This window comes from Halorussus amylolyticus (assembly GCF_004143485.2).
GTDB lineage: Archaea > Halobacteriota > Halobacteria > Halobacteriales > Haladaptataceae > Halorussus > Halorussus amylolyticus.
Map to the genome: position 1 here is coordinate 55,311 of NZ_RXOB02000022.1, position 55,716 is coordinate 111,026.

At 65.7% G+C, this 55,716-nt stretch carries 53 protein-coding genes (1 of these 53 cut by a window edge); 30 read left to right on the forward strand and 23 right to left on the reverse strand.

Annotated elements, in window-relative coordinates:
* Positions 1 to 11: 11 nt before the first annotated feature.
* Positions 12 to 1,319, forward strand: coding sequence for a phosphoglucosamine mutase (glmM, locus tag EKH81_RS16460; protein WP_132060426.1), 1,308 nt, complete (start codon positions 12 to 14; stop codon positions 1,317 to 1,319).
* A 27-nt stretch (positions 1,320 to 1,346) separates the two neighbouring features.
* Here glmM and EKH81_RS16465 read toward each other — a convergent pair whose 3' ends face one another.
* The 4 genes from EKH81_RS16465 to EKH81_RS16480 form a co-directional block, all read right to left on the reverse strand.
* The gene (locus EKH81_RS16465) at positions 1,347 to 1,574 is read right to left on the reverse strand and encodes a hypothetical protein (RefSeq protein ID WP_132060428.1); all 228 of its coding nucleotides are present in this window, start codon (positions 1,572 to 1,574) and stop codon (positions 1,347 to 1,349) included.
* Positions 1,561 to 1,755, reverse strand: coding sequence for a hypothetical protein (locus EKH81_RS16470; RefSeq protein ID WP_132060430.1), 195 nt, complete (start codon positions 1,753 to 1,755; stop codon positions 1,561 to 1,563). Before EKH81_RS16470 ends, EKH81_RS16465 begins: the two co-directional genes overlap by 14 nt.
* A gap of 220 nt (positions 1,756 to 1,975) precedes the next feature.
* The gene (locus tag EKH81_RS16475; protein WP_132060432.1) at positions 1,976 to 2,995 is read right to left on the reverse strand and encodes a lipid II:glycine glycyltransferase FemX; all 1,020 of its coding nucleotides are present in this window, start codon (positions 2,993 to 2,995) and stop codon (positions 1,976 to 1,978) included.
* Between the two features lies 1 nt (position 2,996).
* Positions 2,997 to 4,631: an alkaline phosphatase family protein gene (locus EKH81_RS16480; protein ID WP_238392222.1), complete on the reverse strand. Its 1,635-nt coding sequence runs from the start codon at positions 4,629 to 4,631 to the stop codon at positions 2,997 to 2,999.
* 238 nt (positions 4,632 to 4,869) lie between these two features.
* Here EKH81_RS16480 and EKH81_RS16485 point away from each other — a divergent pair, with 238 nt between their 5' ends.
* Both EKH81_RS16485 and EKH81_RS16490 read left to right on the forward strand, forming a co-directional pair.
* Positions 4,870 to 6,426: a hypothetical protein gene (locus EKH81_RS16485; RefSeq protein WP_132060434.1), complete on the forward strand. Its 1,557-nt coding sequence runs from the start codon at positions 4,870 to 4,872 to the stop codon at positions 6,424 to 6,426.
* 359 nt (positions 6,427 to 6,785) lie between these two features.
* On the forward strand, positions 6,786 to 8,435 hold the full coding sequence (locus EKH81_RS16490; RefSeq protein WP_132060436.1) for an alkaline phosphatase family protein: 1,650 nt from the start codon (positions 6,786 to 6,788) through the stop codon (positions 8,433 to 8,435).
* A 15-nt stretch (positions 8,436 to 8,450) separates the two neighbouring features.
* On the opposite strand, the gene EKH81_RS16495 is transcribed toward EKH81_RS16490, so the two are convergent.
* From EKH81_RS16495 to EKH81_RS16505, 3 genes are read right to left on the reverse strand one after another with little or no spacing between them, the layout of a single operon-like run.
* Positions 8,451 to 9,908, reverse strand: a complete 1,458-nt coding sequence (locus EKH81_RS16495; RefSeq protein ID WP_132060438.1) for a right-handed parallel beta-helix repeat-containing protein — start codon at positions 9,906 to 9,908, stop codon at positions 8,451 to 8,453.
* Between the two features lie 44 nt (positions 9,909 to 9,952).
* Positions 9,953 to 10,555: a metal-dependent hydrolase gene (locus EKH81_RS16500; protein WP_132060440.1), complete on the reverse strand. Its 603-nt coding sequence runs from the start codon at positions 10,553 to 10,555 to the stop codon at positions 9,953 to 9,955.
* Between the two features lie 32 nt (positions 10,556 to 10,587).
* A complete protein-coding gene (locus EKH81_RS16505) occupies positions 10,588 to 11,604 on the reverse strand; it encodes a DUF1616 domain-containing protein (protein ID WP_132060442.1) in 1,017 nt (338 codons plus the stop codon).
* Between the two features lie 428 nt (positions 11,605 to 12,032).
* Here EKH81_RS16505 and EKH81_RS16510 point away from each other — a divergent pair, with 428 nt between their 5' ends.
* From EKH81_RS16510 to EKH81_RS16535, 6 genes are all read left to right on the forward strand, one after another.
* On the forward strand, positions 12,033 to 14,345 hold the full coding sequence (locus tag EKH81_RS16510; RefSeq protein WP_162224661.1) for a PKD domain-containing protein: 2,313 nt from the start codon (positions 12,033 to 12,035) through the stop codon (positions 14,343 to 14,345).
* 178 nt (positions 14,346 to 14,523) lie between these two features.
* Positions 14,524 to 14,703, forward strand: a complete 180-nt coding sequence (locus tag EKH81_RS16515) for a DUF7556 family protein (RefSeq protein WP_132060446.1) — start codon at positions 14,524 to 14,526, stop codon at positions 14,701 to 14,703.
* A gap of 44 nt (positions 14,704 to 14,747) precedes the next feature.
* On the forward strand, positions 14,748 to 14,972 hold the full coding sequence (locus EKH81_RS16520) for a hypothetical protein (RefSeq protein ID WP_202935181.1): 225 nt from the start codon (positions 14,748 to 14,750) through the stop codon (positions 14,970 to 14,972).
* Between the two features lie 71 nt (positions 14,973 to 15,043).
* Positions 15,044 to 15,400 (forward strand): HTH domain-containing protein, encoded by a 357-nt coding sequence (locus EKH81_RS16525; protein WP_132060448.1) that lies wholly within the window; start codon positions 15,044 to 15,046, stop codon positions 15,398 to 15,400.
* A complete protein-coding gene (locus EKH81_RS16530; RefSeq protein ID WP_132060450.1) occupies positions 15,397 to 15,852 on the forward strand; it encodes a type II toxin-antitoxin system VapC family toxin in 456 nt (151 codons plus the stop codon). The genes EKH81_RS16525 and EKH81_RS16530 overlap by 4 nt, the downstream gene beginning before the upstream one ends.
* A gap of 127 nt (positions 15,853 to 15,979) precedes the next feature.
* Positions 15,980 to 16,180 (forward strand): XapX domain-containing protein, encoded by a 201-nt coding sequence (locus EKH81_RS16535; RefSeq protein ID WP_132060452.1) that lies wholly within the window; start codon positions 15,980 to 15,982, stop codon positions 16,178 to 16,180.
* Between the two features lie 49 nt (positions 16,181 to 16,229).
* Here the strand turns inward: EKH81_RS16535 and EKH81_RS16540 are convergent, their stop codons facing one another.
* On the reverse strand, positions 16,230 to 17,528 hold the full coding sequence (locus EKH81_RS16540) for a 5'-deoxyadenosine deaminase (RefSeq protein ID WP_132060454.1): 1,299 nt from the start codon (positions 17,526 to 17,528) through the stop codon (positions 16,230 to 16,232).
* A gap of 132 nt (positions 17,529 to 17,660) precedes the next feature.
* Between EKH81_RS16540 and EKH81_RS16545 the strand changes: the two genes are divergently transcribed.
* On the forward strand, positions 17,661 to 18,521 hold the full coding sequence (locus EKH81_RS16545) for a DUF6498-containing protein (RefSeq protein WP_132060456.1): 861 nt from the start codon (positions 17,661 to 17,663) through the stop codon (positions 18,519 to 18,521).
* A gap of 136 nt (positions 18,522 to 18,657) precedes the next feature.
* Positions 18,658 to 18,975 carry a DUF8062 family protein gene (locus EKH81_RS16550; RefSeq protein WP_132060815.1) on the forward strand — a complete coding sequence of 106 codons (318 nt, stop codon included), beginning with the start codon at positions 18,658 to 18,660 and terminating at the stop codon, positions 18,973 to 18,975.
* A gap of 273 nt (positions 18,976 to 19,248) precedes the next feature.
* On the opposite strand, the gene EKH81_RS16555 is transcribed toward EKH81_RS16550, so the two are convergent.
* The 5 genes from EKH81_RS16555 to EKH81_RS16575 form a co-directional block, all read right to left on the reverse strand.
* Positions 19,249 to 21,147: an FAD-binding protein gene (locus EKH81_RS16555; RefSeq protein WP_132060458.1), complete on the reverse strand. Its 1,899-nt coding sequence runs from the start codon at positions 21,145 to 21,147 to the stop codon at positions 19,249 to 19,251.
* Between the two features lie 10 nt (positions 21,148 to 21,157).
* Positions 21,158 to 22,042 carry a succinate dehydrogenase/fumarate reductase iron-sulfur subunit gene (locus tag EKH81_RS16560; protein ID WP_132060460.1) on the reverse strand — a complete coding sequence of 295 codons (885 nt, stop codon included), beginning with the start codon at positions 22,040 to 22,042 and terminating at the stop codon, positions 21,158 to 21,160.
* A 1-nt stretch (position 22,043) separates the two neighbouring features.
* Positions 22,044 to 22,409: a succinate dehydrogenase/fumarate reductase transmembrane subunit gene (locus EKH81_RS16565; protein WP_132060462.1), complete on the reverse strand. Its 366-nt coding sequence runs from the start codon at positions 22,407 to 22,409 to the stop codon at positions 22,044 to 22,046.
* The gene (sdhC, locus tag EKH81_RS16570; protein WP_132060464.1) at positions 22,410 to 22,802 is read right to left on the reverse strand and encodes a succinate dehydrogenase, cytochrome b556 subunit; all 393 of its coding nucleotides are present in this window, start codon (positions 22,800 to 22,802) and stop codon (positions 22,410 to 22,412) included. It lies immediately after the preceding gene.
* 140 nt (positions 22,803 to 22,942) lie between these two features.
* A complete protein-coding gene (locus EKH81_RS16575) occupies positions 22,943 to 24,007 on the reverse strand; it encodes a succinylglutamate desuccinylase/aspartoacylase family protein (protein WP_132060466.1) in 1,065 nt (354 codons plus the stop codon).
* Between the two features lie 156 nt (positions 24,008 to 24,163).
* Here EKH81_RS16575 and EKH81_RS16580 point away from each other — a divergent pair, with 156 nt between their 5' ends.
* The 3 genes from EKH81_RS16580 (at position 24,164) to EKH81_RS16590 (ending at position 26,543) form a co-directional block, all read left to right on the forward strand.
* A complete protein-coding gene (locus EKH81_RS16580; protein WP_132060468.1) occupies positions 24,164 to 25,510 on the forward strand; it encodes an ATP-grasp domain-containing protein in 1,347 nt (448 codons plus the stop codon).
* A gap of 110 nt (positions 25,511 to 25,620) precedes the next feature.
* Positions 25,621 to 26,184, forward strand: a complete 564-nt coding sequence (locus EKH81_RS16585; RefSeq protein ID WP_132060470.1) for a hypothetical protein — start codon at positions 25,621 to 25,623, stop codon at positions 26,182 to 26,184.
* A gap of 59 nt (positions 26,185 to 26,243) precedes the next feature.
* Entirely contained in the window at positions 26,244 to 26,543 is a 300-nt protein-coding gene (locus EKH81_RS16590; RefSeq protein ID WP_132060472.1) for a DUF7545 family protein, read from the forward strand.
* Positions 26,544 to 26,589: 46 nt separating this feature from the next.
* Here EKH81_RS16590 and EKH81_RS16595 read toward each other — a convergent pair whose 3' ends face one another.
* Positions 26,590 to 27,267: a 2,5-diamino-6-(ribosylamino)-4(3H)-pyrimidinone 5'-phosphate reductase gene (locus EKH81_RS16595; protein ID WP_132060474.1), complete on the reverse strand. Its 678-nt coding sequence runs from the start codon at positions 27,265 to 27,267 to the stop codon at positions 26,590 to 26,592.
* A gap of 180 nt (positions 27,268 to 27,447) precedes the next feature.
* Between EKH81_RS16595 and EKH81_RS16600 the strand changes: the two genes are divergently transcribed.
* Both EKH81_RS16600 and EKH81_RS16605 read left to right on the forward strand, forming a co-directional pair.
* Positions 27,448 to 28,251: a hypothetical protein gene (locus tag EKH81_RS16600; protein ID WP_162224662.1), complete on the forward strand. Its 804-nt coding sequence runs from the start codon at positions 27,448 to 27,450 to the stop codon at positions 28,249 to 28,251.
* Positions 28,252 to 28,351: 100 nt separating this feature from the next.
* Positions 28,352 to 29,683 (forward strand): aryl-sulfate sulfotransferase, encoded by a 1,332-nt coding sequence (locus EKH81_RS16605; RefSeq protein ID WP_162224663.1) that lies wholly within the window; start codon positions 28,352 to 28,354, stop codon positions 29,681 to 29,683.
* Positions 29,684 to 29,725: 42 nt separating this feature from the next.
* Here EKH81_RS16605 and EKH81_RS16610 read toward each other — a convergent pair whose 3' ends face one another.
* Positions 29,726 to 32,575, reverse strand: a complete 2,850-nt coding sequence (locus tag EKH81_RS16610; RefSeq protein WP_132060480.1) for a DEAD/DEAH box helicase — start codon at positions 32,573 to 32,575, stop codon at positions 29,726 to 29,728.
* Positions 32,576 to 32,738: 163 nt separating this feature from the next.
* Here EKH81_RS16610 and EKH81_RS16615 point away from each other — a divergent pair, with 163 nt between their 5' ends.
* From EKH81_RS16615 to EKH81_RS16635, 5 genes are all read left to right on the forward strand, one after another.
* The gene (locus EKH81_RS16615) at positions 32,739 to 33,212 is read left to right on the forward strand and encodes a DUF6141 family protein (RefSeq protein ID WP_132060482.1); all 474 of its coding nucleotides are present in this window, start codon (positions 32,739 to 32,741) and stop codon (positions 33,210 to 33,212) included.
* An 86-nt stretch (positions 33,213 to 33,298) separates the two neighbouring features.
* The gene (locus tag EKH81_RS16620; RefSeq protein ID WP_132060484.1) at positions 33,299 to 33,928 is read left to right on the forward strand and encodes a DUF7409 domain-containing protein; all 630 of its coding nucleotides are present in this window, start codon (positions 33,299 to 33,301) and stop codon (positions 33,926 to 33,928) included.
* 145 nt (positions 33,929 to 34,073) lie between these two features.
* Positions 34,074 to 34,868 (forward strand): class I fructose-bisphosphate aldolase, encoded by a 795-nt coding sequence (locus tag EKH81_RS16625; protein WP_132060486.1) that lies wholly within the window; start codon positions 34,074 to 34,076, stop codon positions 34,866 to 34,868.
* Positions 34,865 to 35,737, forward strand: coding sequence for a class 1 fructose-bisphosphatase (locus tag EKH81_RS16630; RefSeq protein ID WP_132060488.1), 873 nt, complete (start codon positions 34,865 to 34,867; stop codon positions 35,735 to 35,737). Before EKH81_RS16625 ends, EKH81_RS16630 begins: the two co-directional genes overlap by 4 nt.
* A 54-nt stretch (positions 35,738 to 35,791) precedes the next feature.
* Complete coding sequence (locus EKH81_RS16635; protein WP_132060490.1) at positions 35,792 to 36,343, forward strand: NUDIX domain-containing protein; 552 nt, start codon at positions 35,792 to 35,794, stop codon at positions 36,341 to 36,343.
* A gap of 5 nt (positions 36,344 to 36,348) precedes the next feature.
* Here the strand turns inward: EKH81_RS16635 and EKH81_RS16640 are convergent, their stop codons facing one another.
* The 3 genes from EKH81_RS16640 to EKH81_RS16650 form a co-directional block, all read right to left on the reverse strand.
* Positions 36,349 to 36,783 (reverse strand): hypothetical protein, encoded by a 435-nt coding sequence (locus EKH81_RS16640; protein WP_132060492.1) that lies wholly within the window; start codon positions 36,781 to 36,783, stop codon positions 36,349 to 36,351.
* 44 nt (positions 36,784 to 36,827) lie between these two features.
* Positions 36,828 to 37,916 (reverse strand): D-xylose 1-dehydrogenase Gfo6, encoded by a 1,089-nt coding sequence (gene gfo6 / locus EKH81_RS16645; protein WP_238392223.1) that lies wholly within the window; start codon positions 37,914 to 37,916, stop codon positions 36,828 to 36,830.
* Positions 37,917 to 38,544: 628 nt separating this feature from the next.
* Positions 38,545 to 39,381 carry an NAD-dependent epimerase/dehydratase family protein gene (locus EKH81_RS16650; RefSeq protein ID WP_132060494.1) on the reverse strand — a complete coding sequence of 279 codons (837 nt, stop codon included), beginning with the start codon at positions 39,379 to 39,381 and terminating at the stop codon, positions 38,545 to 38,547.
* A 96-nt stretch (positions 39,382 to 39,477) separates the two neighbouring features.
* On the opposite strand from EKH81_RS16650, the gene EKH81_RS16655 reads away from it, so the two are divergent.
* A complete protein-coding gene (locus EKH81_RS16655) occupies positions 39,478 to 41,259 on the forward strand; it encodes an acyl-CoA carboxylase subunit beta (RefSeq protein WP_132060496.1) in 1,782 nt (593 codons plus the stop codon).
* Between the two features lie 122 nt (positions 41,260 to 41,381).
* On the opposite strand, the gene EKH81_RS16660 is transcribed toward EKH81_RS16655, so the two are convergent.
* Positions 41,382 to 42,710: a phospholipase C/P1 nuclease family protein gene (locus EKH81_RS16660; protein ID WP_132060497.1), complete on the reverse strand. Its 1,329-nt coding sequence runs from the start codon at positions 42,708 to 42,710 to the stop codon at positions 41,382 to 41,384.
* A 104-nt stretch (positions 42,711 to 42,814) separates the two neighbouring features.
* Here EKH81_RS16660 and EKH81_RS16665 point away from each other — a divergent pair, with 104 nt between their 5' ends.
* The 3 genes from EKH81_RS16665 (at position 42,815) to EKH81_RS16675 (ending at position 45,528) form a co-directional block, all read left to right on the forward strand.
* Positions 42,815 to 43,825: a hypothetical protein gene (locus tag EKH81_RS16665; protein ID WP_132060499.1), complete on the forward strand. Its 1,011-nt coding sequence runs from the start codon at positions 42,815 to 42,817 to the stop codon at positions 43,823 to 43,825.
* Positions 43,826 to 44,008: 183 nt separating this feature from the next.
* Positions 44,009 to 44,380: a DUF5658 family protein gene (locus EKH81_RS16670; RefSeq protein WP_238392224.1), complete on the forward strand. Its 372-nt coding sequence runs from the start codon at positions 44,009 to 44,011 to the stop codon at positions 44,378 to 44,380.
* 92 nt (positions 44,381 to 44,472) lie between these two features.
* Positions 44,473 to 45,528 (forward strand): S1 family peptidase, encoded by a 1,056-nt coding sequence (locus EKH81_RS16675; RefSeq protein ID WP_132060501.1) that lies wholly within the window; start codon positions 44,473 to 44,475, stop codon positions 45,526 to 45,528.
* A gap of 18 nt (positions 45,529 to 45,546) precedes the next feature.
* Here the strand turns inward: EKH81_RS16675 and EKH81_RS16680 are convergent, their stop codons facing one another.
* Positions 45,547 to 46,077 (reverse strand): MaoC family dehydratase, encoded by a 531-nt coding sequence (locus EKH81_RS16680; RefSeq protein ID WP_368407726.1) that lies wholly within the window; start codon positions 46,075 to 46,077, stop codon positions 45,547 to 45,549.
* 144 nt (positions 46,078 to 46,221) lie between these two features.
* Here EKH81_RS16680 and EKH81_RS16685 point away from each other — a divergent pair, with 144 nt between their 5' ends.
* Together EKH81_RS16685 and EKH81_RS16690 are read left to right on the forward strand one after the other, a co-directional pair.
* A complete protein-coding gene (locus EKH81_RS16685; RefSeq protein ID WP_132060505.1) occupies positions 46,222 to 47,403 on the forward strand; it encodes an outer membrane protein assembly factor BamB family protein in 1,182 nt (393 codons plus the stop codon).
* A gap of 26 nt (positions 47,404 to 47,429) precedes the next feature.
* Entirely contained in the window at positions 47,430 to 48,287 is an 858-nt protein-coding gene (locus tag EKH81_RS16690) for an HpcH/HpaI aldolase/citrate lyase family protein (RefSeq protein WP_132060507.1), read from the forward strand.
* 124 nt (positions 48,288 to 48,411) lie between these two features.
* On the opposite strand, the gene EKH81_RS16695 is transcribed toward EKH81_RS16690, so the two are convergent.
* Together EKH81_RS16695 and gdhB are read right to left on the reverse strand one after the other, a co-directional pair.
* On the reverse strand, positions 48,412 to 49,587 hold the full coding sequence (locus EKH81_RS16695) for a PAS domain-containing response regulator (protein WP_132060509.1): 1,176 nt from the start codon (positions 49,585 to 49,587) through the stop codon (positions 48,412 to 48,414).
* Between the two features lie 214 nt (positions 49,588 to 49,801).
* Positions 49,802 to 51,100: a glutamate dehydrogenase GdhB gene (gene gdhB / locus EKH81_RS16700; protein WP_132060511.1), complete on the reverse strand. Its 1,299-nt coding sequence runs from the start codon at positions 51,098 to 51,100 to the stop codon at positions 49,802 to 49,804.
* 323 nt (positions 51,101 to 51,423) lie between these two features.
* Between gdhB and EKH81_RS16705 the strand changes: the two genes are divergently transcribed.
* Positions 51,424 to 52,680, forward strand: a complete 1,257-nt coding sequence (locus tag EKH81_RS16705; protein ID WP_132060513.1) for a Glu/Leu/Phe/Val family dehydrogenase — start codon at positions 51,424 to 51,426, stop codon at positions 52,678 to 52,680.
* A 194-nt stretch (positions 52,681 to 52,874) separates the two neighbouring features.
* Positions 52,875 to 53,462 (forward strand): archaellin/type IV pilin N-terminal domain-containing protein, encoded by a 588-nt coding sequence (locus EKH81_RS16710; RefSeq protein ID WP_132060515.1) that lies wholly within the window; start codon positions 52,875 to 52,877, stop codon positions 53,460 to 53,462.
* 284 nt (positions 53,463 to 53,746) lie between these two features.
* Here EKH81_RS16710 and EKH81_RS16715 read toward each other — a convergent pair whose 3' ends face one another.
* Complete coding sequence (locus EKH81_RS16715; protein WP_132060517.1) at positions 53,747 to 54,886, reverse strand: acyl-CoA dehydrogenase family protein; 1,140 nt, start codon at positions 54,884 to 54,886, stop codon at positions 53,747 to 53,749.
* 422 nt (positions 54,887 to 55,308) lie between these two features.
* On the opposite strand from EKH81_RS16715, the gene EKH81_RS16720 reads away from it, so the two are divergent.
* Positions 55,309 to 55,716 carry the 5' portion of an RIO1 family regulatory kinase/ATPase domain-containing protein gene (locus EKH81_RS16720; RefSeq protein WP_132060519.1) on the forward strand. It continues 402 nt past the right edge of the window, so only the first 408 of its 810 coding nucleotides appear in the window; it begins with the start codon at positions 55,309 to 55,311; its stop codon lies off the right edge, out of view.

Consider the following 55,716-nt stretch of genomic DNA (forward strand, 5'->3'; position numbering starts at 1 on the left):
GCACGATTCTAATGTTCGGAACGAGCGGCATTCGAGGCGAAATCGGCGAATCGGTCACTTGCGACCTCGCGCTCGACGTTGGTCGAGCGCTGGCGAGCGAGGGGTATCAAAACGTCGTCGTCGGGCGCGACGCCCGCGAGAGCGGGCGGATGCTCGCCGACGCGGCGACCGCCGGACTCCGGGAGTGCGGCGCGGACGCGATTCGCGTCGGCGAGGCAGCCACGCCCACGGTCGCCCGGAGCGTCGAGTGGCGCGACGCCGACGCCGGACTCGTCGTGACCGCGAGCCACAATCCCCCGCAGGACAACGGGCTCAAACTCTGGAACCCCTCCGGACAGGCGTTCGACGAGGCACAGCGCGAAACGATTTCCGCGCGCGTACGCGACCAAAACTTCGACCTCGCATCGTGGGACGACCTCGGCGAGGCGACTCGATGGGACGGCGCGACCGACCGCCACGCCGAGGCGCTCGTCCGGGCCGCGGGGTCGGGCGACCGCGCTATCGTCGTGGACGCGGGCAACGGCGTCGGCGGCGTCACTGCCGACGCGCTCCGGAATCTCGGTCACGACGTGCAGACGCTCAACGCCCGTCCGGACGGTAGTTTCCCCGCGCGCCCGAGCGAACCGACCGCCGAAAACTGCGCGACGCTCTGTGAAGTAGTCGCAGCGACCGACGCGGACCTCGGCATCGCCCACGACGGGGACGCCGACCGGATGCGCGCGGTCACGGCGACCGGCGAGTTCGTGTCGGGCGACCTCCTGCTCGCGGCGTTCGCGCGCGAGGCCGCGAACCCCGGCGACAGGGTGGCCGTCCCGGTCGATACCAGCCTCGCGGTCGCCGACCTGCTCGAAACGCAGGGCGTCTCAGTCGAGCGCACGCGCGTCGGAGACGTGTACGTCGCGGAGGCCGCGACCGACTCGGGCGTGTCGTTCGGCGGCGAACCCAGCGGCGCGTGGATATGGCCGGACGAGACGCTGTGTCCTGACGGCCCGCTCGCGGCGTGTCGGCTCGCGGAATTGGTCTCGCGGCGCGGGCCGCTCGGCGACCTCGTGGCGGAAATCGAGACGTACCCGCTCCGGCGCGGGAGCGTCGAGACCGAGCGGAAAGCCGAGAAGATGGAGCGGGTCCGCGAACGCGTCACGAGCGAGTACGACGACGTGGACACTCGGGACGGCGTTCGCGTGGAGGTGAACGACGGGTGGTTCCTGATTCGCGCCAGCGGGACCGAGCCGATAGTTCGAGTGACCGCGGAGGCCCGGCGCTCGCGCCGGGCCGACGCGCTGTTCGCGGACGCCCGGCGGATGGTCGAATCGAACTGAGTCCGTCGAGACTGAATGGTCGCCGACTCAGATTCGGTCGGCGACGTTACAGACCGAGCAGGCGTCGGCCACGATGAACGCCTCCTCGCGGAGCAGGTCTTCGTTGTCGGGTAGAAACATCAGGTGGCCTCGACCGTCGTTGCGGGCGCGGATGACCTCCCAGTCGGCGAGGGCGTAGCCGAGGTCCTCGGGTTCGGGGTCGCGCGGGACGTTTTGCCATCGCTCCGTTCCGGTCTGGGCGTTACTGTGTGCCATCGCGGACCTCCAAGTCGGCGGTCGTTTCAACGGGGGTCGCGGTGTCGGCGGAGACCGCGACGGTCGCGGTTCCCGTCGGCCTCGGAGGTGTCGGAATCGCACCCGCCAGCGCGAGTGACGACCGATGGTCGAGGAGAGAGAAGTCGGTGCCGTGTTCCCGTGCCGTAGCGTCGCGTGCCATGCAGTTCTCAATGCGCTGTTACCGGCTCAAAAAGGTTCCGACTTTCGCTCAATGTGGCAATACTAATTTAAGTTTAATGGCCGTCCGGAGAACTGTCCACCGAGATGTTCGGAACGACGTGCAACGCTCGAATCGACTTCCGAAACGGTCCCAGACCGGAAAGTAACGGCTCGTTTCCCGGTTTACGGGCCGGTTCGAATCGGCATGACGCTTTCGAGGGCTACCGGAACTTCTTGTAGACGCTCGACAGCGCGTTGGTGACGCGCGTGCCGTTCTCGACGCTGTAGTACGACCGGAGTTCCGGCCCGAACTTCGCCTTGTACTCACAGAGGCGCTGCTCGTTCGCGCCCACGAGGTCGTAGCGTTCGAGGCCGCGGTCGATGGCGTCGGTCACGATGGCCCAGTCCACGAGGTCGTTGACCGGGAGGTCGCGGTCGTGTTTCGCACCGCCCTGCCACCGGTAGACGGTGTCGCCGAACTCCAGTGCGACCATTCCGCCCGCGATTTCGCCGTCGATTTCGCAGGCGTAAGGCCGGACCGCGCCCTCGGGGAGTCGTTCGTAGAGTTCGGTCACGAACGCGGGGGTGACGCCGTAGGACTCGTCCTGCTCGCGGTGGCGCTCGCGGACCTGCGAGACGACGGCTTCGATTTCGTCGGGACCGCCCTCGTACACCCGGAAGTCGCCGTCGGTCCGGATGTTGTTGCGGGCGTCCGAGGAGAACGACATCAGCACGTCGTCCGCGCCGGGCGTCAAATCCACTTCGTAGGTGTGGCGCACGGTCACGTCGAAGTCGCTCCACTCGAACGGGCGCACGTCGCGGTACGAGGGGTCGGGCCGAATCTGGGTGTACTTCGGGCCGAGTTCGCGCTCGACCCAGTCGAGACACCCCTCGACGAACAGCCTGTTTCGGCGCTCTGCCTTCCGACGCTTGAGTTTGGCCTGATTCAGGAGCGCCGGGCCGAGGTACGACACCCACAGCCCCGGCGCTGGCGAGAACGCCATCGTCATCCCGCCTTTCCGGGTCTCGAACACCGGGAGGACGCCGACCGGCTCCTGGCCCTTGTAGCCGACGAGCGGGTGAAGGCGGGCGTCGGCGTGTTCGGCCTGCACTTCGAGCGCCTCGCGGTAGTGGAAGACGTTGGCCTGGGGCGACCGCTCCACGAAGTCGTTCCACCGCTCCAAGTCGTCTTCGTCGGCGCGTGCGATACTGATGCCGTTCTTCTCGATTGTGACGCTCATGTTATTCGAGGTATCCTAAGTCCGCGAGTCGCGCTTCGACGTCGCCGTCGTTCGTCTCCACCTGCGCGTCGGCGTCGAACTCGGGGTACGACTCGGTGCCGGTCGATTCGACCGCCGGAAGCACCGACCCGTCCATCCGGTCGCCCGCCGGGACGCCGAGGGTCGCCAGCACCGTCGGGGCCACGTCGAACAGGTGCGCGCCCGAGATGTCGGTGTCGGCGTCGATGCCCTCGCCCGCGAGCGCGACGATTCCCTCGCGCTTGTGGTTGTAGGGTTCGGTCGGCGGGCCGAACGTGCCGTCGCCCACGCGCGTCGAGAGGAACTGGTCGAAGTCGGCCGGAATCGTCACCACGTCGGGCGCGCTGTCCACGTACGGTCCCGAGAACACCTCCTCGCGGCGGGCGACCCGCTCGAACGCGGGCCGCCCGTCGGGCGTCTCGACGCTCGACAGCATCGCCACGAGGTCGTCTCGAATTTGGTCGTAGGCCTCGGGCGGAACCACTCCGTTCGGCTCTCTGCCTTCGAGATTCACCCGGACGCCGAGTTCGATTCGGTCGCGCATGTACGCGACCGACTCCGGAAAGTCCACCTGCTCGGCCGCTGCGCGCGCCACGTCATCGGGCACGCGCTCGGCCACGAAGTCGGCGAGACCCACCGCGTCGAGCGCGGCGTGGATGCGCTGGCTCGTCAGGCCGACCGAGGCCCCGGCCGAGAGGCCGCGCGCGACCAGACTCGGGTCGCGCGCGGCCTCTCCCTTTCCGGATTCGCCGTTCCGAAGCTGATTCGCGGCGATGGTGGACCACGCGGGCATCCCCTCGCCGCCTTTCTTTGTCTCGACGAGGCCCTGCTCGCGGAGGAACTCGTTGACCCGGAACTCGTGGCCGTCGTACTCGCCCATGCCGTGGTCGCTCACCACGAGGACAGTGTCGGGGTCGCAGGCGTCGAGTATCGCGCCCACCTGCTGGTCCACCGCCTCGTAGACCGCCCGGACTTTCCCGTCGTCGCCGGGGAACTCGTGGAACACGGTGTCGGTCTGCTGGAACTGGACGAAGCCGAACTCCGGGTCGAATCTGTGGGCGAGGTAGCGAAACGCCTCGCCGCGCATCCGGACGAGTCGGCGGTACCACTCGACTTTCTCGTCGCCCGACGCATCTCGTGGCGCGTACACCCGGTACTCCCCGATTTCGTCCCGAATCTCCGAGAGGAGTCCCTCGGGATGGCAGTCGGGGTTCTCGGGCGCGGTGTAGCCCGGAACGACCGCGCCGTCGATTTCGCGGGGCGGATGGGTGACCGGCGCGTTGACCACGACGCTCGACAGGCCGCGCCGGTCGAGAAGTTCCCAGAGGGTCCGCTCGCGGACGTGGGAGGCGTTCACCACGTCCCAGTCGTAGCCGTCGAACGTCAGAAACCCGAACACGCCGTGCTTGCCGGGGTTGACGCCGGTGTAGAGCGACGGCCACGCGCTCGGGGTCCACGGGGGAATCTGCGACCGGAGTCCGGCGTCGGCACCCCGGTCGAAAATTGATTCGAGTCGCGGGAGCGCGCCGTCCTCGAACAGGGGTTCGAGGACGGACCGACACCCCGCGTCCACCCCCACTACGAGGGTCTGCATCGTCGTCTGCGGGCGGTCAGCCATGTACCGGATATCGCACACGTCCGGCCTTTGTTATGGGGCGTCTGTCGTCCGACAAATCCCTCCTACCCGGCCGAAAACCGGGTATGCTCTCGTTACCGCGCCGACTTCGAGCGGTAACGGTCGCTTACGTTCGACCGTTCCGACCGTTCCATCGACGGCCAATAGACTTAAATCGGTAAGCTATCATTGAAATTGAATCGGCAGGTTTTTAAATGGAGACTATTCTATTGAAAATCGCATGGCACGCGACAAGACGGCAGGCGAGAACGATTCGGAGACTTCGCTCCTCGACCGACGGTCGTACCTCAAGCTGGCGGGTGCGGCGGCGGCGTCGGTCGCGGCAGTGAACGTATCGAGCGGTTCGGCCGACGCGGCGGACTACGAGACCATCGAAATCCCCGCTGGCGAGCGACGGACCTTCAACGTCGGGTCGGGCGAGACGTTCGAGAACAAAATCATCGACATCTCGGCCGACGGCGCTCACTTCAAGCTCATGACGAGCGGGAGCGGGTGGACCGTCCGGAACATCGGGGTTCGCGGCGAGAACAACGACCGCTCGGACACGTTCGCGTGTTTCTACTGTCGCGCCGACAGCGGCGGCGAGGGACTCGTGGAGAACGTCTACATGGGCGACGGGTCGGTCGACCGGTGCGGTCACGCCGCCTTCTCGGGATACGGCAACGCCGGGCACGTCACCCTCCGGAACGTCCACGTTCAGGGCTGGTCGGCCGACGGCATGTACCTGAGCCAACCCGGCGTCCCCGGAAACTCCGGCGGCACGTTCACCATCGAGCGCGCGTTCGCGAAGAACAACAACATCGAGAACATCCGCATCGGGACCGAGGGGAGCGAAATCCGCGACTCCGTGGTCCACGTCGAGGGCACCGGCGCGGTCACCGCCAACGAGTCGGGCCAGAAGAATCCCCGCGGAATCTGGTTCAAAGAGGAGAGCGGCCTGCTCGCCCGGAACTGCGACGTCCAAGTGTCGGGCGCGGACGCCGTCTACGGCGGCGGCGGCCAGAACGGCGGCGGAACGCTCCAAAACTGCCGGGTCGAAGGCTCCATCCGGGGCAACGTCACCGAGGAGAGCGTTTCGGGGTCGCCCGACATCACGCCGCCCGACAGCGTCCCGATGTCGGCCGAGGAAGCCGCCTCGGGCGGTTCGGAATCCGGCGGCACCACCCAAGCGCCGACGACCGAGCAGGAGTCCGACGACTCGGGCGACTCGGACGGGACGGTCCTCGAACTGATTTCGGCCGATGGCACCGAGAACGTCGGCTACGCGTTCACCGTCGAGGGCGACGTGTCGAAGCACGAGTCCTCCGACGGCCACGCAGCGAACGACAACGACACTATCACCGACAACGGCGACGGCACCGTCTCGGTCGACGGACTCTCGGGTAACAGCTACGGTGACGCCTACCTCGTGAACGGCACCGTCACCGCGATGGAGGCCGACGAGTCCAACTGGACGCTCCGGTACGGCGGCGAGGAGGTCACCGCCGCCGACCTGACCGACGCCGGTGGGTCCGATGGCGACTCCGAATCCCTCCCCAAGAAACTGGTCATCGACGGGAGCAACCGCCCGCGGGGCGCGACCACCTACACCTTCGAGGTCGATGGCGAGGTCGAGAAGAGCGCCGAACTCGGCTCCATCAACGCCTTCGACACGGCCTCCGACGGCGAGATTTCGGGCCGCGTCGTCGGCGGAGCAGACGGCTACCGCTTCTCGGGCACCATCGTCGGCTTCGAACTCGACGGTCCCGCGAACGTCCGCGTCGAAAACGGCTCCTGATTCGATTCCGTTCCAGAGAGAACGCGAGTTCGCGTTCTCTCGGTTCGCCGATTCGCCGCGCTTTCCGGTGACTGTTACTCACTACCCTGTTCGCTTGCCCCGCGACAGCGTAGCGGGAGCTACGCTGTCGCCTTCTAACCATATTTCAGTTGTCGCTTTTAGCTCGCCCACCGACCGACTCGCGCGTAGCCCGCCCTTGTCCGAGAATCGCCCCGGCCTGAACCGCCGAAGGCCGGGCATAACAATGGGTCTCGCGGCCGTTTCGTCGTTCGACAAGAGGAAACGATGTCTGCACACACAGTTCGACCGCCAGCGTGCGCGCGACCCGAGACGAATCGGCTCGCTTCGGAGGTGCGTCGATGACCGACCGGACCGTACTCGTCGGATTCGACGCGCTCGATTTCCGGTATCTCGACGCCTTCGAATCGTCGCTCCCGAACTTCTCGGCGCTCCGCGAGGAGGGGGTCGAGGCCCCGCTTCGCTCGACGTTTCCGCCGTGGACCGGGAGCGCGTGGCCCTCGATGTACACCGGAACCGACCCGAGCCACCACGGCGTCTACGGCTTCTTCCACCACACCGAGGGCTACCCGGACGACGACGAACTCGTGACCCGCAATCGCGTCCGACGCCCGGCTATCTGGAACTACCTCGACGCGACCGACGACCCCGCGGTCGCGCTCAACGTCCCGGTCACGCATCCCGCCGAGTCCATCGACGGCGCGCTCGTCCCCGGCTACCTCGCCCACGAGGACGACGCCGGACACCCCGAGGGCGTCCGCGACGAACTCTCGGACGCCATCGGCGAACCCTACACCATCTACTCGCGCGGCGAGACGAGCGACGACAAGGCCGAGAAGCGCGCGGGCTACCTCGACCTCATCGACCTTCGGGCGAGAGCGGCAGAGCACCTGCTCGACGCCTACGACTGGAAAGTCGCGGTCGTGCAGGTCCAGAAGACCGACGCGGTGTTCCACAACTTCGACGACCGCGAGACGTTCCGCGCGGTGTACGAGCGCGCCGACGACCTGCTCGGTCGGGTCCGCGACGTAGTGGACGACGACACGAACGTCGTGGTCTGCTCGGACCACGGCATCGGTCCCGTGGACGGCTACACGGTGTACCTCAACGAGGTCCTCCGCGAGCACGGCTTCGTGGAGACGACGAGCGACGCCTCGAACCCGACGCTCGCCACAGAGAAGTCCGCGCTCACCGGCGAGGGCGGCGGCGGGGAGTCGAGCGCGGACGGGACCGGTACCAAACCGACAGCCACTGCGCGCGCGGTCTCGGCCGCGACGACCGCGCTCGGTGCGGTCGGAGTCACGCCCGGTGACGCCTACGGCGTCGCCAAGCGAATCGGCGTGGACGACCTGCTCACGAGCGTCCTCCCCGACGAGGCAATCGCGGCGGCGGGCGAGAGCGTCGATTGGACGGCCTCGGCGGCCTACTGCCGAACCGCGGAACTCGGGGTCCGGATAAATTTGGACGGCAGGGAACCGAACGGCGTCGTTCCGGCCGACGACTACGAGCGAGTCCGCGACGAACTCGTCGAACTCCTCTCGGCGCTCCGAACCCCCGACGGCGACCCCGTCTTCGAGTGGGTGAAACGCCGCGAGGAGGTGTACGACGGCCCGTTCGCCGAGCACGCGTGCGACGTTCTCTTCCTCCCGACCGAGATGAACCACGTCGTGAGTCCGTCGCTCATCGGCCAGCGGTTCGTCCCGGTCGCGGACCACGACCACAAACTCGACGGCGCGTTTCTGGCGGCCGGTCCGGCGTTCGACGCCGACGCCGACCTCGACCGCCTCTCGCTGACCGACGTCGCGCCCGTCGCGCTCGCGTCGGTCGGCCGCGACGTGCCCGAGCGGATGACCGGGTCGGTTCCCGAGGGTCTGCTCGAACGCGACCACTCGCGGGTCGCGTACGGCGACGTGCCGTTCGGGAGCGACGCCGAGGCGACCGAAGACGACGGTTCGGTGGAGGAGCGACTCAGCGACCTCGGCTACCTCTAAGCTGACTCGGCCTGATTAACAGGACCCGTTTCTCCGATTTCCGTTGGTTCTCACGTTCGCGTCTCGGGTGGTAATCGTCCGACCGCTCACGGCGATGAGCGAGTCGCGCACTGCACACCCCTCGGCGTCGGTGACGAACACGCCGTCTCTCGACCCCGAAGCGTGACGGATGCAGATGTTCTCGAACGTACAGTTGTCGCGCCCGCTCGCCCGAATCGCGGCCCCGCTCGACGCCGACCCCTCGATACGGACGTTCCGGCAGGTCACGCCCCAGTTCTCGGGGAGGCTGTTCATGCTCGGCATCGTCTGGCCCTCGATGCTATCGACCGGCTTCCGGACGTGTATCGCTCGCGCGCTGGCGTCGGTCCGAACCCGGGTGTTCTCGACGGTCGCGCTCCCGAACTGCTGGCCGACGACGATGGCTCCCGAGCTGTACGTCCCCGTCAGGTCGGTGATGGCAACGTCGCAGTTTCGGATTCGGACGCTCGCGCCCTCCTCCATCCAGATGCCGCGCATGTTGGGCTTGCTGTCGGGTTGTCGGGGGTCGTCCACGCGAACCGTCACGCCTCGAACGACCGCGCCCGAGGGGCCGCCGCCGACTCGGACCTGGTCGATACCGCAGTTTGCGTAGTAGCCGCCGACGACTTCGAGCGGCCCGGAGTGGGGCGAGGCGTACAGCCCCTCGGCCCAGTGCTCGACCCGACAGTCCCTGACGACGAGCGTGCCGACGCTCTTGGGGAAGGTGTAGATGGCGTTCCCGGCGGTCGAGCCGTCGGGGAGCCTCACGTTCTCGAACAGGAGTCGGGAATCGGGGTCGGCGACCGCGATTTCGAATCCCCCGCGCGGGACCTGTCGGTGGCCCCGAAGCGCCACGTCGCGGACCACGTTGTCGCCGCCGGTCACGGTGATGTAGTTGACCGGCGCGGTCTCTTGGGCGGTGCAGTCGAGCGTGAACCCCGTGAAGACGAGGTCTCGAAGCTCGTCCCACATCAGCCAGTAGTCTTGCTTGCCATCCGGCGGGACCAGCACCGCGTCGTCGCCGACGACGCCGACGTTCCGGTAGTCCACGACCCGCCACCCCCGGAGGCGGTACCGGCCCTCGGGGAAGTAGAACAGGGTGTTGTCGGCGAGGTGCTCGTCGAGGACCGCGTTGACGGGGTCGCCGCCCGAGGTGTCAGCGCCCGCATCGGCGACGTTCACGACGTTCTCGAACCGATCGGTGGTCTCGGGGTCGATGTCGTCTTCGCTCTCAGTGGTTTCTCTGGCCTCGGTCGTGTCCGGGGTCGTGGCGTCCGTCGTCGGAGTCTCGGTCTCTCGGCGGGTGGTTTCGGTCGGGTCGGGGTCGCGACCCCACTCGCCGCATCCCGCGAGCGTGGCGGCGACGGCGGCCGCGCCGACCGCCCGGAGATACGAGCGTCTCGCGGACGAACTCTCGTCTCGCTTCACGCCCGGCCCTTGGCACGTCGAAACCATTGTTATGGGCGTCCTGTTCGGTATAGGCCGGCTCTTCCGGTGGCCTACGGCACCTCCTCGTCCGGAACCGACGCCGTTTCGTCCTGACCACGAGCGAACGCGGTTCGCACGGGCGGCATTCCGTCGAGGACCCAGAGCAGGGCGACCGACGCCAGCAGGCCGAGTTCGACCGCGACGTACGCCGAGAGCTGTCCGGTCAGGACCTCGTTCAGATACCGGCCGAACAGGTACCCGACCATCTCGACGAACCCGATGCTCGCCTCCGACTCGGGCGCGGGCACCACCGGCCAGAACAGGAAGCCGACGTTCGCGCGCCCGCCCAATAGCATCGGGGAGACCACGTCGCCCGGCAAGTGAGCGAGGTAGCCGAATCCGAACGCGACACCGACTCGCCGCCGACCGAGCGCGGCCCCGACGACGACCGCGAGGGCCGACGCCGGAACCGCGAAGAACACCGAGTGTGCCAGCGAGTGGCCGCTCGGTAGGACGCCCAGCGCCCACGCCAGCGGTTTGTCCACGAGGTCAGGGAACTGGGTTCCGACCGCGAGCGCGATGACCGCGGCTCCTCGCGGCGCTCCGGACCCGAACGCGCGGGTCGAGAGCGAGTACGCGACGTATCCGACGGCGAGGTGTTCCCAGGGCCACATGAGAGTTAGCGAGCGCGAGTCACGAGTCCGTGCTACTCGGTCACGTTCACCCAGACGTGAACGTGTTCGTCGGCGTTCTCGGTGCTCGGGTCGTCGGGCGGATCGCCGTCGTACACCAGGTACGCGAGCCGAAGTTCCTCGCCGGTCATAGTCGGAGTCACGTCGTGGCGCGTTTGCCACGACTCGTTCGGGCCGACCGTGGGGGTGAACCGCGCGAGGTCGCGGTCCTGTACGACGCGCGCGCTCCCGTCGTCGGCCTGCCGCACGCGCTGGAGTTGCGCGACGACGGTGTACTCGACCGTCTCGCCCTCGTGATTGTCGAGACCGACCACGATGGGCCTGCTCTCGCTGGTGGTGAAGTTCTGCGGGTAGTCCTCGGCGACCAGTTCGCCCGTCTCGTTCTGCGACAGCAGGTAGGCGTCGGTGTACGACTGGTCGGGACCGGGTACGGCGACCGCGAAGCCGACCGTCGCGAGCGCGACCACGACCGCGAGCGCGAGACCGACGTTGAGCGCGGATTCGCCGAGCGAGCCGCCACGAACTCCGCGCCGAGCGTCGGCGACCCACGCCCGGACCGGGAGCGAGAATCGGCGGTCGGCGGGCCGACGCGCCCGCCGAACCGCCGCGACGACCGCGCACGCGACGACGAGCGCGGCCACCGAAAACAGGACGGTCGCGGGCGCAATCGGCCACGGGGAGGCCGCGAGCGCGATTCCGAGGACGGGCAGGAGCGCGACGCTCACCCCGAAACCGAGCGCGGCGCGTTCGACCATGCCGAGACCGTGGCGTGGGGCGTCCGCGAGCGTCCAGTCATCTGGCGCGTCGTCGGGGGTCGCACCGGGAAACAGCGCCGAGACCAGCGCGTAGCCCGGCGCGAAGAACAGCAGCGGGAGACCCATCGCGACCGCGACCGGGGTCCGGTAGACGCCGGGCTGAGACAGCACGACGGCGGCGACTGCGACGTAGCTCACCAGCGCCAGCAGGTCGATTGCGACCGCGGGCCGGGTCAGGCGCTCTAGCCACGTCTCGGCGGCGGTGTCGAGGCTCATCGCGGCGTCGAGTTCTCCCGTCGCAGTGTCCGCGATGGACGCGACGAGGGCGGTGCTACGGCTCCCGTTCGGTGCGAACGCGCGGCGTCTCGGCGACTCATTGGCGTGGCTATCGAGGGATTGGCACTTTGTTATCGGCCGTCTGTCTCGGGCTACGCCCGGCCTACGACCGGAATCCCGACGCCGACGCCGGGGTCGGTCGTCCCCGGAATTTCGCCGACTGTCGCGCTCACACCGGGATTCAGACGCCGCCTACGCTCGGCTCAGCCGCCACATAACAAAGGCCCGAACGCTGGCATACCGAGAGTAACGTTCGCTCCGGCGGCGCTCCGTCGGGGAGAGCTGGAACAACGCCCGGATACTCCGGGGAAACGTCAGATTACCATGGGATTGCACGACAACGCGAGCTTCGACCGGAGGTATCGACCATGACGAAAACACTCCTGAGCGTCCTGCTGGTGGTGGTGGCCCCCCCCCCCCGGGGGGGGGGACGGGCGGGCGGGGGGCGGGCCGCCGGCGCGCCCCCCGCCGCCGGGTCGGTGGACGGTCTCCATTCGCTCGACGAGACCACGCACGGAGCGGACGCGCTCGATGGGTCGAGCGCGTCCGCACAGCCCATCGACGTCAACGATTCGGAGCTTCCGGAGCGGTGGAACGCGACGGTCGGCGGCGACGGCGACGACAAGCTCACGACCGGCGTCAAGACCGACGGCGGGTATCTCGTGGTGGGCTGGACCGACTCCGGCGCGAGCGACGACGCCGACGACGGCTACGCCGCGATGGTGGACGAGAGCGGGCAGACGACGTGGGAACGGAGCTACGGCGGGTCGGGCACCGACCGGCTGTTCGACGTGGAGGAAGTCGAGGACGGCTACGTACTCGCCGGATTTACGAGCGGAGGCGACGCCGAGCGCAACGCGTGGACGCTCAAAATCGACGACTCGGGCGACACCGAGTGGGAGCGAACCTACGGCGACGACGACCGCTCGGCGTTCTGGTCGCTCGAGACGTCGGGCGACTCGATATACGCGGGCGGCTGGCAGAAAGAGGGTAACGCCGAGGCGCTGTTGATGGAACTCGATTCGGACGGCGACGAGGAGTGGAGCCAGACGTACGACACGCTCCGGTCGGGGTCCGACGAGTACCTCAACTCCATCTTCGTGACCGACGGCGGCGACCTCCTGCTCACCGGCACTATCGAGAGCGATACGTACGACCCCTCGGACGGGTGGGTGCTGAAGGTCGATAGCGAGGGCGACGAGAAGTGGAGCGAGGAGTACGGCGGCACCGACGTAGACCGGGTCCACGACGCCGCGGCCGCGCCCGACGGCGGCTTCGTCCTCGCGGGCAGAACCGCGAGCCATGCCGACGGCGAGCAGGACGGCTGGCTCCTCAAAATCGACGGCTCGGGCGAGACTGAGTGGGAGCGGACCTACGGTTCGGACAAGGACGACGCCTTCTACGGCGTGCTGTCGGCCGACGGCGGCTACGTCCTCACGGGCGCGAAGCACAAACTCGGCGACCGGGGGGCAGACGGCTGGATGGTCCGGACCGACGGCGACGGCAAGAAGCAGTGGGACCGGACGTTCGGCCAGCAGTACTGGGACAAGTTCTGGCCCGCCATCGACGGCCACGGCGGCGGCTACCTCGCGCTCGGGGACACCACCAGCTACTCCGAGAATCAGGACGGCTGGCTCGTCCGGGTCGGCGGCCCCGCCTCGGCCGCGATTCAGGACGCCGACGAGAGCGAATCGGGAACGACCGTCTCGCTCAGGGACTCGCCGGTCCGGTCGGTGACGCTCCCCGAATCGAACGTCTCGGGCGTCCTCACGGTCTCTGAGCGCGCGGACCTCTCGGACCTCTCGCCGCCCGGCGACCCGGTGTACGCCGTGGACGTGACCGGTCCCGAGTCCGCGGCCAACGACTCCGCGACCGTCGAACTCTCGGTGCCGACCGAGGACCGCGACGCCGACGACCTCAGAATCGCGCGACAGACCGCCGACGACTGGGACGTGCTGGAGACCGAGGTCGTCTCCGAGGACAACGAGACCGCCGTGCTGTCGGCCGAGACCAACGGCACGAGCACCCTCGCAGTGACCGAAGTCGCGGCTCCGACCGCCGAAATCGGCGGCGACGAGGTCGTGACGGTCGGCGAGTCGGCGAGTCTGAACGCGGACGAATCGAGTGCCGAGAACGCGACCCTCGAACGCTACGAGTGGTCCATCGACGGTGAGACCGACGACGGCGAGACGACCGACGTCAGCTTCGACGACCCCGGCGAGCGCGAGGTGTCGCTGACCGTCACCGACTCGGCGGGTCTGCGCGACACCGCGACCGCGACGCTCGTGGTCAACGACCGGCCCGAAGTCGATGTCGAGACGCCCGACTCGCTCGAAGTCGGGAGCGCGGCGACCTTCGCGGCCGACGTGACCGACGAAGTCGGCGAGACGACCGTCACGTGGCGGTTCGGCGACGGCGAAGTCACCGGCGAGTCGGTCGAACACAGCTTCGGGTCGCCCGGCACCCACACCGTCGAAGTGGTGGTCGAGGACGAGTACGGCGCGACCGCGACCGAAGAACTCTCGGTCGAAGTCGCGTCGCAGGGCGACGAAGATGCGGAGCCGACCGACACGACGACCGACGACACCGACCAGACGAGCAGTCGGGTGCCCGGATTCGGTGTGACCGCCGCAGTCGTCGCGCTCCTCGCGGCCGCGCTCGTCGCGCGACGACTGACGTAGCGAACCGTTCACATTGCACACCGTTTCATCCCGACCTCGCACACCATTTCACCTCGTTTCGCGCGCGCAAGCGCCGGGAAACGACGGCTTACGGCCGGGAGGGTACTGAATACTAAATAGCGGTCCGCGACAAGAGACGACCACGAACCCACGGTAACAGCCTCGGATTGGACTCCCCATGAACTGGACCATCCCACCCGTAGACGACATCGACGAATCGTTCGAAGACGGCGACGTGATGCTCGCGGTCGACGACGCAGACGACGAACCGACGACCATCATCGCCGACGTGTCGAACGACGAGGCGTGGCTCGCGATGCCCTACGACGAGTCGAACACGCTCTCGCAGTGGCGGTGACCGCGTCACAAATTCAATTTCTGTATTAGCGCAACAAGAATTAGATGCCTCCGGTCAAAGAAACGACTGTGTCTACCGGACGCGGCATCCTAACCGACTACGAGAAGGACTGCCTTGCAGGAAAAAACGAAAAGCAACGCGAGTACGAAGCGCGTTCCCGAGTACGTGCACGTATAAAAGGGCCGCTCGAAGCGGACATCGAGTTCCTGAGAGAGCACGACCCCGAACTGCTCGAAGAACTTCAGGAAGTAGTTCGTGAACAGCAGTAAATCTCGCAGTGTGGCGTACCCGTATTGGGTACACCACAAGGCGTATCTACTCGGAGGCTTTTGATTTCTCTATGAGCAAAGATGAGCGCGAAGACACCGGCCGATACATCGAGACGGTTACTCTCGACGACGTACTCGGCGTTTTCGAGACAGTGGACGGGCCAGTAGTCACCTCCGGAGATGTCGGCGAAGCGCTCGATTGTTCTCGAGAAACCGCGCGACGGAAGCTTCGAACACTCGAAGAGCAGGGACGAGTCGCCAGTCGAAAGACTGCTGGGAGAGTCGTGTGGTGGGTTGTTGACGAACAAGAGGTCGTACATGGCGTCGACCCAGACGACTCCTTCTGGAAGTTCGAACCCGGCGCGTCGGGTGAGTCGGGCGTCTCCGAGAACGTCGATGAAGTCTTGTACGACAAGGAATCGGCATGAGCGGTGTCGGCGCAACACCGGTATTCATCGACACCGGGGCGTTCTATGCTCGGGCCGATGAAGACGACAAACACCACGAGGATGCGGTTCGTATTTTCCACGGCATCCAGTCCGGTGACATCGCCTACCGGCCAATCTACACGTCTCAGGCCGTTCTCTCCGAGTTTGCGACGCTGGCTCTCTACAAACTCGGCCACGAAACGGCCACCAGAGCGTTACTTGCGATTCGGGAATCTGATAGCGTAAACGTCCTTTCGGTCGACAAGCCCGCCTTCGAAACCGCGGCAGGGCAGTTTGTGGACTACGACGACCAGCAAATCTCGTTCGTGGACCACACGACCAGTGTGCTCGCTGCCGAGCGTGACATCGAGCACATTCTCGCCTTCGACAGTGATTTTCGGACGCTTGGCTTTTCGCTCGTTCCCGCAGATGTAGACCTGTCTGATAACTGACTGCCGACGGGCCGTTTTTCGGCGGCTGACTCTCCGGCCGTTTTCCGGTGGTCTGTGTCACCGAGCGCCGCGAGTCGACGCCGCCACGGAGAGAATCGCTTTTGAACTCCGAGACGCGACGTTCGGTATGAACACGACGCTCACCCTCCTCGCGCTCCTGACCGGCGCGTTCGTCGGCGCGCTGTTTCAGGTGCTCCAGATTCCGATTCCCGCGCCGCCCGAACTCCCCGGACTGATGGGCATCGTCGGTATCTACTTCGGCTACAAAATTGCGGCGGAACTCGGCTACACGTTCGACCTGTTGGCGGCGCTCGGTCTGGCCGGGTGACGCGCTCGGCGATTCGGTCGGCGATTCGGCCGGCGATTCGGCTGGCAATTCAGTCGGCGGTCGGCGGGTCGTACGCGCGGGCCTGCCGCTTGATTCGGTCAGCGTTCGCGGTGACGTGCTCGCCGTCGTCGTAGAGAATTTCGCCGTCTACCATCGTGAACTCCACGTCGTCGCCGTGGGCCGCGAACACGAGGTGTGAGAGCACGTCGTGAATCGGGGTGGCTCTCGTGAGGTCGGTCGTTAGTCCCACGACGTCGGCCTTCCATCCGGGCGCGAGTCGTCCGACCTGCTCGAAGCCCGCCGCCTTCGCGCCGTTCACGGTCGCCATCTCGAAGACGGTCCGGGCCGGGAGCGTCGTCGGGTCGAGGTCCTCGACCTTCTGGAGCAGACTCGCTTGGCGCATCTCCGTGAAGGGGTCGAAGGTGTTGTTGCACGGCGGGCCGTCGTTGCCGAGCGCGACGTTGATGCCCCTGTCGAGGTAGTCCGGAATCGGCGCGATTCCGGACGCGAGCTTCATGTTCGACGACGGGCAGTAGGTGACGTGGGTGCCGGTCTCGGCCAGAATCTCGCGCTCCGAATCGTCGGTCCAGACGCAGTGGGCCAGCACCACGTCCTCGCCCGTGAGACCGACCTCGTCGAGCCAGCGGACGTTCCGCATCCCGGTGTCGGACTCGACTTTCTCGATTTCGTCGCGGTTCTCGCTCGCGTGGGTGTGGATGCGAACGCCGTCGTACTCGTCGGCCAACTCCCGGACGCCCCGGAGACACTCCTCGGTACAGCTAACCGCGAATCGGGGTGTGAGCGCGTACTGGATGCGCCCGTTGCGGGTGTCGTGGTACTCCCGAATCAGGCGTTCGCTCTCCGTAAGCGCGGCGTCGGTGTCCTCTATCAGTCCGTCGGGCGAGTCCTTGTCCATCAGCACCTTCCCGATTCGGCCCCGGATGCCGATGTCGCCCGCGGCGTCGAACGCTTCGTCAGCGTGGCGAACCGAGAGATGGTCGATGACGGTCGTGACGCCCGATTCGAGTAGTTCGGCGTAGCCCAGTTCGGCCGCGAGTCGCATCTCGTCGGCGTCGAGGTCGGCCTCCATCGGGAGGACGTAGTCGAACAGCCAGTCCAACAGCGCGGTGTCGTCGGCGATGCCCCGGCCGAGCGACTGGACCGAGTGGACGTGCCCGCCCACGATACCCGGCGCGAGCACGTCGTAGGCCCGCCGGTCGTGGTCGGGGTACCGCTCGACCAACTCCTCGCGCGCTCCCACCGCGACGATGCGGTCGTCTTCCACGACGAGTGCGCCGTCGTCCACGACCGTGTCGGCGTCCGCGACGACGGTTCCTTCCAGCAACATTCCACAGTGCCAAAATACCGAGACGGGGATATAGTTGGCGATTTCGCGGACGGCGACGGTGGGAAAACGGGAAACGCGCCACCGCCGTCCGAAAGAGATACGTGTCGAGTGACGCACTCTTTCGAACGCTACATGGCGACACCCGAAGCGCAGTCGAGCCGCCGAGAGTCGCGGGCGAGCGGTCGAACGACCGCTCGCCTCCTTCTCGTCGCGAATCTGGTCCCGCTCGCGGGTCTCGCCGTTTTCGGGTGGCGACTGACTCACGCGCTGTTCGTCTACTGGGTCGAACTCGGACTGGCGCTCGTCCTCTACTTCGGCGTGGTCCTGTTCGCCCAACGGGAGTCGAAGCCCGACCAAAAACGCGGCGGGTCGTACCCCGGACCGATACCGTTCCCGCGTCGGTCGGGTTCGATACGGCCGGTCTCGTGGCTGCCGCCGATTCGATATCGGAACGCTCGATACGTTCCCGCGGCCTCCGTCATCGTGACCGTCATCTGGCTCCTCAGTTCGCGAGCGTTTCTGGAGTACCCGAACTTCGATGTCGCGCTGGGGGCCCGAGCGTACGCCGGGGAGTACGTAGCGTACGTCGTCGCGGCGTACTCGCCCGAGGGACTCGCGCTGGCCGTCGTCCTGTTCGGCGTCCGATTGAGGTTCGTCTCTCGGGACTTCTTTCGTCGCGGACTGGTCGAGCGCTACTCGGCGGCGATGCTGATGGAGATTCCCTGCCGGGTCGCGCTGTTCTGGTTCGGGGTCCTCGTCGCGCTCGCCCCGGTCGCGCTACTCGTCGCCGCGACCGGTGCGTATCCGGCGATTGCGGGCGGTCTCATCGCCGCAATCGTCGTCGTCTCGAAGCTGGCGACCGACCGGGCGCTCGTCCGGATTCGATACCGAAACGACCCCGGTTGGTTCGCGAGGCTGTTCGCGCCGAACCGCCGCGAGGCCGAACACGGGTCCGAAACCGACCGAACGGTCGGCGCGCGACCTCGCGGATAGCATCCTCGTCCGGAAAGCGAACAGCTTCAAAAGAGTTCGTGCGGTATCGTCACCCGTGAAAGACCACGACGACGCGGACCTCCGCGACGACTCGGATCTCAATCCCGACACCGACCGCTCGCCCGCCGACGCCGAAATAAACGACACGCCGACCGTCTCGTGCGCCAGATGCGACCGCGAGTGGGACCTCGGCTACGAACTCGACGACCTCGGTGTCGGGAATCAGGCGGTCGAGCAGTTCGCGCTTGACCACCAGCGACACACCGGTCACTTCCCCGACGGCATCGCGACGTGGCGCGCGGCCTGTCGAAACTGCCCCGAGACGGTCGAGCGCCTCTCGAAGACCGCGGTCCGGCGGTGGGCCGAAACCCACGCCCGACACACCCGCCACAGCATCGAACTCCGGCACGCGACCGACGACGAGACGACGGTCGTCGGGGACGGCGACCGCTGAACTCCGGCGCTGGCAAACCCTCGACCGGAAGCGTGCGTTTTCACAGACTAGCGAATTTTCACAGTCCAGCGAACAGTGAGCCTTCGGCTCGCGCACGAGTGATTCTACCGCGAGCGAGGGGCCAAGCGCGGCCTGAGGCCGCGTTTGGCCCCTCGCTCGCGGCTCTTTTTTGGTCCAGATTTTTTCGAGGAGTGGTGCGTTAGCAGACCCCGCCGCCGCGCGGCGGCGGGGTCTGCGCGCACCCGACGAAGAAAAAAGGTGGAAGCGTGGGTTCTAGTAGCTACGGACTTTCGGCTCGTAGGTCTTCTCCTCGCCGTCGAGGATGACCGGCTTGTAGTAGAGGTCGGGCGTGCCGTCGTCCCACGCGAGCATCGTGTGCTTGAGCCACTCGTCGTCCTTGCGCTCCTGGTGTTCCTGTCGCCAGTGCGCGCCGCGGAACTCGTCGCGCGCGAGTGCACCGAGCGTGATGGCCTCCGCGAGGTCGATGAGGTTCTGCATCTCGATGGTGTGGATGAGGTCGGTGTTGAACGTCCGCGAGGGGTCGTCCACGTACACGTCTTGGTACGCTTCCCGAACCTCCCGGATGTCTTCGAGCGCCTGTTTCAGGCCCTCCTCGTTCCGGAAGACGTTGACGTTCTGGGTCATCGACTTCTGGAGCTTCTCGCGGAGTTCGGCCTGCTGGATGCCCTCGTCTTTCTCGATGAGGTATTCGACGCGGGTGCGCTCGTTCTCGACTGCGCGCCGGACCACATCGTCGGCGGACGCGACAGCGGTTTCTCCGCCGTCGGACCGCGGGTCCGACGAGACTCGCGAACCATCGGTTCGCTCACCACCGTCGGCGACCGCACTTTCGTCCTCGCCGCCGTCCGCGACTGCGCCCGGTTCGACCGGCGTGTCGAGGTTGTCCTCGGTCTCGAACTCGTCGGCCTTCCCGGTCGCGATTTCGGGTTCGCCGAGGTCGGTGCCCGCGGCGTGGCGGCCCGCGCGCGCGCCGAACACGATGAGTTCGGGGAGCGCGTTGCCGCCGAGTCGGTTCGACCCGTGGACCGAGACACAGGCGCACTCGCCCGCGGCGTACAGGCCGTCGATGCAGGTCTGACCGTGTTCGTTGGTCTCGACCCCGCCCATCGCGTAGTGCTGGCCGGGCTTGACCGGCATCGGCTCTTCGAGGCCGTCGACGCCCTCGAAGTCGCGCGCGAGGTGGAGGATGTTTTCGAGGCGGTCGGTGATGCGCTCCTCGCCGAGGTGGCGCATGTCGAGGTAGACGTACTCGTCGTCCACGCCTCGGCCCTCGTTGATTTCGGTGAGTTCGGCGCGCGAAACCACGTCGCGCGAGGCGAGTTCCCCGGCGTTGTTCGCGTAGCCGTACTCGAACATGAAGCGTTCTCCCTCGGCGTTGTAGAGGATACCGCCCTCTCCGCGCACGCCCTCCGAAATCAGGACCCCCGTGGAGGGGAGCGTGGTCGGGTGGAACTGGATGAACTCCATGTCTTCGAGCGGCGCGCCCGCCCGATACGCCATCGCCGCGCCGTCGCCGGTGTTGGCGACCGCGTTGGTGGTGTGGTCGTACACCTGCCCGAGACCGCCGGTCGCGAGGATGACGCCGTTTCGCGCCTTGAACCCCTCTATCTGACCGGTCTTGATGTCGTAGGCGACCACGCCGTGACACTGCCGGTCGCTCGGGTCGTCCTCGTCGGTGACCGCGAGACGGCTGACGTACCACTCGTCGTACACCTGAATCCCGCGCTTGACGACCTGCTCGTACATCGTGTGGAGCAGGTGGTGGCCGGTCTCGGCCCCGGCGTAGGTGGTTCGGGGGAACGAGAGGCCGCCGAACGGTCGCTGAGAGACGCGGCCGTCGTCCTCGCGCGAGAACGGCATCCCCCAGTGTTCGAGTTGGACGGTCTCTCCGGGACTGTCCTGGGCCAGCGTCTCGATTGCCGGGGCGTCGCCGAGGTAGTCCGACCCCTTCATCGTGTCGTAGGCGTGGAGGTCCCACGAGTCGCCGTCGCGAATCGCGGCGTTGATGCCGCCCTCGGCCGCGCCCGTGTGACTTCGGACCGGGTGAAGCTTCGTTACGATGGCAACGTCGGCACCCTCCTCGTGGGCCGCGATGGCCGCTCGGAGTCCGGCACCGCCGCCGCCGATGACTAAAACGTCGTGTTCGTGCATAGTTGAATTGTTACCAGAATTTGAGGTTCTGTTTGACCGCTTCGCGCTTGAGTTCCTGAATGTGCTCGGTCAGCGGGATGTCCTTCGGACAGACGTTCGTACAGGAGAACTGGGTCTGGCACCGCCAGACGCCGTGTTCCTGGTCCATGATGTTGAGCCGATGCTGCTTCAAGTCGTCGCCCTCGCGGTCGTCCATCGCGAAGCGATACGCTTTGTTGATGGCCGCCGGGCCGAGGTACTCGTTGTCGCCCGCCGCGATGTTGCACGACGACATGCACGCGCCACACCAGATACACCGCGTGGACATCTTGATTTTCTCGCGGTTCTCCCGCGACTGGCGCTGTTCTTCGAGGTCGCCGCTCGGCAGGTCATCCTCCTGGAAGAACGGCTCGACCGCGTGCATCTGGTCGTAGAAGTGCTCCATGTCCACGACGAGGTCCTTCACCACGTCCTGATGGGGGAGCGGTTCGACCCGAATCGGGGCTTCGAGGTCCGAGATCTGGGTCTGACACCCGAGTCGCTGGCGGCCGTTGACGAAGAACGCGTCCGACCCGCACACCGCCTGCCGACACGAGTGGCGGAACGTCAGCGTGGTGTCGTAGTGGTCCCGGGCGTAGATGAGCGCGTCGAGGACGGTCATCCCCTTCTCGCGGGGGACGTAGAAGTCGTCGAATCGCGGCTCCATCTTGCCTTCGACCTCGGGGTCGTAGCGGAACACCTTGAGTCGGAAGGTGTCGTCGTCCGCGCGCCCGACCGGTTCGGACCCGACGGCCTGGTCGCTGGCGGTTCGCTTCTCTGCGCGTCGCCGGTCGCCGGGCGATTGGCGCTCGGCGGGAGCGGTCTCTGCCTCTGTCTCGGTCGGCTCGTCTGCTTCCTCTTGGATTTGCGTACTCATGTTACATCACTCCGGACATCACGAGCGCGACGTAGGTCCCCTGCGCCGCGAGCGCGAGCGCCGCGACGGCCAGCACGACCTGTACGACGCGCTTTTTCGTGCCGGTGAGTCCCTGATTCAACAGCGCGGCGTAGACGCCGTTGACGCCGTGGAACGTCGCGGTCAGCAGGAACAGCACCATCGTCAGCAGGTAGCCCCACTCCTCCATCCGCGCGGTGGTCTGAGCGAACGTCACTTCGGAGGCGTGGTTGACGAAGTGGAGCAGGAAGAAGTGGAACGCGAGCACCACCACGAGGAACGCCGCCGTGACTCGCTGGAGGAACCACGGAAGGCTCCCGCTACTGAACGAGGAGTAGCGTTCGGCCATTTAAAACGCCCCCTCCAGGAACGTCGGAATCGACGCTAACACGATGACGGCGGTCACGACGAGCGATGCGTAGAAGCTCTTGTCCTGGGCTTCGAGTCCGACGCCGAGGTCCACGAACAGCAGGCGGACCCCGTTCAGGATGTGGAAGACGGCGACCGCGAGCAGTCCGACTTCCATGACGCGGACGAGAAGCAGGCTTTCGAGCCCCTGAAGCGTGTTGGTGTAGGCGTTGGCACCGGAGAGCGCGGTACTCAGCACGGCGATGTGGGTGAACAGATAGCCGATGAGTACCCACCCGGTGAATTTGTGAAGTATCCAGGCCCACATCCCGGCCGTGAACTCCCGCCACCGGCCGAAATCTTCGATGAGGCCCCGATTGTACGATTGACTCATACTTGTCCGTTCGGGAAGTTGGACCGTGGGCAAATAGAAGTTACGAGAAACGCGCCGCCTCGATACGTTGGAAATCCGCGAGGACGACGCGCGATTTCGGCCGCCGCCGTCGCGTCCCTCCCAATATCACGTACTCGACACTACCGCGTCTCGGGCGGCGGCGACACGTCGCCGTCGCCCTCCCGGTCGTTTCTCGCCCGGTCGCGTTTCAGGGCGCGTCGGGTGTCGGCCGCGAGTTCGACCATGTGACACAGCGGATTCCCCGGATACACGACCGGATTTTCGAGGACGCCGACGAGCAGTCCCGTGAAGGGCGCGCGAACGCGCTCGCTGTCGGTCTTGAACGGGTTCGTGATGGTGCAGATGACGTCACCCTCGTAGACGAGCGACCCGCGGTCGTGGTGCATCTCCACGATGCCGCCCACGTCGGCCCGGAGCCACGTCTTCTCCTTGTCGTCGTCGATGATGGTGCGCCACCCCGGCCACTTGACCGCGTCGGTGCGGTGGACGCCGAACTCCGCGAGGACGCTCTCGACGCCTTCGAGGCCCCGGTCGATGAACTCGCGTTGGAAGCGGTGGGCCTCGCCCATCTCGATGGTGATGGTCGGCGTCCCGTACTCGCTGGCTTCCCGGCGGAGCGCGCCGGTCGGCCCCTCCGAGGAGATGATGACGTTCGACCCGAACGCCTTGGCGACTCGCGCGACTTCGGGGTCGTTCATGTCCGCGCGAGCGTGGAGCATGTTCGTTCGCCCGCGCGTGGAGGTGTGAAAGTCGAGGCCCACGTCGCACGGGGCGACGAAGTTCCGGAATATCTGGTGGGCCATTCGCTTCGCGCTGGTCGAGTCGGGACTCCCCGGGAACGACCGATTCAGGTCGCGGTCGTAGATGGGGAGGTAGCGCTCCTGGGCGATGAAGCCCGGGACGTTCAGCACGGGGAGACAGACCAGCGTGCCACAGAGGTCGTCGTGGTTCCACTCGTGGGCGACTTCCCGAACGACCTCGATGCCGTTGAGTTCGTCGCCGTGGGCCGCCGCCGAGAGGAACACGGTAGGTCCCGGTTCGGCACCGTTGACGATGGTGACGGGAATGCGAACCGGGTCGCCGAGATACGTCTCGCTGATGCCGTACCGAATGTTCTGCGTCTCGCCCGGTTTGACGATGCCGCCGTTGTAGGTGAATGCGTCGTCGTCGTCCGACCCGGTCATATCACCCTCTCGGACCGCGCCGTATATAACAGATTGGAACTCGAAAAGTCGTCGGCGCGACCCGGCCGCCGCCGGAGAGATGTGATTCGACACCGATTCACACCGAACGTTCGATACCCTCCTTTTTAAGATGGGCCGCATAATATATGTACACCAATGAGTGACGACGGTTCTGGCGTGCGCGTGGGTGTGCTGAGTCTACACAACAGTAAGGAAACCAAGGCGATTCTGAACGCAATCGAAGACCTCGGTCACGACCCCCACTGGCTTCGTGAAGAGAACACCGCGGTCCGAATCGAGGACGGGACCGTCCACCTCGAACCCGAAATCGACGTGGTGGCGAACCGACTCCTGCTGTCGAACACCGAACAGCCCTCCGAGGCGCTCGGACTCGCGAAAATCTACGATTCGCTGGTCCCGGTCCTCAACGGACCGAGTTCGGTGATGACCGCGATTCACAAATTCTCGACCGCGACCGCACTGAGCGACGCCGGAATCCCGGTGCCCGACGCGCTCCTCGCGCTGTCGAACGACCGCCTCAACGACGGCCGGGCCGACTTCGGCGAGGAGGCCGTCTACAAGACCGCCATCGGCACCCACGGCGGCGGCACGTGGAAGGTCGGGCCGGACGAACTCGTGAACCCCCGCGTCGGCGACCGGCAGGCGTTCCTGCAGGAACTCATCGAGCGCGACGAGGGCGAACACCGCGACCTTCGCGTGTACGTGGTCGGCGACCGCATCGTCGGCGCGATGAACCGCTACGCGCCCGACAACGACTGGCGGACCAACGTCGCGCTCGGCGGCGCGGTCGAGGACGCGACCGATAGACTCCCGAAGGAGGTCGCCGAAATCGCGCGCGACGCCACCGAAACCATCGGTCTCGACTGCGCGGGCGTGGACCTCATCGAGGGTCACGACGGCTGGCACGTCCTCGAAGTCAACCCCACGGCGGGGTTCAAGGGGCTGTTCAAGGCCACCGGCCGGAGCGCCGCACCCTACATCGCCCAGCTCGCCATCGAGCGCGGCGGCGGTACCGTGGACGAGCGCCGGGTCGAAGACCTGAGCGCGACCCTCGACGACTCGGTGCCCGCGTGCAAGCCCATCCCCAGAGAGACCGCGCCGGGCGAACCGGTCGTCATCGGCTACACCGAGGAGGTCGTCCTGAGCGGCACGAGCGGGTCGGAAACCGTCCTCGCCAAGTCCGACACCGGCGCGACCCGGACGAGCATCGACACCAAGCTCGCGGCCAAAATCGGCGCGGGACCCATCAAGTCCATCGCTCGCGTCAAGTCCGGCTCCAGCAAGTCGAGTCGGTCCCGGCCGGTCGTGGACGTGGTGGTCGGCGTCGGCGGCAATCGGCACACCGTGACCGCGAGCATCGAGGACCGGGGCCACATGGACTACCCGGTCCTGCTCGGCCGCGACATTTTGAAACACTACCAAGTGAACGTCCAGCGGCGCGTGGACCGCGACGAGAGCGAGACCGAAGAAGAAGAGGAGTGAGCGCCGACGCGTTCCACGCGTAGCGCGGTCTAAGTTCCGCGCGTCGTCGAGTTCGGCGTGGTCGCCGAGTCGCACAAAGCCTTTATCATTTCATTCGACAAACTACTTCGATGGCTTCCCGCCTCGCCCTTCCAGTCCTCCTCGTACTGGTCGTGCTCGCTGGCTGTGTCGGCGTCGGACCGACCGGCGACGAGCCCGCGACCGAGACGACGGAGGTGTCGCAGGCCACGACCGAAGCGCCACAGACCACCGTCGAGACGCCGCCGCCGACCGACTGCGGCGACCTCTGGGTCTCGTTCTACGCGGTCGGCGGTGACGTACAAGACAGGACGTGGAGTCCCGACGCGGTCAGCATCGGCTACACGGTCCCCGGAAACGCGAGCGTCTTCTTCGTCGCCTACGAGGGCACGAGTCACGAGAACGGGACTGTCCTCGGGGCCAGACACGTTCAGCACGACACGGGCTACCCGGTCACGGCCGACGGAGCGCGCGTCTCGTTCGACTCCGCGCTGTCGGGCGACCACACCGTTCGGGTCGTGGCCCACACCGACGCCGACGGGGACGGCGAGTTCGACCGCACCGAAGACCCAGCGTGTCTGAGCGACGGGTCGCTCGCGCAAACGGAGGCGGAGACGTTCGACTTCGACGACTTCGCGGAGACTACCGAGGAGTGAGAACCGCCCGTTCGAGCCGACACCCGCACTTCTTTACGTCCGCCCGCGGAAAGGAGGGTATGAGCGATACGAGCGATGTCGAGACGGCGACCTACACAATCGAATCACCCGACGGCGAGACCGAGGAACTCACCGTGCCGACCGGTCTCGTGGACATGCTCCGCGAGGAGGGCGACGAGCGCACCGAGGTCCTCGCCGACCTGGCGATGCTGTCGCTGGCCCAGCAGGCCCACGCGGTGGTCCACCACGGCCACGGCGACACCGACCCGGAGGCCGAGGCCTACGAACAGCGCACGATGGAACTGTTCGAGGAGCGCTTCGGAACGACGTTCGGCGAGATGACCGGCCACTCGCACTGACGATTACGGTTCGGAGTGCCGATTCCTTTTCGCGCTGAAAACTACGCTACGACTCGTTTTCTTCGACCGCGTAGCCGAGAAGCACGCCGTCGTCGATTCGGTCCACGCCCCGGAGTTCCAGTTCGGGAAAGTCCGCGACGAAGCCCTCGCCGTCGGCGAGGGTGGGGGCGTCCCGACCGCCGAGTATCTTCGACCCGACGTACACCCGGAGTTCGTCCACCAAGTCGGCTTCGAACAGCGAGAAGATGAGTTCGCCGCCGCCCTCGACCATCAACTGCTCGACGCCCTCGTCCGCGAGTTCCGAGAGACCCCGAGCTAAATCGACGCGCGAGTCGTCGCCCGCGGCGACGACTCGCGCGCCCGCTTGCTCCAATTTCTCGACGCGCTCTTCGGGGGCGGCCTCGGAGACGAGAAGGTAGGTCGTCGCGGCGTCGTCCAGAATCCGGGCGTCGGTCGGGGTGCGCGCTCGCGAGTCGGCGACCACGCGCGCCGGGTGGTCGGGGTCGCCTCGTTCACGCCGGGTCGCCCGTCGGTCGGCGTCGTCGAGCGTGAGATGCGGGTCGTCGGCCAGCACCGTTCCGACTCCGACCATCACCGCGTCGCTGTCGGCCCGCAAGGCGTCCATCCGGTCGAAATCTTCCGGGCCGCTGATGGCGATTTGCTCGCGCCGACGCGACGAGAGCTTTCCGTCGGCGCTCATCGCGGCGTTGACGACCACGTGCATGGGCGGTGGTAGTCGTCGGGCGCGAAAACCGTTTTCGATGGCGGTGTCCGACCGTGGTCCGCAGACGTATTCGCGGCGATTTTTCCGAGCGTGGAAAGTAAAGACGCCAGATATATAAAAATTAATCAAAAGAGCGTATTTCGGAGAAAGCATTTACCGAACACCGAAGAATGTGGGGGTATGGACCGCCGCCGTCTCCTGAAACTCCTTCCGCTTACCGCCGGGCTCGCCGGGTGTACGAGCGAGTCCAATCCGAACGAATCGGCCACCGAATCGACCAAATCTCCCGCCAGCACGTCCACGAAAGCGACAACAAAAGAGCCCTCGTCAGTTCTAGTACAGTTTCGTTCGTCGTATCGGTACGCAGTGAACGACGATGGCATCGGTGTACTATCGCCCGAACACGACCAGTTCGTATTCATCAGTCCGCCAGTCACGGACGAGGAACCGGACACCGATGCGTTTCGACTCGCACTTGGCGACGAACAGTTCGAAGCCGTGTCGTCGGTCCCGGGCTTTGCCTCTTTGACTCCCGGCATCGAGGCGGTGTACACTGAAGACAGCAAGTCCGGAACGCTCATGTTCGACGTTCCAACAACCGAGACGGACGCCGCCGCACTGGTGTATGACGGTACGAGCCATCCGCTCGCTGACGACGGGAGCGAACGGCTAGCCACGGCCCCCGACTTCTCCCTGAAGGAAGTCTCGGTCCCCGAATCGGTCACACCCGGCGATTTCATCGAGTTGAGCGTTGCGGTCGAAAACGAGGGCACCTCCGGAGGTACGTATCTCGCGGGATTCAGAACGGGCGGGTATCCGAAAGAGGTCGATATCTTCGTCGAACCCGGCGAAGAAGGAACTGAAACGGTCACGTATGAGGCGTACGACGGTAGCGAAGCGATGTACTTCCAGTTCGACTATCCCGGCGGTGACAGAAGCTACGAAGTCGCTATCGAGTCCGAGACGACGACTGAGACCGAGTAGAAACTCCGGCACGGTCGAACACCGCGGCGGTCGCCGACCAAGAATTTCGACGTTTCCCTTCCGGTCGATTTATGTCGCCGTTGCTGTATTTTCTCTCACGATGCGTCGTCACCGAGTCGTCTTCGCGGCGGTCCTCGTCGCCTGCACGCTCGCGCTCGTCCACGGGTTCGTCACTTCGCCCACGAGCGCCGCGCTCGACTCCTACGAGCGACAGGCCTCGCTCGCGCCCGACGAGCGCGAGCAGGTCGTTCCTCCGCGCGAGAACGTCACCGTCGTCGCGGGACACGGCGCTGAGGGCGAATCCGCCGCGCTGGTCGCGTTCGACGCCGACGGCGAGGTGCTGTACTACAACGACTCCCATCAGGGCTACTTCGACGTGGACTCGACCGACGAGGGTCGGACGACCGTCGAGTACACCGCCGAGCGGGCGTACGAAAGCCCGCACTGCAACGCGAAGTGTACGGTCTCGGTGGTCGAACGCGTGAACCTCACGACCGGCGAACTCACGCGAATCCACTCGGAAATCATCCCACAGGACCGGGGCGCGAACTGGCACGACGTGGACCGGGTCGGCGACTCCGAACTCCTCGTCGGTGACATTCACCGCGACGGGATGTACGTCGTCAACACCACCGCCGACCTGAAGACGTGGGAGTGGTCGGCCAAGACCGACTTCCCGCTGTCGGGCGGCGGCGAGTACCCCGCCGACTGGTCGCACCTCAACGACGTGGAGGCGCTGGACGACGGCCGGTACATGACCAGCCTCAGGAATCAGGACGCGGTGGCGTTCGTGGACCCCGAGACCGGTCTCGAAGAGAACTGGACGCTCGGGAGCGACGGCGAGTACGGCGTCCTCTACGAACAGCACAACCCCGATTACATTCCAGAGGAGCGCGGCGGCCCGGCGGTTATCGTCGCCGACTCGCTCAACGACCGACTCGTGGAGTACCGGCGCGAGAACGGCGAGTGGAAGGAGTCGTGGGTCTGGTCGGACGAGGAGATGCTGTGGCCCCGCGACGCCGACCGCCTCCCGAACGGTCACACCCTCGTCGCGGACACCAACGCCCACCGCGTGGTGGAGGTGGACGAGTCGGGCGAGGTCGTCTGGAGCATCGACGCCTACTCGCCCTACGACGTGGAGCGACTCGGCACGGGCGACGAGAGCGCGGGCGGACCGAGCGCCGAGGCCGCGAACCTCGACTCGCGCCACACCGGCCAGAACCTCGGGGCCGACGAGACGCTCGAAATCGCGGGGTTCACCCCTCGAAAAATCATCAACAGCATCTCGTTCGTGCTGCCCGTCTGGATGGGGTTCGGCCACGTCGCAATCGGCGTCGTCGGGGGGGTGACTGCGTTCGCGTGGTTCGTAGTCGAACTCCGGGCGTCGTCGGTCGCGGTGTCGCTCCGGTGGCCGATTCGGTTCTCGCGGTAGCATCCGAGGGAACTCTCTCGGGATTGAACCGTCGGAGACGGTTCAATCCCAAAACGACTGCGTGCGGGCGTACTGGCGCTCTTGGGCCAAAATGTCGCGATAGAAGTCGTCCTCGTCCTCCCTGAGTTTGGCGATGATTCGGGCGGCGTTCTGCGGGCCGACCCCGCGGGCCGCCAGCGCGATGACCGCGCGCTTGCCGTGGCTCTGGACCAGACTCGCCGCCTTGTACGCCCGTCGGGTCATCTTCTCCTGTTCGTCGTCCTTCTCGTTCGCTCGAACCGCCTTCACCACCTCGTCGGCCCACGGATTCAGCGCCGCGATTCTGGTCGAACCGCACTCGGGGCACTCCGGCCGGTCGGCCACGCGCCGGACCGGCTTCTTGCGCTTCCAATCGGTGCAGTGGAGACACAGCAGGATGACCCGGTCGTTCTCGATTCGCTCTCTCACGGTCTTGATGACGCTCGCGTCGGCGTTCTCGGGCGCGAGAAGCTCTCTTCCCGACGAGCGACCGCCCGACCCGACCGGGGTGCGCCCGCCCGTGGTCACCACCTCGATGTCGCCCGACCGAATCCGGTCGAGGACCTCGCTCGCGCGCTCGACCGCGAGGTCGTCGTGGAACACCTCGCGGACCGCCTCGTCGTACATCGGCGTGTCTTCGAGCGCGCCGAGGAGTCGCGAGATGTTCGGCCCGCCCGACCCCTGCCACGACCGGAGCGCGCCGAACTTCGCGGCGACCTGCGAGAGCTTGAATTTGAGCGAATCTGAGTGCTTCAGACTGAGTTCGATGATGGCCGCGACGTGGTCGGGGTCGGTCTCGCGCAGGACTTCGACCACCTCGGGACCCGTGACTTTCGGCGGTACGTCCAACTCGATTCGGTAGGGGTCGGCGTCCATCCCGACCGACGACCCGGTTCGCTGGCCGACCAGCGACGAGAGGACCCGGCCGAGCGTCTCGTTGGTCTTGTGGCCGAAACACGAATTCACGACTACCTTCTTGGCGGCGTACTCGACCACGATTCGGTCGGCCGTGGGTATCGGCGCGCCCGCCTCGGCCTGCTTGTCGAGTTGGTCCAGCGCCTCGCTCGCGGTGTGCTGGTCGGTCGGATAGCGGTTCGTGAACTCCCGTGCGACTCCCGAACGGGGCGCGCCGCGCTCGAACTGCGGCCCGGCGACCGCCCGCATCTCGCCGACCTCCTGGGCCACGTCGTAGGGCACCGGAATCTCCTCGCCGACCCACGACGGAATCTCGCCGCCGGGGTCCTCTATCGGCGACACCTTCACCGTCTCCTCGTCGTCGTCGATTTCGGTGATGCGCCACATCTCGCCGCGCTGGACGAACACCTCGCCGGGCGCGCCGAAGTTGACGACGAACCGCTCGTCCAGCGTGCCGACCTGCGACCCGGAGGCGATGTCCTCGACGGTGTACTTTTGCTCGTCGGGAATCATCGAGAGGTTCGCGTAGAAGTACTGCCACGTCTGCGAGGATTTCTCGATGCGGTCCTCGGCTTCGTCGAGCCAAATCAGGCGATTCCCCTTCAGTTCCCGAAGGACGGCTTTGAACTCGGACTCCGAGAGGTCCCGGAAGGGGTACGCGCGGGTCACGATGTCGTAGGCGGCCATTGCCGAGAGGTCGCCGAAGTCCATCACGAGTCCCACGACCTGATTCGCCACGGTGTCGAGGCTCCCGTCGTGAATCTCGGCGTCCTCCACGTCGCCGTCTTTCGCGCGCCGGGCGATGGCGAGGGCTTCGAGCGTGTCGTCAGGGTGCTTGGTGATGATTGTCCCGTAGGACACCTCGTCGCTCCGGTGGCCCGCGCGTCCGACGCGCTGGAGCAGGCGCGCGACCTCTCGCGGACTCGTGTACTGGACCACGTGGTCGATTCGGCCCACGTCGATGCCGAGTTCCATCGAGGAGGTACAGAGCAGGGCGTCCAACCGCCCGGCCTTGAAGCGGTCCTCCACGTCGATTCGGGCCTCCTTCGACAGCGACCCGTGGTGGACGCCGACGTTGGCGTCGAGCGTCTTGAACCGCGAGCCGAGCGCCTCGGCGGTCTGGCGGGTGTTGACGAAAATCAGGGTCGAGTCGTGGTCGGCCACGATGTCGAGAATCGCGCGGACGTGGCTCGCGTACTCGACTTCGGTCGCCAGCTCCCCGGCGAGCGTCTCGTCTTCCTCGGTGATTTCGGGTTCGCGGACCTCGAACTCTACCTTGCTCCCCACGTCTACCTCCGCGATTTCACAGCCCCGGTCGCCGGTCAGAAATCGCCCGACTTCCTCGGGGTCGCCGACGGTCGCCGACAGGCCGATTCGTTGGAACTCCCCCGCCAGTTCGCCCAGTCGCTCCAATCCAATCGTCAACTGCGCGCCCCGCTTCGCGCTCGCGAGTTCGTGAACTTCGTCCACGACGACGTGATGCACGTCTTCGAGGGCTTTCCGGAGTTTCGACCCGGTGAGCATCGCCTGCAGGGTCTCGGGCGTCGTCACCAGCACGTCGGGCGGGTCGTTGGCCTGCTTCTGGCGCTGGTAGTCGGTCGTGTCGCCGTGGCGCACGTCCACCTCGATGTCGAGTTCCTCGCCCCACCACTCCAGTCGCTCGCGCATGTCTCGATTCAGAGCGCGGAGCGGCGTGATGTAGAGCGCGGAGATGCCGAATCTGGGGCCGTTCTCGGCTTGCGCTTCTGCTATGTCATCGAAAACGGGAAGCATCGCGGTCTCAGTTTTGCCGGTCCCGGTGGGCGCGATGACCAGCGCGTGTTCGCCCCGAGCCAACGGCGGGATGGCGCGGCGCTGTGGCTCGGTGGGCGTCGAGAAGCCCCGTTCGGAGAGCGCGCCCCGCACCTGCTCGCCGAGTCGCGCGAAGACCGCAGAACTCGCGGCCGCTCGGTCGCTCATCGGACTCGGCTTGGGACGCGAGGGGATTAAGCGCACCGCTAGGCAGGGGCACGCGTACCACGAACCTCCCCTCGGTGACGACGGCGCTCGACACGATTGGTGCCGACGGCGCTCGACGCGGTCGGCGACAACTGACTTGGCCTCGCCGGGCGAATTCCCCCTCATGGAGACCGAAGTCAGATTTCGAGAGGTCCAGCAGTTTCGCCAGCCGTGGCTGTGGGGACTGCTCGGCGCGCAGGCGCTCCTCGTCGCCGTCAGTCTCGTTCGAGGACGGCGGTCGGCGCGCGCGACCGCGCGCCGACTCCTCGTACTGGGGGGTGTCGCGCTGTTCTTCCGGTCGGCGACCCTCTACACCGAGGTCCGGGACGAGGGCGTGTACGTCAAGTTCGCGCCGCTCCACCGGTCGTTCCGCCGGATTCCGTTCTCGGCGCTCGCCGACGTGCAGGCGACGGGGTACAGTCCGCTCCGGTACGGCGGGTGGGGCGTCCGGTGGAGTCCGAGCGGCGTGGCCTACACGGTCAGCGGGCGGAGCGGGGTTCGACTGGAGCGCGCGAACGGCCGGTCGGTGTTCGTCGGGTCGGACAGGCCGGACGAACTGCTGGCGGCGGTGCAGGACACGACGCGTCGGGAGGTGTAGGCTAGATCCAATCGCGAATCTGCTATCTCGGTAGTCAAAACATTCAAGCCGTGGGAGTGAGAGTCGGAAACAAACTGGTGAGGCCCGTGAGCCAAAACGATGTCCTCGACGACGCCCTCGATGATTCCCCCGACGACTCCCCGGACGACTCGACCGACGAGGATGCCCTGACCGATATCCGCTTCGTCGGCCCGGCGACAGCGGCGGTGCTGGCCGACGCCCCGTTCGACGCGACCGGCATCCCCGACAAGACGGTCTCCTACGAGATGCTCGTCGAGGCCGGTGTGAACCCCGGCGTCGCCACCCGCCTCCGGCGCGAGCACTCGCTGTCGTGGTCGTTCGGTGGCGGCGAGGACTCGCTCGAACGACGCTCCTCGAAGGTCAGGGGGCTTCAGGACGGCGAGCGCGAGTGGGTCGCCGCGAGCAGCGGCGACTGGAAATCGGCGGACGCCTCGGCGGCCGAGACCGCCGAGGCGTCCGCCGACGGGAGCGGCGCGGCCGAGGCCGCCGAGGCCGCGTGGCGCGAGCGGAGCAAGCCCGACCCAGTGACCGACGTTCCGGCGGTGGACGAAGCCACCGCCGAGACGCTCGCGGAGGGCGGCATCACGTCGGTTCGGAGCCTCGCCACCGCCGACCCCGAGCACGTCGCCGACTCGCTCGAACTCGACCGCGAAGCGGTCGCGGCGTGGCGCGCCGCCGCGCGCGACCGGTCGTAAATTTACTATTCGAGTAGTAAGTCTGTATTTTCGGGGAATCCGGATTTCGGCGCTCGAATCGCCGAAAAACGACGGCTGTGTCGGAGTGGCAAACTCGGCGCGTGACCATTAGACTCTTATGGAAGGTTATCGGAGTGTGGAACGAATGATTTCGCTCGACAACTCCCCGGTAACGCGCGACGGGAAGTCGCTCATCCTCGCCTACGACCACGGTCTCGAACACGGTCCCTCGGCGGACTTCGGGTCGGTGCCCGAGACGCTCGATCCCGCGACGGTGTTCGACATCGCGACCCACGACGCGGTCACGGCGTTCGCGGTCCAGAAGGGGGTCGCCGAGACGTACTACCCCTCCTACGACGACAGCGTGAATCTGCTCGCCAAACTCAACGGCACGAGCAACCTCTGGATGGGCGAACCCCACTCGCCGCAGAACTGGTCGGTCGAGTACGCCGCCGAACTCGGCGCGGACGCGGTGGGCTACACCGTCTACTCGGGTTCGAACAACGAGAAGGCGATGTACGAGGACTTCCGCGACGTGCAGGAGGAGGCCCACTCCGAGTACGACCTCCCGGTCGTGATGTGGTCGTACCCGCGCGGGCAGGGTCTCAAGAACGACACCAAAGAGAGCGTCATCGCCTACGCCACCCGAATCGCGCTCGAAATCGGCGCGGACATGGCGAAGGTCAAGTACCCCGGGAGCCGCGAGTCGATGGAGTGGGCGGTCCAGTCGGCGGGCGACATGCCGGTCGTCATGTCCGGCGGGTCGAAGGTCAGCGACTACGAGTTCCTCTCCAGCGTCGAGGCCGTGATGGACGCGGGCGGGTCGGGGCTGGCGGTCGGCCGAAACGTCTGGCAGCGCGACGACCCCGAGTCCATCCTCGACGCGCTCGAAAAGGTCATCTTCGAGGACGCGACGGCCGACGAAGCCATCGAAGAATGAGCGGTCGAGACGCCGACGCCGTCTCGAAAATCGTCGAAACGGTCGCCCGGACAGCCCCCGAAATCCGTGGCGGACTCGCGGGCCGCAGGCGGAAAGCTGACGAGGAGAATCCGAGCGGCGAGACCCAACTCGCTGCCGACGTGTGGGCCGACGAACTCCTCGAAAGACGACTCGCCGCCATCGACGGCGTGAGCCAGTACGCGAGCGAGGAGCGCGCGGAAATCGTCGAGTGCGGTGACTCGGGGGGCTACTCGGTCGCGGTGGACCCCCTCGACGGCTCCTCGAACCTGAAATCGAACAACTCGATGGGGACCATCCTCGGCGTCTACGACGCAGAACTTCCCGCGAAAGGCCGGGACCTCGTGGCGGCGGCGTACGTCCTCTACGGCCCAATCACGACGATGGTGGTCGCGCGTGAGGGCGAGGTGACCGAGTACGTAATCGAGAGCGAAGACGGCGAACTCGCCGAACGCCGCGCGGTTCGCGAGGACCTCGCGCTCCCGGACGACCCGACAGTTTACGGCTTCGGCGGGCGCGTCCCGGACTGGACCGACCGATTCGCGGCGTACGCCCGCGACATCGAAACCGAACTCAAACTCCGGTACGGCGGCGCGATGATAGGCGACGTGAACCAAGTGCTGACCTACGGCGGCGTCTTCGCGTACCCCGAACTGGAGTCGCGGCCCGAGGGCAAACTTCGACTTCAGTTCGAGTGTAACCCGATTGCCTACATCGTGGAGTCGGCAGGTGGAGGGTCTTCGAACGGTGGGGGGTCGATTCTCGACGCCGACCCGGACGGGCTTCACGATCGAACGCCGGTGTACGTCGGGAACGCGGAGTTAATCGAGCGATTGGAGTCGATGTTCTGACGGCACGGAAGACAATCAGAACACTGAACACGTTCTCCGGGTGTCAGCGTACGTATGTCCGGTGACTCCGAGGCGTTCGTCGGGAAGATTACCCAGAAAGCGATTCTGTTCGGGCCTGATGGCGACGTGCTGGTGACGAGGGTGGACGACCACTGGGAACCGCCCGGTGGGAGGTTCGAGTTCGGGGAAACCCTCGTCGGGGGTCTCCGGCGCGAACTCCGAGAGGAACTCGACCTCGACGCCACGGTTGGTCCGCCGGTCGAGGCGGCGTACGGCGGGTGGATAGACGGCGAGACGGGAACTCCGATGGTGACGCTCGTCTATCGGTGCGAAACCGACGAGACGGCGGTCAGCCTCAACGACGAACACGACGACTACGAGTGGGTCGCTCCCGAGACGGCGGCCGAGCGCTTGGCGGAGACGTTCGGCGAACGGTTCGCCCGTACAGTCGAACGCGCGGTCGCGCTCGACTGTTCGGAACCGTTCTCGGCCGTAAAAGACCCGTACGCCGACAGCGAAGCCACCAGCGAGGAGATACTGGAACAGCTTTCGGCAATTCGGGCCGCAGACGACCCGGAGAAACTGCTCGACGATAGCCCGAACTGATGCACTTACCTACCGTCTCGAAAGTGCGCCACGGACGCGCCCGCGAGACCGACTAGTCCGATAGAGACGGCCTTCGTCACAGCGTCGTAGCTCACGACGACGGCGGAGAACAGCCACGAATCGGCGACCGGTGCGGGCGACGTGACCAGCAGTACCGCGCCGACCCCGAGCAGGAAGCCCACACCACTGGCGACACCGGCCACCGAACCGAACCGGGCGTACTCGTCGGGCAGTTTCGCCCACCGGTTCGCCCGGTAGCCGAGCGCGGCGGCCGCGAGTGTCGAGACGGCGAACCCGACGGCTCCGAACGCGAGGAAGGCGTACTGCAGCATCTCTGTTGACGGGTACGAGAGGAGTTCCGGGAGCGCGTTCCGGAATTGGTGGGCGATTCCGGCGAGGATACCGAGGAGAGCGAAGGATACGGGGACTTCGGGGTCCATGCCCTCAGCGTGTTCTCGAAGTGTGTAAAAACTCACTAATCTCGCTATCGGTCCTCGATTCTGACTTCGACACTCTGTCCCGTCTCCGCCGACTCGTAAATCGCTTCGACGGTCTCCATGTCGGCCACGCTGTCCCACCCGTCGGGTTCGGGCGTCGTGTCGGTCGCCGCGCAGTGGGCGAAGTAGTCGAACTCCTCGGCGACCTCGTTGACGAATTTTCCTTCGAACTCAAATCGTTCACTGCCGACTTCGACGGTGAGGGTCGGATTTCGCTCGGCGTCGAACGCGGGGTCGATGGACGCCCGTCCGTCGGTGCCGACGATAGTGAGTCGGTCGTCGAAGTGGGCGCGATAGCTCGCACCGCAAGAGGCGGTGACGCTCCCGGGGAACTCCAACTGGAACGCGACGTGCTCCTCGACTCGGTCGAAGGCGGGGTCGGGCGCGGAGGTGGTCGCCTGGGCGGCCACTGGGTCCGAATCGAGCAGGTGTCGGCTCGCGTTCAACGGGTAGACGCCCACGTCCACCATCGCGCCGCCGCCCGCGAGGTCGGGGTCGAGTCGCCACTGGTCGGGGTCGGGGTCGTACCCGAGGACGATGCCCGTGAACCACGCGTGAATCTGGACGGGGTCGCCGAGTACTCCGTCGTGAATCATCTCCTGGAGCCGTCGCATTCCGGGTTCGACCCGGGGCCGATACGCGACCATCAGGGTCACGCCCGCCGACTCGCAGACCTCGGTCATCTCGCGGGCGCGGTCGGCGCTCGTCTCGATGGGCTTCTCGCAGAGGACGTGCTTGCCGTGGTCCGCGGCGGCCCGCGCGTAGTCGAGGTGGAGCGCGTTCGGCCCGCCGACGTACACGGCGTCGTAGGCGTCGGTCGCCTCGCCCCGCTCGAACGCGTCGTAGCCGATGACGTGGTCGGCCCCGTACTCGTCGGCGAGTCGGCGAGCCTTCTCGGGCGACCCGCTGACGAGGGTCGTCACCTCGCAGAAGTCGGTCTCGGCCATCGCTGGCAGGACGTTCCGGCGCACGAACTGCCCGAGTCCGACGAGGGCAAAACGGAGTCGCACGTCGTCGGTCGTCTGCCAGTCGCGCGCGGTGAAGTCCTCGAAGTACGCGTCGAGGTTCATCGCCATGTCGGTTGGTTCGGTGTAAGTGAGTTTCAGTCTGTGGGGTAGTTTCGGGTGGGCGAGTGACTGAAGAGAGATATTTCTGGGGAACGTTGAATGTTCCAAGGAAGTCGTTTCGGAGGCTACACGTTCTCCTCGGCGCGCGCTGGCGCAACGCCGCGATTTGGCGTTGCGCCCAAAGCGTGCGAGGGACGAGGACCGCAACGCCGAACGAAGTGAGGCGTGAGGACCACAGTCGGTTGGGGAGGACGTGGCGTTCGCGGTTGCGGTGCGGTCCTCCTAGGTGACGTGCGAGCAGAACGCGATAGGGATTGCAGTAAGACGAACTGCGAACACGAATCGAACGACCAGCACCGAAGCTTCCTGCTCGCACGTCACAACTGAGAAACCGCACAGCACCGCGACGGCCACACCCTCCCCAACCGACTGCGCTTCTCACTCGTCGCACCGGAAGACAAACCGCGTCTTCCGAGCCTTCGTTCGCTTCGCTCACGAAGACTCCGCTCCTCGTTGCGATGCTCATCCCTCGCGCGGATTGTCGCACCCACTTCGGGGTGCGACCCCACACGCCGGGGAGAATGGTCGGATTTGAAACAATCGGTGCTATCAATGTCGAACCGGCCGACTCAGAATCTCAGTTCTCCGGGGGCGCGTCCCAGTCGTCACCACAGTCTTGGGGGTCGTAGCCGATGACTTCCTTGGCGTGGTCGATGTCGAACCATCGCCGGTCGGGGTCGTTGTCGCTCGCGCCATAGAAGATGTCGAACTCGACCGTCTCGTCGTCGAGACAGCACGCGACCATGTGGGCGAAGTCCCGGCGGGACTGCCACATCGCCTTCATTCGGGCGACCATGTTCTCGTACTCCTCGCTCCCGCGCTCGAAGCGGCCGTCGTCCACGCCGCGCTCGGCATCGCCGTAGGGGTGGTCGTACTTCGGGTCGCGGATGCTACAGATTCGGAGCGCGTAGAATCGGATGTCGTGATTCTCGGCGTAGTAGCGCCCGAACCCCTCGTCGGCCACTTTCGACGCGCCGTAGGGCGAGTCGGGTCTGACGGGGACCGTGTGGTCTACCGTCAGGTCGAAGTCGCGGGAGTAGATGTCGGGCGCGTCGTCGATTTCGTACATCCCGACGGTGTGGTTCGTAGAGGCGAACACGAACGTCTCGACGCCCGCGTCGGCGGCGGCTTCGAGCGCGGTCTGCGTGCCGATGACGTTGTTCTGCATCACGTCGTCCCACGAGGCGTCCGTGCTCGGCTGGCCCGCGAGGTGGATGACCGCGTCCTGTCCGTCGAACGCCGGGCGGATGGCGTCGTAGTCGGTCACGTCCGCGACCACTGTCTCGTAGTCCTCGGTATCGGGTGATTCCTCGCGGTCGAGGAGGGTAAATTCGTAGTCGGACTCCTCGTCGCCGAGGTGGTCGGTGACGGCCGTTCCCACGGTGCCGTGTGCGCCGGTCAACAGAACTCGCATACGCCGAAGACGAACGAAGTCGTCTTAAGTCGCCCGGCGTTTCTTGCCGCGGCCGAAAGGGAAAACTGTTTGAAATTCGGCCTCGGATTTCGACGCATGAAAGTACGCATCAGCGAGGGGGCGACCGACGAGGAGGCCGCTGCCATCGCGGAGGCGCTCGCCCAGCACGTCCGCGACGAGGTGGCGGTGTACGTGGGCGACGCCGACGACCCCGCCGTTGTCTGCGACCGCCCCGTCTCTGAATCCGGTTCGCCGCCGGAGTCCGGCGGCGAACCGGCCGCGAGCGACGACGACCTCGGGCCGACCGAGCGCGAGGAGGCCCTCTGGAAGGAAATCGAGGACATCGAACTCGGCGGTCCCGAGAAGTACAAAGACCGCCTCGAAGACCAAGGAAAGCTGTTCGTCCGCGACAGACTCGACCTCTGGTTCGGGGAGGACGGAATGCTCTTCGAGGACGGGAAGTTCGCCAACTTCGACGGCTGGCACCCCGACAGTCCGGAGGTAGATGCCGAGGACAGCGACGACCGACTCCCCGGCGACGGCCTCCTGACGGGCGCGGCCGAATTCGAGGGCCGCGAGGTCCACTTCATGGCGAACGACTTCACGGTCAAGGCCGGGTCGATGGCCGAGAAAGGAGTGGAAAAATTCCTCCGGATGCAACAGCGCGCGCTCAAGTCGGGCAAGCCCGTCCTCTACCTGATGGATTCGTCGGGCGGCCGCATCGACCAGCAGACCGGCTTCTTCGCCAATCGCGAGGGCATCGGGAAGTACTACTACAACCACTCGATGCTGTCGGGCCGGGTGCCCCAAATCTGTGTACTCTACGGTCCGTGCATCGCGGGCGCGGCCTACACCCCCGTCTTCGCCGACTTCACCATCATGGTCCGGGGCATGTCCGCGATGGCAATCGCAAGCCCGCGGATGGTCCAGATGGTGACGGGCGAGGACATCGAGATGCAGGACCTCGGCGGCCCGGACGTTCACGCCAAGCACTCCGGAAGCGCCGACCTCGTGGCCGACGACGAGGAGCACGCCCGCGAACTGGTCGCGAATCTCGTCTCCTACCTTCCCGACAGCGCCGACGAGAAGCCCCCGAAGACCGAGGGGAAGGCTCCCGCGAAATCTCCGGACGGCATCGACTCTATCGTCCCCCAAGAGCCGAACAAGGGCTACGACATGACCGACCTCATCGACCGCGTGGTGGACGAGGGGTCGTACTTCGAACTCAAACCCGAGTACGGCCAGGAAATCATCACCGCGTTCGCGCGTATCGACGGCCGCCCGGTCGGAATCGTCGCAAATCAGCCAGCGCATCGCGCGGGGGCCATCTTCCCCGACGCCGCCGAGAAGGCCGCGGAGTTCATCTGGACCTGTGACGCCTACGACGTTCCCCTGCTGTATCTGTGCGACACGCCGGGGTTCATGGCCGGTTCGGGCGTCGAGAAGGACGCCATCTTGGAGAAGGGCAAGAAGTTCATCTACGCCACCTCGTCGGCCACGGTGCCCAAGCAGACCGTCGTCGTCCGGAAGGCCTACGGCGCGGGCATCTACGCGATGGGCGGCCCGGCCTACGACCCCGAGAGCATCATCGGTCTTCCCTCCGGTGAAATCGCCATCATGGGACCGGAAGCCGCAATCAACGCGGTGTACGCCCGGAAGCTCTCGGCAATCGAGGACGACGACGAGCGCGCCGAGATGGAGCGACAACTCCGCGAGGAGTACCGCGAGGACATCGACATCCACCGGATGGCGAGCGAGGTCGTCGTGGACGAAATCGTGCCGCCGAGCACGCTCCGAACCGAACTCGAAAATCGGTTCGCGTTCTACGAGGGCGTCGAGAAGGACCTGCCCGACAAGAAGCACGGGACGATTCTCTGAACCGGGAGGCCCCGCGCGGCGACCGGTCTCGGTCGCCGCGCGGTCGTCGCCCTGAGAAGTCGCTATCTCCGTCTACACCGCGTTCGAGTCCGAAAAATAGGTGACAGAACTGACCTGCGAACTCAGGAGTCGAACTTCTCTATCATGCCGCGACCGAGGTAGCCGAGTTCCGAGTAGCAGTTCGCGAGGTCCTTGTACACGTTGTACTTCGTGGAGTAGTCCCACGTGCCGTAGTCGCGTTCGCTCTCGTTTTCGAGGATTTCGTAGTAGATGTCGCTGGCGTACTGAGTCGAGGTCTCGGCCATGTTCTCGGCGGCGGTCTTCGGGTAGACGTAGCCCGCGGTGTCGCTGTCGCGCATAATCTGCTCCATCGACTTCGTCTCGCTGGAGAAGTTGGGGTCTTCGTCCCAGAAGTCACGCAGTAGGTCTTCGAAGCCGTAGTGGAGCCATCTCTTGGGGTTCTTTTCGGGGCCGGACCACGTCATCTCGAAGCCAGCCTGCTCGATGCCCATCCCGGTGTGGAGCGGTTGGGCCATGTCCTGAAGGTAGTGGAGCGCCCAGCCGAACGTCTTGCCGTCGTCGTCCGAACTGGCGGCGTAGTAGAAGGTGTTGGTCGCGTCCGGGGCCTTTCCGAGTCCGGCCGGAATATCGACGGAGCCGAACGGACCGAACGAAATCGACGCGATGCTCGGGTCGTAGTACTGGGCGTAGTTCGTGTGGAACACGTCGAGCGCGCTGGCGACGATATCGCACGCCTTGTCCTTGTAGCCGTCGAGCGCGCCAGCGTCGATTTGGTCGCAGATGCCCTCGACTTCGCCGCGGGCCTCCTCGCCGAATTCGTCCGGGTCGTCCGAGGCCTGCACGATGGGGTACTCGTAGAGGCTCGCGTCCGCGCTGTCGAGGAGCACTTCGGTGATGTCTTTGTGATGGTTCTTGTCCCACTGGGGAGTCACGTCGGCGTCGCTCTCTGCGTGGTCGTCCGACGCCTCGCCGGAGAACACCCGAATCGCGTTCCGGTGACGGCGCTGGGCCTCGGCGTCGTCTTTCGCCGGGTAAATCGGCTCGGTCTTCGCCTCCGGGGCCAGTTCGATGACCGTGTCGTCGCCGTCCGAGACGTGCTCTACGGGGTAGTCCTTCCGGAGGTCGAGGACGTACTGGAGCGCCCGGCCGTAGTCCTTCCCGGAGAGGTTCGAGGATTTGAAGTGGCGCTTGACGGCCTTCTTCGACACCGCGAGCAGTTCGGGATGGGAGGTGACGCTCCGGAGCGACGGTCCGAATCGGGTCGTCGTCTTGTCCGGATACGGTCGCTCGAAGTCGTCGTACGGAATCTCCTCCTCGGACTCCGCGGCGGCGACACCGGTCCCGCCGACGGCGAGGCCGACACCGACAGCGGACATCCGCTTGAGTGCGCTTCTACGGCTGATACTTTCGAGACGGAATCTCTCTGACATCGGGGAAATATATTATACGTAGCAGTATAAATCTTATCTATTAAGTATACTAAATTTATATAGAAACACAAGAGGCTTATCCTTCCGCGCGATTCGATAATTCGATGACTTCGACTCGTTCGCGCCGAACGTTCCTCGTCGGGGTCGCCACCGGAGTCGGAACGGCGCTCGCTGGCTGTTCCGGTGACACCGGTCTCACGTCCCGATTCCGGACGTTCCCCGTGGGCGAGAGTCTCGACGCGGTGGCCGACGCCTACCTGCTCGACGACCTCGCCGAGACGACGGCCCAGTACGCCGTCGATTACCCGACCGCGCACAAGCGGTCGGTAATCGAGACCCTGTTCGAGTCGGGGTCGGTCACGACCGACGGACTCCAGTTCACCGGTCGGGCCGAGTTCGGCACGACGACGAGGGTGTTTCCGCGATTCGCGAGACGAGACGGGACGATTTATCAAATCGTGCCGACCGACCGCTCGGAGACGACCGCGACCCGGTGGGTGTTCTACCTGGACCTGACCGACGAGGAACCCGACTCGTCGGCGACCGTCGTCTCCGAACCGCCGTCGTCGCTGTCGGAGACCGACCGGACGATAGTCGAGCAGGCGATGGAGCGCACCGCGGCGTCGCGGTCGTCGCCGCTCGACGCCGACGATTCGGAGTTCCCCTACCGCGGTGTCCAGTTCCACGAGGGGTTGGACCCCTCCGAGAGCGACCTGATTCCGAATCCGCCGTTCGACTACGTCGAGCGCAACGACAACCGCTTCGCCGCGCTCGCCGAGCGCGGGACGGTGACGGTGACCGAGTACTCCTTCGAAGCGCGCGCAGTCGGCACGTCGGCCGAGGAACTGGTGTCGTACCTCGACGAGGAGGTCGTCGATGCGCGCTTCGACCGCGAGCAACTGTCGGCCGAGGCGACCGACGTGCTCGACACCGCGACCGCGACCGAATCAGGTCGCCTCTACACCGAGGAGGGTCGGCTGTCGGACGGTCTGCGAACCGTCGCCGACCGACTCGGCATGGGCGAGCACATGCCGAGTCGGTCGGCGGCGTCGTTCGACCAGTCGCTGTGTCGGTACGGCGGGGAGTGGTACGAGGCGAGACTGACCATCCGCTAATCGGGGTTTACCGCGGCGCATTCCGCTGTCTTTCTCGGTCGCGTCTCCGACTCGGGCGACCGCCGCGACGCCGCGCCGACGCGGTCGGTAATCCCGCATGTCATCCGCGAAGGAGCCGTATAACAATGGGTGGTCTCGTCGTTGGTCGGTTGCGAGGCGCTCGCGCGCCCGCTTCTGATACCTATGACCTCGGACGGACGCTACTGGCCGACGCTGACTCGCACCCGAAATCACGCGACCGCCACGCTCTCGGGCGTGGGTCGCGTCGAGCGGGCGCTGTGGGTGCTCGTCGCGGTCGGACTCGTGGGCGACCTGCTCACGACGTACTACGGACTTCGACTCGGTCTCACCGAGTCGAATCCGGTGGCTCGGGCCGCGATGGGCCAGTTCGGGTTCGCGGCGATGGTTGCGCTCAAGCTGTTCGCGGTCGGCGTCGGCGTGGCGTGTCGTCAACTGCTCTCGGAGCGCCACGGTCCGCTCGTGCCCGCGGGACTGGCGGTGCCGTGGCTGGCCGCGACCGGAATCAATCTCTCGCTGTACGCGGCCGTGGTGTAGCCGCGAATCGCACCGGGAACCGACTCCGGTTTCGGTTCGTCGTCGCACTGCTCCGACGAAAGGAATTTAACGGGTTCGTGTGACGCGCACGTATGCCCCCGGTTTCACGACGACGCTATCTCGAAACCGCCTCGGTTCTCGGCGCGACGGCGCTCGCGGGATGCGGCGGACAGGTGTTGGAACGCGGCGACTCCGAGGAGGAAGCCGAACTCCGCGAGCGCGTCGAGACGCTCGAAACCCAGAACGACAACCTCCGAGCCAAACTCGACCGTCAAAACGAGACGGTCGAAACCTCGACGACCGAACGCGAGCGACTCGAAACGAGGCTGGCCGAGGAGCGAAACGAGACCCGGCAACTTCGACAGCAACTCGAAAATCGGACCGGGGAGGTCGAGGCGCTCCGGGCGCGAATCGAGTCCCAGGAGGAGCGAATCACCCAACTCCAGGAGACCATCTCGGTCCTCCAAGCCGACAGCGACGAGAGCCGATTCGACGAGGCGACTCGGGACGCCGCGCTCGAACTCGGCGAGCAGGTCCGCGAATCGGTCGTCTTTCTCGAAATGCGTCACGAAGGCAGGCGGAGTCAGGGAACCGGCTTTTTCATCGGTCACGACCGAATCGTGACGAACAGCCACGTCGTTGGGCAGGCGACCGACATCACCTGCTGGACGCTCGGTGGCGACACGCTCGGAGTCGAGGTGGTCGGTCGCGTCGAGAGCGCCGACCCCGACGTGGCGCTGCTCGCCGTGACCGACGGCGAGGGCGACCCCCTGGAGACCGGTGACTCCCGGACGCTCTCGGCCGACCAGCCGCTCGTGCAGGTCGGCCATCCGGGGTCATTCGGCAACTGGGTCATCTCGCTCGGGACGTTCGTGCGCCGGGAGACCTACCGGAGCGCCGACGGCGGCACCCACACCGAACTCAAGACGCTGGTGCCGACCATCCCCGGAAACAGCGGGTCGCCGCTGTTGACTCTCGACGGCGACGTGGTCGGCCTCACCTACGCGGGCGTTCCCCAGACGTACCGACCGCCCGACGAGGCACCCCAGCCCGCGCCCTCGGCGGTGTACGAAGCCGTCGCGCCACAGACGTACACCCTCCACGAGACGATAGAGCGGGTCCAGCGACAGCTCGGCGAGTGGGAGTAAACTGCCTCGAACCGATACTTACTCTTCGTCGCGCTTGAGCGCCAGCACGGTCCTGTCGAACTCGCAGACGAGGGTTTCGTCGGTCTCGGTCTCGGTCTCGTTCGCGTCTTCTGTTCCCTTGCCGTCCCCGCCGACTTTGAACGCCTCGACGTGCATCGTCACGACGCCGCGCTCGCCGTCGGAGGTCTCGCGCTTGTCGGTCACGGTCGATTGGGCGCGGACGGTGTCGCCGTGGAACACCGGGTTCGGATGCTCGACGCCGTCGTAGCTGAGGTTGGCGACGATGGTGCCGTCGGTGGTGTCGGGAATCGAGAGGCCGACCGCGAGGCTCATCGTGTAGAGACCGTTGACCAGTCGGTCGCCGAACTGGGTGTCGGCCGCGAAGTCGGCGTCGAGGTGGAGCGGCTGTTGGTTCATCGTCATGTCACAGAAGCGCTGATTGTCGCTCTCGCTGATGGTGCGGCGCTTCTCGTGGGCTATCGTCTCGCCCACCTCGAACTCCTCGTAGTAGAGACCCGTCATATCTCGTCGGTCGGCACGACACCGCAAAAATCCCGCGGATTCGGGGCCGAGACGGGGTTCGGGGACCGAGACGACGGGGAGTACGCGCTGCCTACCCTCCCGGTAATCGGCCCATAACAAAGGGTACGACCGGAATAACTTGGTTCGCAGTCAGTCACAGTCGAGGTATCCATGTCCGAGAACACACGCCGGTTCGAGTGGGCGCAACCACGAGGGGAATGTGAGCGCGTCGGCTCCGCCGCCGGGAACGAGGTCGCTCCGCGAACGACGCCGAGCGACCCGTCTGTCCCCGGCGGCCGGTCGGACGCACGCGAGCGGCGCGGACCGCGCCGCTCGCGTGAGCGTCCGTCGAACGCCGACGCCGACATCCGGCGCGAAGCTTCGGACGACATCCGGGAGCGATTCCGGTTTCGAGCGGGCGGTTCGCTCGATACGCCGCCCGTCGTACGCGACGGACGCGTGTACCTCGGCTGTGCGGACGGCTGCACGTACGCACTCGACTCCGACGGCTCCGAGCGCTGGACCGCCCGAATCGGCGGGCGGCTCACGGCCCCCGCGCTCGGTGACGGTCTCGTCTACGTCGGGCGCGACGACGGAGTCGTCGTCGCGCTCGACGCCGTCACCGGCGAACGTCGGTGGCGGGCCGCGCCGGTCGGCGGGCTTCAGGCCGCGCCGGTCGTCGCCGACGCGACCGTGTACGCGGCGGGCGACAGCGGCCGGGTCGCGGCCCTCGACGCCCGAGACGGCGGTCGCGTCGGGACGTTCCGAAACGCCGCCCGCGCCGTCTGTTCCCTCGCTGTCCGCGACGAACGGCTCCTCCTCGCGAGCCTCGACGGCGGCGCGTTCGCCCATGACCGAACCGACGGCCGGGAGCGGTGGCGGTTCGCGCCTGGCGTCGCAGTTCGGGGCGCGCCAGCGGTCGCCGACGACACCGCCTACCTCGGAACCGTGGACGGCGGCCGAGTCCATGCCGTCTCGTCCGTCACCGGACGCGAACAGTGGCGCGTCGAGACCGGCGGGGGCGTGTGGGCCTCGCCGACGGTCGCAGACGGAGCCGTCTTCGTCGGGAGCGCCGACGGCTTCGTCTACGCGCTCGACGCCGCCGACGGGTCGGTCCGGTGGCGCGTCGAAACCGGTGCGCGGATTTGGGCGTCGGCGACCGTCGCCGGGGACCTCGTCCTCGTCGGGAACGACGCCGGGGCGGTGTACGCGATAGACCGGGCGGAGGGGACCGTTCGGTGGTGTTTCCGGGCGCAGGGGGCGGTCGTCGCTCCGGTCGCGGTCGCGGATTCGACGGTGTACGTCGCCGACCGGGGCGGACGGATTTACGGACTGCCGAAGGACCCGGATTGAAACCCTCGGGGGTCGTCGGTCCGGGTATGGCTCGCAGAAGTCTCATGTTCACGCCGGGCGACCGCCCGGAGATGCTTCGCAAGGCCCCGAGCGCGGGTGCCGACGTGATTATCTTCGACCTTGAGGACGCGGTCGCGCCCGGCCGAAAGGCCGAAGCGCGCGAAGTGGTCAACGACGTTCTCGCCGACCCCGATTTCGACCCCGACTGCGAGGTCTGCGTGCGACTCAACCCCGCCGGAATCGCGGCCGACGACGACCTCCGGGGAGTCCTCGGCGACGGCGCGGCCGACTCGCTCGACGCCGTCATGGCACCCATGACCGAGTCGCCCGACGACGTGGAGACGCTCGCGCGAATCCTGGCCGAACGCGGGTGTCGAGTCCCTATCTTCGCGCTGGTCGAGACCGCGACCGGGATTCTCCGGGCCGAGGAAATCGCCCGCGTCTCGGAGGTCGATGCGCTCGTCTTCGGCGCGGAGGACCTCGCGGCCGACATCGGCGCGACCCGGACGGACGAAGGGACGGAAGTCCTCCACGCGCGCGAGCACGTCGTCCTCGCGGCGAGCGCCGCGGGCGTGGACGCGCTCGACACCGTCTTCACTGACATCGAGGACATCGACGGACTCGCCGACGACGCCGCGTTCGCGGTCCAGTTGGGCTACGACGGCAAGATGGCGATTCACCCCGCGCAGGTGTCGGTCATCAACGACGCGTTCACCCCTGCCCCCGAACGGGTCGAGTGGGCCGAGCGCGTGTTCGAGGCGAAGGAGGACGCCGACGCCGAGGGTCGCGGCGTCTTCCGGGTGGACGGCGAGATGATAGACGCGCCGCTCATCGCGCAGGCCGAACGGGTGCTTGAGTACGCGGACGCCGCGGGCGAGCGGTAGCAACTTCGGCGCTGTTGAGATATGCAGCAGTCGATGGGAACAGTCGGGGAACCAGAGAGCGCATAGTTAGCGCCCGAGGTCGCCGGCCGAAATGCGTGGGCAGTGATTAGTACGGACTAGAATGTCATCGGGAAGTCTCCGACTGCCGGTGTTCGCTGGCCTTCGACGTTGGCCGACTTCGCTCATGACTGATGACGACGAAATGGTCCGAGTTTTCTTGGTCGAAGCACCTGATGTGGACTTCTACGGGGAACGTCGAGCCGTCACGGCATTGATAGGTGCTTTCCAGTTTCTGAGACTCACCGGGACTCATCTCCTTCCAGATCGACGTCGCTTCGTCGGCATCGATTTCCTTATCGAGGTCCCAAACGGCCATGTCGGTTAATTCTGCTTCGCTATAGCCAGTCCGTTCACAGAGACGGGGGTTCGGGTCGATAATCCGGCCGTCCGAATCGTGGAAATTAATCATATCTGGGGATTGATCGAAGAGGGCCCGGAGTCGAGCCGAGGTTTGCTGTAGCCGGTCCTCACGTTCTTTTCGTTCGGTGATGTCCTGGACGACGCCCAAGGCCTTTGTCGGCGAGCCGGTGTCGTCAACCGTGACCTCGGCCCGTTCACGGATCCATCGCGTCTCGCCGTCTTCAGTCACGATACGGTGTTCGATGTCGTACTCTTCCCCGTCGAGGGCGGCACTCCACGCCGCATCGACGGCCGCCCTGTCCGCCGGATGGACGTAGTCGAGAAACTGATCGTGGTCTATGCACGTCTCACTGTCGTCGATGCGGAAGATGTCGTAGACCGTATCCGACCAGTATATCTTGTCGGCAAAAATATCATTCTCCCAACTCCCGAGGTCTGCTATCAATTGCGCCTGCTGGAGGTGTGACTTTCGCTCTTCGAGCTCACGTTGTGCGTGGGCTCGTTCGACGTTGTTCACAATGCGATTTGCCAGGATTTCGTACTGTTCTGTGCGAGCCTGTTTCTGGAGGTAGTCCGAGACGCCAGCGGAGATGGCCTTACTGGCCACTTCTTCAGACCCTTTTCCAGTAAAGAGAATAAACGGGAGGTCGGGATACGACTCTCGAACGGATTTGAGAAATTCGATGCCGTTCTTTTCCGGCATGTCGTGGTCGGAGACGATGCAGTCGACCTCGGTATCGTCGAGCCGTTTTATTCCTTCCACTGGATTCGCTTCGGTGTCCACGTCGAGACGGTCGTTCTCCCGTTCAAGAAACTCCGCAGTGAGCTCTGCAATATTTTCGTCATCTTCGACATGTAACACGCGAATGGTGGCGTCCATACTCAGAGCTTAATTATGACTTTGTATAATAATTATCATAATTTTCGCACACGTTCATCTCAAATAGGGAACTGTTCGGCAGGCCGAAAGAGCAAGTGATTCAGCAGACAACTGCTGAAAGAAACGGAGTCGTTGCACCGAACTCACACCCTGTATTCAGCACAGTGCTGAAACCTATCCCCGAAAAACGGTTTCAACAAAGCCGAAACGCCGTCTAGGGCCAGAGACCCCGGACGCTCTTGGCCTCGGCGATGCGACCGAGCGCGACGACGTAGGCGGCGTCGCGCCAGCTGATTCCTCGGGACTCGACTTCTTGGCGAACGTCGTCCCACGCCGAGAGCATGTGGTCTTCGAGCTCCTCGTTGACGCGTTCGAGCGACCACTGGCGGCGGTTGATGTCCTGTAGCCACTCGAAGTACGAGACGGTCACGCCGCCCGCGTTCGCGAGGATGTCGGGAACGACGTGGATACCCTTCTCTTCGAGGATTGCGTCGGCCGCGAACGTCGTCGGGCCGTTCGCGCCCTCGATGACGAGGTCGGCCTGCACGTCGCCCGCGTTGTCGGCGGTGATGACGTTGCCGATGGCCGCCGGGACGAGCACGTCCACGTCGAGTTCGAGAATCTTCTCGTTCGAGAGCTTCTCTGGCGCGTCGTAGGTCATGACGGCTTCGGGTTCCTCACCGTGGGAGGGAACGTCGTGCGTGTCGAGACCGTCAGGGTCGTAAATCGCGCCGTTGACGTCGCTGACGGCGACGACGTTCGCGCCCCAGTCGTCGAGCGCGCGGGCGGCGTTCGCGCCCACGCTCCCGAACCCTTGGACCGCGACCGTCGTCTCTTCGAGGTCGTAGTCGTAGTAGTCGATGGCCTCGCGGGCGATGATGGCGACGCTCCGGCCGGGCGCGGCCTCGCGGCCGTAGCTCCCCCCGATGACCGGCGGCTTGCCCGTGACCACGCCGGGAATCGTCTCGCCCTCCTGCATGGAGTAGGCGTCCATGAACCACGCCATCGTCTGGGCGTCGGTGCCCATGTCGGGCGCGGGAATGTCGCTTTTCGGTCCGATGAACGGTCGAAGCTCCTCGGCGAACCGTCGGGTGAGTCGCTCCTTCTCGTCGTGGCTGAGTTCCTTGGGATTCACGACGATGCCGCCCTTCCCGCCGCCGAAGGGCAGGTCCATCACCGCGCACTTCCACGTCATCCACATCGAGAGGCCGACGCACTCCTCCTCGCTGACGTGGGGGTGGAATCGAAGGCCGCCCTTGTACGGCCCGCGAACGTCGTCGTGCTGGGCGCGGTAGCCCGTGAACACCTCGACGTTCCCGTCGTCACGCTTGAGCGGCACCGCGACTCGGTGGACCTTCGTCGGGTGTTTGAGTCGCTCGATGACCCCCTCGTCAACGTCGAGGTGGGCCGCAGCGTGCTGGAGTTGGCGGCGCGCGGTTTCGAGCGCCGACTCCGGTTCCTCGATTTCGTCGCTACTCTCCGACTCGGTGGGTTCGGCTGTTTCTGTAGACATGCTGTCGTCCTATCAGTTCCCGCCGGAGCGGTCCCGGTCGTTCGCTCGTCTCCCCCACGGTTCGAATCGTGCGGAGCTGACACCGGGATATCGCGCCTCGACGAGACATCGTCGGAAGTGGACCCGCACGAGTACAAAATATTACTGCTATTGTTCCGACTTAGGACCTTATACACATTTATATGTCTCTGCACTGATGAGGTGGTGATTAATCAAAAGCGCCGTTCTTCGCGGGTAGCAGGTCCGAGATGTGCGTTTCGGTTCCGGAAACTGTATCAATCGTTGTGGAGAAATTTGCTGACGACGGTAGACTCTACCAGACCATGTCCGAGCAAGCAAATCCCTTCGAAAGCCTACAAGAACAGATAGACGACGCGTCGGCCTACATGGACGTGTCCGACGACGTGCTGGAGCGACTCAAACACCCCGAGCGAGTCCTCGAAACGAATCTCTCGGTCGAGATGGACGACGGTTCGGTCGAGGTGTTCAAGGCGTTCCGGTCGCAGTTCAACGGCGACCGCGGCCCGTACAAGGGCGGCATCCGGTATCACCCAGGCGTCTCGCGCGACGAAGTCAAGGCGCTGTCGGGATGGATGGTCTACAAGACCGCCATCGTGGACATTCCCTACGGCGGCGGGAAGGGCGGCATCGTCATCGACCCCGACGACTACAGTGAGTCCGAACTCGAACGCATCACTCGGTCGTTCGCCAAGGAACTCCGCCCGTTCGTCGGCGAGGACCGCGACATCCCCGCGCCCGACGTGAACACCGGCCAGCGCGAGATGAACTGGATTAAGGACACGTACGAGACCCTCGAAAACACGACCGAACCCGGCGTCATTACCGGGAAGGCGCTCGACAGCGGCGGGAGCGAGGGCCGCGTCGAGGCGACGGGTCGGTCCACGATGCTGACCGCGCGCGAGGCGTTCGACTACCTCGACCGCGAGATGGAAGGCGCGAGCGTGGCCGTACAGGGGTACGGCAACGCCGGATGGATTGCGGCGAAGCTCATCCACGAACTCGGCGCGAACGTCGTCGCTGTCAGTGACTCCAGCGGAGCTATCTACAACGACGACGGCTTCGACCCGCGCGACGTGAAAGACCACAAGAACGAGACCGGGAGCGTCTCGGGCTACCCCGGTGCGGACGAGGAGTTCTCGAACGACGACCTGCTCACGCTCGACGTGGACCTGCTCGTGCCCGCGGCGCTCGAAAACGCCATCGACGGCGACCTCGCCGGGGACGTGAAAGCCGACGTGGTAGTCGAGGCCGCGAACGGGCCGCTCACGCCCGAGGCCGACGACGTGCTCGCCGACTCGGACACCTACGTCTTCCCCGACATCCTCACGAACGCGGGCGGCGTGACGGTGTCGTACTTCGAGTGGGTCCAGAACCGCCAGCGGTTCTACTGGACCGAAGAGCGCGTCAACGAGGAACTCGAACGCATCATCACCGACGCGTTCGACGAACTGGTCGAAACGTACGAGGAGACCGGCGCGCCGAACATGCGAACCGCCGCGTACGTCGTCGCCATCCAGCGCGTCGTCGATGCCTACGAGGAGAGCGGCAACTGGCCCTGACGAGAGATATTCCGGTTCGTCGCCGTTTTCTTCCGAGGTAACACCTATGACCTCTCTCGAAACGCCCTAGCTAGAGAGCGCGGTTAGAGGGTCTGTATCCCTCGAAAATCTCTCTTCCGTCTTGCTTCTCATCTCTGATAATGGTATCGGGGTTTTATGTTCTCGGTCCGAGAACAGTCGGTCAGAAGAGAACTATGTTCGACACCGAGAACTGGCCGACTGACCGCGGTCAGGTGGGGATCGGCACGCTCATCGTGTTCATCGCGATGGTGCTGGTCGCCGCAATCGCCGCGGGCGTACTCATCAACACTGCCGGATTCCTCCAGACTAAGTCCGAGCAGACCGGCGAGGAGTCCAGCGCGCAGGTGACCGACCGGGTCAACGTCGTGAGTACGTACGGCGACGTCGGCAACGACGAAACCGTGGAGACGGTCAATCTGACGGTGATGAAAAGCTCCGGCGCGGGCGACATCAATCTCTCGACCGCGACCGTCGAGTGGTTAGGTCCCGACCAAGGAACCATCCTCACGAACGGATCGGACGCCGACGAAGAACACTTCACGGTTGACGCCATCAAGGACGTCGACGACACGCTCCCCGTCCTCGTGAAGCAAGAAGATAGATTCCGCATCAGTATCGACTCGGCGGCGCTCTCCGACAACGGATTGGGACTCGACGAGGGCGACGATTTCACCATCAAGGTCGTCACCTCGTCCGGTGCGGTCACCTACGAACACAGCGTCCCGCAGACGCTGAGCGGCGAACAGGCCGTCGAACTCTAATCGACGGCTTCTCGCGGGCGGACTCGCGGCGGAGCCGCGAGTCCGCTGCGGTACGGCCGACGAATCCCTACTCTCGGTTTTCCGAGGTCGGTCTCGCCGACGCTGCGAGCGGAGCGTCGGCCGAACGCGAGGCCAGTTCTCGAACGTCTCTTCTTACACACTCGGTCAGTTCTCGACGCCGCTCCCGTCTTGTTTACGGAGATGCGGCGGCAGAGCCGCCGCATCTCCGTCGTCCAGTGGCTCGTCCGGCGCGGTCCTCGAAGTGAAAAACGCGGCCGAGTCGGCTACAGCCCCAACTCCCGTCCGATGACGAGATGTTGAATCTCGCTGGTGCCCTCGCCGATTTCCATCAGCTTCGCGTCCCGGAGGAACCGCTGGGGCGCGAAGTCGGTGGTGTAGCCGTAGCCGCCGAGAACCTGGACCGCGTCCTCGGCCACCTCGCGGGCGGCCTCGCTTGCGTCGAGTTTCGCGAGCGCGCTCTCGTGGGAGACGCCCTTGCCCTCGTCGTAGCGACACGCCGCCTTGTGGGTCAGCAGGCGCGCGCGCTCGACCTTGCGGTCCATCGAGACGACCTTGTTCCGGATGGCATCGAACTTCGAGATGGGTTGGCCGAACTGCTCGCGCTCCTTGCTGTACTCCTTGGCGGCCTCGAACGCACCTTGGGCGAGACCGGTCGAGAGCGCCGCGATGGAGATGCGGCCGCCGTCGAGCGTCTTTTTCGTCTGGTCCCAGCCCTCGCCCTCCGCGCCGAGCAGGCGGTCCTCGGGCAGGCGCACGTCGCTCAACTGGATTTCGCAGGTCGGCGAGGCGTTGAGTCCCATCTTGTCCCAGAGGGTCGTGACCTCGAAGCCGTCGTCGTCGGGGTCCACGATGAACGTCGAGATGCCGTCGTAGCCCGCGCCGGGGTCCGTGACCGCCTTCACGAGGACCGACCCCGCCTCGCTCGCGTTGGTGATGAACTGCTTCGTGCCGTTCAGCACCCACTCGTCGCCCTCCTTTTCCGCGGTGGTGTCCATGTCGCTGGCGTCCGACCCCGACCCGGGTTCGGTCAGCGCCCACGACCCGAGGTACTCGCCCTCTGCAAGTGGACGGAGCCACCGTTCCTTCTGGTCGTCGGTGCCGAACAGTTCGATGGGCTTGCTCGCGAGCGAGACGTGCGCGGCGTACGAGAGGCCGATGGACCCCGAGACGCGCCCCAACTCCTCGGTCACGAGCGCGTACATGAGTTGGTCGCCGCCGAGTCCGCCGTACTCCTCGCTGACGGGCACGCCCATCATGTCGAGGTCCGCGAGTTGGTCGAAGATTTCGGCCGGGAAGCGGTGTTCGTCCTCGATGTCCTGCGCGATGGGTTCGATTTCCTCGTCGCAGAACTCTCGGACGGTGTCCCGAACCATTCGATGCTCGTCGGGAAGGCTGAAGTCCATAGGCAAAATTTGCGCGAGAGCCACCTTAAAAACAGCGAACGGTCGCCGAGGTGAGGGGTCGGTTCGGAACGATGCATATTTCTTCAATCCACGGATTTCTCGCGTTCGTTTTTTTCAAAATCGGCGCGCGCTGGCGCGACCCAGCTGTTTTGGGTCGCGCCCAAAGCGCGCGAGGGATGAGGACCGCAAGCACGAGCGAAGCGAGTGGTGAGGACCGCAGTCGGTTGGGGAGGCGTGTGGCCGTCGCGGGTGCGGTGCGATGCAATACATCGTATTGCATCGCAATGCGGTCTCAGAGGTGACGTGCGAGCAGGACGCTTCGCGGAGGAAAATACGACTGTCGGCGAAAGTGCGGCGGTGACAATTCACCCGGTGTTTCTCGGCGGATGCCTTTTTAAACCGAGACCGCTAACCGATAGCCGATGAGTATTCGGCGGTTAGTCCGTGGCACCATCGAGTGGGAGCGACTCGAAGCGGTCTTCAGACAGGTCGCCCGCCGGTACGACCGCTCGGAAGTGCGCGTGGCGTTTCTCGACGCCGACAACTGGCTCTCGACGCCCGCGGTCGTGGACGAGAAGTGGTTCGTGAAAATCGTGACCGGCCAGAACTCGCTAGTCCACGCCCTCTTTACGGGGGCGCGCAACCTCGGCGTGTTCTCGTCGGGCACCGAGGGGTTTTTCGAACACTTCTCGGACCCGATGGAGATGGCCAAACACGAACTCGAAGCCACCCGTCGGATGCGCGACATCGGCGTGAACGCCCCCGCGCCGATAGAGGTGTTTGAGGTGGACGGCATGGGCGTCCTCGTGATGGAGTACCTGCCGGAGTTC

Bases quoted from the DNA above. Each gene is read 5' to 3' on its own strand.
- EKH81_RS16535 (WP_132060452.1), top strand. From the start codon at position 15,980: ATGAACACGACGCTCACCCTCCTCGCGCTCCTGACCGGCGCGTTCGTC.
- EKH81_RS16640 (WP_132060492.1), bottom strand. From the start codon at position 36,783: ATGGACCCCGAAGTCCCCGTATCCTTCGCTCTCCTCGGTATCCTCGCC.
- EKH81_RS16470 (WP_132060430.1), bottom strand. From the start codon at position 1,755: ATGGCACGCGACGCTACGGCACGGGAACACGGCACCGACTTCTCTCTC.
- glmM (WP_132060426.1), top strand. From the start codon at position 12: ATGTTCGGAACGAGCGGCATTCGAGGCGAAATCGGCGAATCGGTCACT.
- EKH81_RS16560 (WP_132060460.1), bottom strand. From the start codon at position 22,042: ATGAGTACGCAAATCCAAGAGGAAGCAGACGAGCCGACCGAGACAGAG.
- EKH81_RS16540 (WP_132060454.1), bottom strand. From the start codon at position 17,528: ATGTTGCTGGAAGGAACCGTCGTCGCGGACGCCGACACGGTCGTGGAC.
- EKH81_RS16555 (WP_132060458.1), bottom strand. From the start codon at position 21,147: ATGCACGAACACGACGTTTTAGTCATCGGCGGCGGCGGTGCCGGACTC.
- EKH81_RS16610 (WP_132060480.1), bottom strand. From the start codon at position 32,575: ATGAGCGACCGAGCGGCCGCGAGTTCTGCGGTCTTCGCGCGACTCGGC.
- EKH81_RS16710 (WP_132060515.1), top strand. From the start codon at position 52,875: ATGTTCGACACCGAGAACTGGCCGACTGACCGCGGTCAGGTGGGGATC.
- EKH81_RS16585 (WP_132060470.1), top strand. From the start codon at position 25,621: ATGGCTTCCCGCCTCGCCCTTCCAGTCCTCCTCGTACTGGTCGTGCTC.
- sdhC (WP_132060464.1), bottom strand. From the start codon at position 22,802: ATGAGTCAATCGTACAATCGGGGCCTCATCGAAGATTTCGGCCGGTGG.
- gdhB (WP_132060511.1), bottom strand. From the start codon at position 51,100: ATGTCTACAGAAACAGCCGAACCCACCGAGTCGGAGAGTAGCGACGAA.
- EKH81_RS16635 (WP_132060490.1), top strand. From the start codon at position 35,792: ATGTCCGGTGACTCCGAGGCGTTCGTCGGGAAGATTACCCAGAAAGCG.
- EKH81_RS16505 (WP_132060442.1), bottom strand. From the start codon at position 11,604: ATGAGCCTCGACACCGCCGCCGAGACGTGGCTAGAGCGCCTGACCCGG.
- EKH81_RS16595 (WP_132060474.1), bottom strand. From the start codon at position 27,267: ATGCACGTGGTCGTCAACGCCGCGATGAGCGCCGACGGAAAGCTCTCG.
- EKH81_RS16605 (WP_162224663.1), top strand. From the start codon at position 28,352: ATGCGTCGTCACCGAGTCGTCTTCGCGGCGGTCCTCGTCGCCTGCACG.
- EKH81_RS16515 (WP_132060446.1), top strand. From the start codon at position 14,524: ATGAACTGGACCATCCCACCCGTAGACGACATCGACGAATCGTTCGAA.
- EKH81_RS16660 (WP_132060497.1), bottom strand. From the start codon at position 42,710: ATGTCAGAGAGATTCCGTCTCGAAAGTATCAGCCGTAGAAGCGCACTC.
- EKH81_RS16715 (WP_132060517.1), bottom strand. From the start codon at position 54,886: ATGGACTTCAGCCTTCCCGACGAGCATCGAATGGTTCGGGACACCGTC.
- EKH81_RS16675 (WP_132060501.1), top strand. From the start codon at position 44,473: ATGCCCCCGGTTTCACGACGACGCTATCTCGAAACCGCCTCGGTTCTC.
- EKH81_RS16695 (WP_132060509.1), bottom strand. From the start codon at position 49,587: ATGGACGCCACCATTCGCGTGTTACATGTCGAAGATGACGAAAATATT.
- EKH81_RS16685 (WP_132060505.1), top strand. From the start codon at position 46,222: ATGTCCGAGAACACACGCCGGTTCGAGTGGGCGCAACCACGAGGGGAA.
- EKH81_RS16475 (WP_132060432.1), bottom strand. From the start codon at position 2,995: ATGAGCGTCACAATCGAGAAGAACGGCATCAGTATCGCACGCGCCGAC.
- EKH81_RS16525 (WP_132060448.1), top strand. From the start codon at position 15,044: ATGAGCAAAGATGAGCGCGAAGACACCGGCCGATACATCGAGACGGTT.
- EKH81_RS16530 (WP_132060450.1), top strand. From the start codon at position 15,397: ATGAGCGGTGTCGGCGCAACACCGGTATTCATCGACACCGGGGCGTTC.
- EKH81_RS16625 (WP_132060486.1), top strand. From the start codon at position 34,074: ATGATTTCGCTCGACAACTCCCCGGTAACGCGCGACGGGAAGTCGCTC.
- EKH81_RS16670 (WP_238392224.1), top strand. From the start codon at position 44,009: ATGACCTCGGACGGACGCTACTGGCCGACGCTGACTCGCACCCGAAAT.
- gfo6 (WP_238392223.1), bottom strand. From the start codon at position 37,916: ATGGCGATGAACCTCGACGCGTACTTCGAGGACTTCACCGCGCGCGAC.
- EKH81_RS16565 (WP_132060462.1), bottom strand. From the start codon at position 22,409: ATGGCCGAACGCTACTCCTCGTTCAGTAGCGGGAGCCTTCCGTGGTTC.
- EKH81_RS16655 (WP_132060496.1), top strand. From the start codon at position 39,478: ATGAAAGTACGCATCAGCGAGGGGGCGACCGACGAGGAGGCCGCTGCC.
- EKH81_RS16590 (WP_132060472.1), top strand. From the start codon at position 26,244: ATGAGCGATACGAGCGATGTCGAGACGGCGACCTACACAATCGAATCA.
- EKH81_RS16545 (WP_132060456.1), top strand. From the start codon at position 17,661: ATGGCGACACCCGAAGCGCAGTCGAGCCGCCGAGAGTCGCGGGCGAGC.
- EKH81_RS16615 (WP_132060482.1), top strand. From the start codon at position 32,739: ATGGAGACCGAAGTCAGATTTCGAGAGGTCCAGCAGTTTCGCCAGCCG.
- EKH81_RS16495 (WP_132060438.1), bottom strand. From the start codon at position 9,908: ATGGTTTCGACGTGCCAAGGGCCGGGCGTGAAGCGAGACGAGAGTTCG.
- EKH81_RS16490 (WP_132060436.1), top strand. From the start codon at position 6,786: ATGACCGACCGGACCGTACTCGTCGGATTCGACGCGCTCGATTTCCGG.
- EKH81_RS16510 (WP_162224661.1), top strand. From the start codon at position 12,033: ATGACGAAAACACTCCTGAGCGTCCTGCTGGTGGTGGTGGCCCCCCCC.
- EKH81_RS16650 (WP_132060494.1), bottom strand. From the start codon at position 39,381: ATGCGAGTTCTGTTGACCGGCGCACACGGCACCGTGGGAACGGCCGTC.
- EKH81_RS16705 (WP_132060513.1), top strand. From the start codon at position 51,424: ATGTCCGAGCAAGCAAATCCCTTCGAAAGCCTACAAGAACAGATAGAC.
- EKH81_RS16500 (WP_132060440.1), bottom strand. From the start codon at position 10,555: ATGTGGCCCTGGGAACACCTCGCCGTCGGATACGTCGCGTACTCGCTC.
- EKH81_RS16575 (WP_132060466.1), bottom strand. From the start codon at position 24,007: ATGACCGGGTCGGACGACGACGACGCATTCACCTACAACGGCGGCATC.
- EKH81_RS16485 (WP_132060434.1), top strand. From the start codon at position 4,870: ATGGCACGCGACAAGACGGCAGGCGAGAACGATTCGGAGACTTCGCTC.
- EKH81_RS16465 (WP_132060428.1), bottom strand. From the start codon at position 1,574: ATGGCACACAGTAACGCCCAGACCGGAACGGAGCGATGGCAAAACGTC.
- EKH81_RS16600 (WP_162224662.1), top strand. From the start codon at position 27,448: ATGGACCGCCGCCGTCTCCTGAAACTCCTTCCGCTTACCGCCGGGCTC.
- EKH81_RS16690 (WP_132060507.1), top strand. From the start codon at position 47,430: ATGGCTCGCAGAAGTCTCATGTTCACGCCGGGCGACCGCCCGGAGATG.
- EKH81_RS16520 (WP_202935181.1), top strand. From the start codon at position 14,748: ATGCCTCCGGTCAAAGAAACGACTGTGTCTACCGGACGCGGCATCCTA.
- EKH81_RS16665 (WP_132060499.1), top strand. From the start codon at position 42,815: ATGACTTCGACTCGTTCGCGCCGAACGTTCCTCGTCGGGGTCGCCACC.
- EKH81_RS16630 (WP_132060488.1), top strand. From the start codon at position 34,865: ATGAGCGGTCGAGACGCCGACGCCGTCTCGAAAATCGTCGAAACGGTC.
- EKH81_RS16480 (WP_238392222.1), bottom strand. From the start codon at position 4,631: ATGGCTGACCGCCCGCAGACGACGATGCAGACCCTCGTAGTGGGGGTG.
- EKH81_RS16580 (WP_132060468.1), top strand. From the start codon at position 24,164: ATGAGTGACGACGGTTCTGGCGTGCGCGTGGGTGTGCTGAGTCTACAC.